The sequence below is a fragment of the Aquabacterium sp. genome (assembly GCF_029946005.1).
In the GTDB taxonomy this organism is placed as follows: Bacteria; Pseudomonadota; Gammaproteobacteria; order Burkholderiales; family Burkholderiaceae_C; genus Aquabacterium.
In genome coordinates this window covers 56925-114595 of sequence record NZ_JAQSDR010000015.1, presented here as the reverse complement: position 1 = coordinate 114595, position 57671 = coordinate 56925, and the positions used below count along the sequence as shown (strand labels likewise).

The 57671-nt window shown below is 64.2% G+C and carries 47 protein-coding genes and 1 pseudogene (2 of these 48 cut by a window edge); 27 read left to right on the top strand and 21 right to left on the bottom strand.

Annotation, left to right across the window (positions count from 1 at the left end):
- Positions 1-408, bottom strand: partial view of a GGDEF domain-containing protein gene (locus tag PSV38_RS11840; protein WP_300547658.1) — the 5' portion only. Its footprint begins 342 nt before the window's first position; the window shows 408 of its 750 coding nt (coding positions 1-408); its start codon is at positions 406-408; its stop codon lies beyond the left edge, outside the window.
- A 105-nt stretch (positions 409-513) separates the two neighbouring features.
- Here PSV38_RS11840 and PSV38_RS11835 point away from each other — a divergent pair, with 105 nt between their 5' ends.
- Complete coding sequence (locus tag PSV38_RS11835) at positions 514-1251, top strand: Crp/Fnr family transcriptional regulator (protein ID WP_300547656.1); 738 nt, start codon at positions 514-516, stop codon at positions 1249-1251.
- A 2-nt stretch (positions 1252-1253) separates the two neighbouring features.
- Here PSV38_RS11835 and PSV38_RS11830 read toward each other — a convergent pair whose 3' ends face one another.
- Positions 1254-1811: an HNH endonuclease gene (locus tag PSV38_RS11830; protein WP_300547655.1), complete on the bottom strand. Its 558-nt coding sequence runs from the start codon at positions 1809-1811 to the stop codon at positions 1254-1256.
- Positions 1812-2118: 307 nt separating this feature from the next.
- Between PSV38_RS11830 and PSV38_RS11825 the strand changes: the two genes are divergently transcribed.
- The 7 genes from PSV38_RS11825 to PSV38_RS11795 all read left to right on the top strand — a co-directional run bounded on the left by PSV38_RS11825 (position 2119) and on the right by PSV38_RS11795 (position 10985).
- A complete protein-coding gene (locus PSV38_RS11825) occupies positions 2119-2787 on the top strand; it encodes a TetR/AcrR family transcriptional regulator (RefSeq protein ID WP_300547923.1) in 669 nt (222 codons plus the stop codon).
- Between the two features lie 86 nt (positions 2788-2873).
- Positions 2874-4664: an acyl-CoA dehydrogenase C-terminal domain-containing protein gene (locus tag PSV38_RS11820; protein ID WP_300547653.1), complete on the top strand. Its 1791-nt coding sequence runs from the start codon at positions 2874-2876 to the stop codon at positions 4662-4664.
- A gap of 90 nt (positions 4665-4754) precedes the next feature.
- Positions 4755-7154, top strand: a complete 2400-nt coding sequence (locus PSV38_RS11815; protein ID WP_300547651.1) for a 3-hydroxyacyl-CoA dehydrogenase/enoyl-CoA hydratase family protein — start codon at positions 4755-4757, stop codon at positions 7152-7154.
- A gap of 17 nt (positions 7155-7171) precedes the next feature.
- A complete protein-coding gene (locus tag PSV38_RS11810; RefSeq protein ID WP_300547649.1) occupies positions 7172-8383 on the top strand; it encodes an acetyl-CoA C-acyltransferase in 1212 nt (403 codons plus the stop codon).
- 3 nt (positions 8384-8386) lie between these two features.
- Positions 8387-9328 carry an alpha/beta fold hydrolase gene (locus PSV38_RS11805; protein ID WP_300547647.1) on the top strand — a complete coding sequence of 314 codons (942 nt, stop codon included), beginning with the start codon at positions 8387-8389 and terminating at the stop codon, positions 9326-9328.
- A complete protein-coding gene (locus PSV38_RS11800) occupies positions 9328-10173 on the top strand; it encodes an alpha/beta fold hydrolase (protein WP_300547646.1) in 846 nt (281 codons plus the stop codon). Before PSV38_RS11805 ends, PSV38_RS11800 begins: the two co-directional genes overlap by 1 nt.
- Before the next feature lie 32 nt (positions 10174-10205).
- Positions 10206-10985, top strand: a complete 780-nt coding sequence (locus PSV38_RS11795) for an enoyl-CoA hydratase (protein WP_300547644.1) — start codon at positions 10206-10208, stop codon at positions 10983-10985.
- A 22-nt stretch (positions 10986-11007) separates the two neighbouring features.
- Here PSV38_RS11795 and PSV38_RS11790 read toward each other — a convergent pair whose 3' ends face one another.
- From PSV38_RS11790 to PSV38_RS11775, 4 genes are all read right to left on the bottom strand, one after another.
- Positions 11008-12030: a M12 family metallopeptidase gene (locus PSV38_RS11790; RefSeq protein WP_300547642.1), complete on the bottom strand. Its 1023-nt coding sequence runs from the start codon at positions 12028-12030 to the stop codon at positions 11008-11010.
- A 93-nt stretch (positions 12031-12123) separates the two neighbouring features.
- On the bottom strand, positions 12124-12777 hold the full coding sequence (locus tag PSV38_RS11785; protein WP_300547640.1) for a cytochrome b/b6 domain-containing protein: 654 nt from the start codon (positions 12775-12777) through the stop codon (positions 12124-12126).
- 10 nt (positions 12778-12787) lie between these two features.
- Entirely contained in the window at positions 12788-13234 is a 447-nt protein-coding gene (locus PSV38_RS11780; RefSeq protein ID WP_300547639.1) for a cytochrome c, read from the bottom strand.
- A gap of 15 nt (positions 13235-13249) precedes the next feature.
- On the bottom strand, positions 13250-14281 hold the full coding sequence (locus PSV38_RS11775; RefSeq protein WP_300547637.1) for a hypothetical protein: 1032 nt from the start codon (positions 14279-14281) through the stop codon (positions 13250-13252).
- 210 nt (positions 14282-14491) lie between these two features.
- Here PSV38_RS11775 and PSV38_RS11770 point away from each other — a divergent pair, with 210 nt between their 5' ends.
- The 9 genes from PSV38_RS11770 to PSV38_RS11730 all read left to right on the top strand — a co-directional run bounded on the left by PSV38_RS11770 (position 14492) and on the right by PSV38_RS11730 (position 27409).
- A complete protein-coding gene (locus PSV38_RS11770; protein WP_300547636.1) occupies positions 14492-15325 on the top strand; it encodes a response regulator in 834 nt (277 codons plus the stop codon).
- Positions 15326-15357: 32 nt separating this feature from the next.
- Complete coding sequence (locus tag PSV38_RS11765; protein ID WP_230177572.1) at positions 15358-15723, top strand: response regulator; 366 nt, start codon at positions 15358-15360, stop codon at positions 15721-15723.
- Between the two features lie 13 nt (positions 15724-15736).
- Entirely contained in the window at positions 15737-16246 is a 510-nt protein-coding gene (locus tag PSV38_RS11760; RefSeq protein WP_300547635.1) for a chemotaxis protein CheW, read from the top strand.
- The gene (locus tag PSV38_RS11755; RefSeq protein ID WP_300547634.1) at positions 16243-18057 is read left to right on the top strand and encodes a methyl-accepting chemotaxis protein; all 1815 of its coding nucleotides are present in this window, start codon (positions 16243-16245) and stop codon (positions 18055-18057) included. Before PSV38_RS11760 ends, PSV38_RS11755 begins: the two co-directional genes overlap by 4 nt.
- Before the next feature lie 38 nt (positions 18058-18095).
- Positions 18096-21503 carry a response regulator gene (locus PSV38_RS11750; protein ID WP_300547633.1) on the top strand — a complete coding sequence of 1136 codons (3408 nt, stop codon included), beginning with the start codon at positions 18096-18098 and terminating at the stop codon, positions 21501-21503.
- Positions 21504-21557: 54 nt separating this feature from the next.
- Positions 21558-23270 carry an ExeA family protein gene (locus PSV38_RS11745; RefSeq protein WP_300547631.1) on the top strand — a complete coding sequence of 571 codons (1713 nt, stop codon included), beginning with the start codon at positions 21558-21560 and terminating at the stop codon, positions 23268-23270.
- Positions 23271-23274: 4 nt separating this feature from the next.
- Positions 23275-23988 (top strand): general secretion pathway protein GspB, encoded by a 714-nt coding sequence (locus PSV38_RS11740; RefSeq protein ID WP_300547630.1) that lies wholly within the window; start codon positions 23275-23277, stop codon positions 23986-23988.
- A gap of 15 nt (positions 23989-24003) precedes the next feature.
- Positions 24004-25443, top strand: coding sequence for a dihydrolipoyl dehydrogenase (locus PSV38_RS11735; RefSeq protein WP_300547629.1), 1440 nt, complete (start codon positions 24004-24006; stop codon positions 25441-25443).
- A gap of 91 nt (positions 25444-25534) precedes the next feature.
- Positions 25535-27409 carry a PAS domain-containing sensor histidine kinase gene (locus PSV38_RS11730; RefSeq protein ID WP_300547627.1) on the top strand — a complete coding sequence of 625 codons (1875 nt, stop codon included), beginning with the start codon at positions 25535-25537 and terminating at the stop codon, positions 27407-27409.
- A gap of 21 nt (positions 27410-27430) precedes the next feature.
- Here the strand turns inward: PSV38_RS11730 and PSV38_RS11725 are convergent, their stop codons facing one another.
- The 12 genes from PSV38_RS11725 to PSV38_RS11670 all read right to left on the bottom strand — a co-directional run bounded on the left by PSV38_RS11725 (position 27431) and on the right by PSV38_RS11670 (position 44944).
- Positions 27431-29470, bottom strand: coding sequence for a TonB-dependent receptor (locus PSV38_RS11725; protein ID WP_300547626.1), 2040 nt, complete (start codon positions 29468-29470; stop codon positions 27431-27433).
- 117 nt (positions 29471-29587) lie between these two features.
- The gene (locus PSV38_RS11720; RefSeq protein WP_300547625.1) at positions 29588-30928 is read right to left on the bottom strand and encodes a PepSY domain-containing protein; all 1341 of its coding nucleotides are present in this window, start codon (positions 30926-30928) and stop codon (positions 29588-29590) included.
- 13 nt (positions 30929-30941) lie between these two features.
- Positions 30942-33356, bottom strand: coding sequence for a TonB-dependent receptor (locus tag PSV38_RS11715; RefSeq protein ID WP_300547623.1), 2415 nt, complete (start codon positions 33354-33356; stop codon positions 30942-30944).
- A 63-nt stretch (positions 33357-33419) separates the two neighbouring features.
- Complete coding sequence (locus PSV38_RS11710) at positions 33420-33824, bottom strand: DUF2946 domain-containing protein (RefSeq protein ID WP_300547622.1); 405 nt, start codon at positions 33822-33824, stop codon at positions 33420-33422.
- 5 nt (positions 33825-33829) lie between these two features.
- Entirely contained in the window at positions 33830-34573 is a 744-nt protein-coding gene (locus PSV38_RS11705; RefSeq protein WP_300547620.1) for a 2OG-Fe dioxygenase family protein, read from the bottom strand.
- 67 nt (positions 34574-34640) lie between these two features.
- Entirely contained in the window at positions 34641-36512 is a 1872-nt protein-coding gene (locus PSV38_RS11700) for a DUF2235 domain-containing protein (RefSeq protein ID WP_300547921.1), read from the bottom strand.
- Positions 36513-36561: 49 nt separating this feature from the next.
- Positions 36562-37107, bottom strand: coding sequence for a DUF3304 domain-containing protein (locus tag PSV38_RS11695; protein WP_300547618.1), 546 nt, complete (start codon positions 37105-37107; stop codon positions 36562-36564).
- A 62-nt stretch (positions 37108-37169) separates the two neighbouring features.
- Positions 37170-38075 (bottom strand): DUF4123 domain-containing protein, encoded by a 906-nt coding sequence (locus PSV38_RS11690; RefSeq protein ID WP_300547617.1) that lies wholly within the window; start codon positions 38073-38075, stop codon positions 37170-37172.
- Between the two features lie 3 nt (positions 38076-38078).
- On the bottom strand, positions 38079-41087 hold the full coding sequence (locus PSV38_RS11685; RefSeq protein ID WP_300547615.1) for a type VI secretion system Vgr family protein: 3009 nt from the start codon (positions 41085-41087) through the stop codon (positions 38079-38081).
- A gap of 141 nt (positions 41088-41228) precedes the next feature.
- Positions 41229-42047 (bottom strand): formate dehydrogenase accessory sulfurtransferase FdhD, encoded by an 819-nt coding sequence (fdhD, locus tag PSV38_RS11680; protein WP_300547613.1) that lies wholly within the window; start codon positions 42045-42047, stop codon positions 41229-41231.
- Positions 42044-44404: an FdhF/YdeP family oxidoreductase gene (locus PSV38_RS11675; RefSeq protein ID WP_300547611.1), complete on the bottom strand. Its 2361-nt coding sequence runs from the start codon at positions 44402-44404 to the stop codon at positions 42044-42046. Before PSV38_RS11675 ends, fdhD begins: the two co-directional genes overlap by 4 nt.
- Positions 44405-44437: 33 nt before the next feature.
- A complete protein-coding gene (locus tag PSV38_RS11670; protein WP_300547609.1) occupies positions 44438-44944 on the bottom strand; it encodes a glycine zipper 2TM domain-containing protein in 507 nt (168 codons plus the stop codon).
- 189 nt (positions 44945-45133) lie between these two features.
- Here PSV38_RS11670 and PSV38_RS11665 point away from each other — a divergent pair, with 189 nt between their 5' ends.
- Positions 45134-46774, top strand: a complete 1641-nt coding sequence (locus tag PSV38_RS11665; protein ID WP_300547607.1) for a hypothetical protein — start codon at positions 45134-45136, stop codon at positions 46772-46774.
- A gap of 18 nt (positions 46775-46792) precedes the next feature.
- Here PSV38_RS11665 and PSV38_RS11660 read toward each other — a convergent pair whose 3' ends face one another.
- Entirely contained in the window at positions 46793-47215 is a 423-nt protein-coding gene (locus PSV38_RS11660) for an acyl-CoA thioesterase (RefSeq protein WP_300547605.1), read from the bottom strand.
- 56 nt (positions 47216-47271) lie between these two features.
- Here PSV38_RS11660 and PSV38_RS11655 point away from each other — a divergent pair, with 56 nt between their 5' ends.
- The 6 genes from PSV38_RS11655 (at position 47272) to PSV38_RS11630 (ending at position 53666) form a co-directional block, all read left to right on the top strand.
- Entirely contained in the window at positions 47272-49116 is a 1845-nt protein-coding gene (locus PSV38_RS11655; RefSeq protein WP_300547603.1) for an ABC transporter ATP-binding protein/permease, read from the top strand.
- Positions 49117-49257: 141 nt separating this feature from the next.
- The gene (gene dusB, locus PSV38_RS11650) at positions 49258-50328 is read left to right on the top strand and encodes a tRNA dihydrouridine synthase DusB (RefSeq protein WP_300547601.1); all 1071 of its coding nucleotides are present in this window, start codon (positions 49258-49260) and stop codon (positions 50326-50328) included.
- 6 nt (positions 50329-50334) lie between these two features.
- Positions 50335-50574 carry a Fis family transcriptional regulator gene (locus PSV38_RS11645; protein WP_300547599.1) on the top strand — a complete coding sequence of 80 codons (240 nt, stop codon included), beginning with the start codon at positions 50335-50337 and terminating at the stop codon, positions 50572-50574.
- Positions 50575-50622: 48 nt separating this feature from the next.
- Positions 50623-52206, top strand: a complete 1584-nt coding sequence (gene purH, locus PSV38_RS11640) for a bifunctional phosphoribosylaminoimidazolecarboxamide formyltransferase/IMP cyclohydrolase (protein WP_300547597.1) — start codon at positions 50623-50625, stop codon at positions 52204-52206.
- Between the two features lie 115 nt (positions 52207-52321).
- Entirely contained in the window at positions 52322-52786 is a 465-nt protein-coding gene (locus PSV38_RS11635) for a MarR family winged helix-turn-helix transcriptional regulator (RefSeq protein WP_300547595.1), read from the top strand.
- A complete protein-coding gene (locus tag PSV38_RS11630) occupies positions 52779-53666 on the top strand; it encodes an alpha/beta fold hydrolase (RefSeq protein WP_300547593.1) in 888 nt (295 codons plus the stop codon). The genes PSV38_RS11635 and PSV38_RS11630 overlap by 8 nt, the downstream gene beginning before the upstream one ends.
- A gap of 6 nt (positions 53667-53672) precedes the next feature.
- On the opposite strand, the gene PSV38_RS11625 is transcribed toward PSV38_RS11630, so the two are convergent.
- Both PSV38_RS11625 and PSV38_RS11620 read right to left on the bottom strand, forming a co-directional pair.
- Complete coding sequence (locus PSV38_RS11625) at positions 53673-54347, bottom strand: TrkA family potassium uptake protein (RefSeq protein ID WP_300547591.1); 675 nt, start codon at positions 54345-54347, stop codon at positions 53673-53675.
- Entirely contained in the window at positions 54337-55677 is a 1341-nt protein-coding gene (locus tag PSV38_RS11620) for a potassium transporter TrkG (RefSeq protein ID WP_300547589.1), read from the bottom strand. The genes PSV38_RS11625 and PSV38_RS11620 overlap by 11 nt, the downstream gene beginning before the upstream one ends.
- Positions 55678-55907: 230 nt before the next feature.
- On the opposite strand from PSV38_RS11620, the pseudogene PSV38_RS11615 reads away from it, so the two are divergent.
- The 3 genes and pseudogenes from PSV38_RS11615 to PSV38_RS11605 all read left to right on the top strand — a co-directional run.
- Positions 55908-56347, top strand: a pseudogene (locus PSV38_RS11615) (helix-turn-helix domain-containing protein); the annotation flags it as partial.
- 316 nt (positions 56348-56663) lie between these two features.
- Positions 56664-56936 carry a helix-turn-helix transcriptional regulator gene (locus PSV38_RS11610; protein WP_300547587.1) on the top strand — a complete coding sequence of 91 codons (273 nt, stop codon included), beginning with the start codon at positions 56664-56666 and terminating at the stop codon, positions 56934-56936.
- On the top strand, positions 56933-57671 hold the 5' portion of the coding sequence (locus PSV38_RS11605; protein WP_300547585.1) for a type II toxin-antitoxin system HipA family toxin. It continues 584 nt past the right edge of the window; only the first 739 of its 1323 coding nucleotides appear in the window; its start codon is at positions 56933-56935; the stop codon falls past the right edge of the window. The genes PSV38_RS11610 and PSV38_RS11605 overlap by 4 nt, the downstream gene beginning before the upstream one ends.

Here is a 57671-nt window from a genome sequence, read left to right as displayed (position 1 = left end):
GGTCAGGTTGATCGCCTTGAAGCCATCCAGGTCGAGGTACAGCACGGCCAGGGCGCTGCGCTCTGCCTGAACATGGGCCAAGGCGTGGTCCAACAAGGTGCGGAAGAAGCCGCGGTTGGGCAGCGAAGTGAGGCTGTCGTGCAGGGCCGCGTGGCGGGCCAGGCGCTCCAGGGCGGTGGTGCCAGTCAGTGGGGCTGGTCGGTGCCATTCGCGCAGGGCGGTGGCGCGCAGTTGCTCAAAGGCCTCCAGGCATTCCACCAGGCAGTCCTGGATGGGCCGATGGTCGGCCAGGCGGTCGGTGGCCTGTCTCAGCCTGGTCTGAACGGCTCGAAAGAGGATGTCCCAGTCGTCTGCCTCAACCTGGTCGCCATGGACGGGCGGTGCGTACGGGGGCGCAAATTGGGTCATCGGGGCCCGCTCCGGGGATCATTGAAGTAAAACATTCGCGACAATGTAGACAGAGTGCAACTTCGTCAATGTGTCATTTGACACATGGCAACTGGATGAAATCACATGCCTGATGTGCCTTGCGCCAACTGTCCGTTGCGAACCCTGCCACTGTTCATTGAGCAGAGTTCCGACGAGCAGGTCTTGGTCCAGTCTCTGAAGAAGCGCGAGGTCAGTCTGAAGGCGGATGCGACGCTGGTCCATGAAGGTCAAACCGACACCCCGCTTTACACGTTGCTGGAAGGGTGGGCCTTTCGCTACAAAACCTTGAGTGACGGCCGTCGGCAGATCCTCACCTTTTTGCTGCCGGGCGATTTCATCGGCGTGCAGCAGAAGATGGGCGATTCGGCCGCCCATGGCGTGGATACCCTGACCGAGGCCAAATTCTGTGTTTTCCAGCGTGACGCGCTTTGGGAGTTGCACCGCCGCTCACCGACGATGGGCTTCAACATCACTTGGCTGACCGCGCACGAAGAGTCCCTGGTCGATGACACCTTGTTGTCAGTGGGGCGGCGCAGTGCCGAGGAGCGCATCGCCATGTTGTTGATCCTGCTCTTCAAGCGCGCGGCGGCGCTGCAGGCCGACGGTGGTGTGCAGGGGGTGCGTTTTCCGCTGACCCAGCAGCACATTGCCGATGGCCTGGGCCTGTCCTTGGTGCACACCAACAAGACCTTGCGCAAGCTGGAGCGGCGTGGGCTGCACCACCTTGCCGACGGGCGGCTGTACATGCGCGATGTGAAGGCCCTGGCGCGCCTGGCCGATTTGTATGGCGATGGGCGACCGCCGCAGCGGCCCCTGGTTTAAGGTCAGGCCCGCAATCGGCTGTGCGCCGGCACGCTGGCCAGCAAGAACTCCATCTGGTCGGCCAGGATGCGGCGCCCGCGCAGGATCATGTCTTCATGCAGGCTGGGCACGTAGGGCAGGTAATAGAGTTGCCAGCCAAGCTCGTTCAAGGTGCGGTTGCCCTTGCGGCCATTGCAGTTGCGGCAAGCGGTGATGCAGTTCTTCCAGGAGTCGATGCCGCCGCGCGAGGTGGGCACGATGTGCTCGCGGGTCAGGTCGTCGAGCTGAAAGCGGTGGCCGCAGTAAGCGCAGACCTGGCGGTCGCGGGTGAACAACTTGGGGTTGGACAAGGCCGGCTCTTGGCGCCAGGCCCGGCTGGGGACGCTGCCGTGCACCGCGATGATCGAGTGCAGCTCCAGCCTGGATTGCAGCCCAGTGCGGCGCTGAACTCCACCGCGCAAAACCATGCAAGGCTCGCCCAGAGTCCACGCGACACCGTCACTGGCATACAAAACCGCCGCTTCCTTGGCCGACAGCCAAGCCTGCGGACGGCCTGACACGTCAAGTTGCAGCACGTCCATACAGCCTCTCCACAAAGTCTCCAAAGGGGGGGATTGCTGCCGACAGGATAGATCACTTTGACGGCAGAACCGTGTCTTAAGAGCCTTCAAACCAAGGGCGAACCCGGTCCGCGTGGGATCTGAACAGATCGATTGTCTAAAAATCCTCAAAAAAAGTTGAGTAGAACGCACACACACCGCTCGGTTTTCTGCAAAATAGCACGATCGTTCGTTTTATTCCCCGGGAGCCTCCTTGTCTGAATCCCTGCCCCTTGACGCCAAACAGACCGCAGACGCGGCGCGTGAGCGTGGGCGTGGCAGCCAAGGGGTGGCCAAAGGCCTGCAAACGCGCGCCACCATCCTGGAGGCCGCGTTGAACCTGGCCTCGCAAATGGGCATCGAAGGCCTGTCGATCGGTGCCTTGGCCGAGGTCACCGGCATGAGCAAGTCGGGCGTGTTCGCCCACTTCGGCTCCCGCGAAGAACTTCAAATCTCTGTCATCCGCGAATACCACGAGCGCTTTTCTGCCGAGGTCTTTCTGCCCGCCATCCGTGAACCACGCGGTCTGCCGCGCCTGCGCGCCATGTTCGAGCGCTGGGTTGCCATGGTTGCCACCGAGCTTGATTCAGGCTGCATTTACATCAGCGGCGCCGTCGAATTCGACGACCGCCCCGGCTTGGTGCGCGACGCCCTGGCGGGCATGGTGCTGACTTGGCACGGCGCCCTGGGGCGCGCCATCCGCTTGTCGATGGAGTTGGGTCAACTTCGCGAAGACACCGACCCCATGCAAATGTTGTTCGAGATCCATGGCCTGATCCTGTCGCTCCACCACGATGCGCGTTTTTTGCGCTCGAAGGGGGCAGAGGACCGGGCCCGTGCGGCGTTTGAGCGTGTTGTCCAGTTTTATGCACTGGGCGCGCCTTCGACACCGTCTGGAATGGTGGCGTCTGACGCTGCCAAAGCCGGGTTGGCTTCGGCACCCCTGGCAGCCGTTTGACCCCGTCCCACCCTGAAATCACCCACTTTAAAAGTGTGATCAGGTCTTTCTCATTAACCGTGTTTTTGTGACCGAGGAGCTCCACGATGCCTACTTACAACCCCCCACTGCGCGACATGCAGTTCGTGATTCATGAGCTGCTGGGCGCGGTTGATGAATTGAAGACCATCCCGGCTTACGCCGATCTGGACGCCGACACGGTCAATGCCGTGCTGGAAGAAGGCGGCAAGTTCGCCTCCAAGGTGCTGGCCCCGCTGAACCTGATCGGCGACGTGCAAGGCTGCGTGCTGGACAAGACCACACACGAAGTCAAGACCGCCGATGGCTTCAAGGAAGCCTACAAGACCTACACCGAAAATGGTTGGTCCGGCCTGAGCGCTGATCCTGAGTGGGGCGGCCAAGGCATGCCCCAGCTGGTGAACCAGGCCATCTACGAAATGATGAACTCGGCCAACCAGGCCTGGACCATGTACCCCGGCCTGAGCCACGGCGCGCACGCTGCCCTGGAAGCCCACGGCACGCCTGAGCAAAAGGCCCTGTACCTGCCCAAGCTGACCAGCGGTCAGTGGACCGGCACGATGTGCCTGACCGAACCCCATTGCGGCACCGACCTGGGCTTGTTGCGCACCAAGGCTGAACCCCAAGCCGACGGCAGCTACAAGATCACCGGCGCCAAGATCTTCATCTCGGCCGGTGAACACGACATGGCCGAGAACATCGTCCACCTGGTGCTGGCCCGCCTGCCCGACGCCCCTGAAGGCTCGAAGGGCATCTCGCTGTTTGTGGTGCCCAAGTTCAACGTGAACGCCGACGGTTCGCTGGGTTCGCGCAACGGCATCTACTGCGGTGGCCTGGAACACAAGATGGGCATCCATGGCAATGCCACGGCCCAGATCGTTCTGGAAAGCGCCAACGGCACCCTGGTGGGCAAGCCCCACCGCGGTCTGCCCGCCATGTTCGTGATGATGAACGGCGCCCGCCTGGGCGTGGGCAACCAGTCCCTGGGCCTGACGCAAGTGGCCTATGAAAACGCCGTGGTGTACGCCAAGGACCGCGTGCAGATGCGTTCCCTGTCGGGCCCCAAGCGCCCTGACCTGGCCGCCGACCCCATCATCGTGCACCCCGATGTGCGCAAGATGCTGCTGACCGCCCGTGCCTACGCTGAAGGCGCCCGCGCCCTGGTGTACTACACCGCCATCGAGCTGGACAAGTCGCACAACCACCCCGATGAAGCTGTCCGCAAGGAATCGGACGACATCGTGGCCCTGCTGACCCCGATCGTCAAAGCCTTCATCACCGACAACGCCTGGATTGCAACCACGCATTGCCAGCAGGTATACGGCGGGCACGGCTTCATCCACGAGTGGGGCATGGAGCAGTTCGTGCGCGACGCCCGCATCAACATGATCTACGAAGGCACCAACACCATCCAGTCGCTGGACCTGTTGGGCCGCAAGGTGCTGGGCGACGGTGGCGCCAAGCTGACCAAGTTTGGCAAGACCGTGGGCCGTTTCGTCAAGGAAAACGCCGACAACGAGGCCATGCAAGAGTTCACCAAGCCCCTGGCTGAGCTGGGCACGAAGGTGCAAGCCTTCACGATGGAAATCGGCATGAAGGGCATGCAGAACCCCGACGAAGTGGGCGCCGCTGCGGTGGATTACCTGCGCGTGGTCGGCCACCTGGTGTACTCGTACTTCTTCGCCCGCATGGCCAAGATCGCGCTGGAAAAGCAAAGCTCGGGCGACAAGTTCTACATCGCCAAGCTGGCCACCGCCCGCTTCTACTTTGCCAAGCTGCTGCCTGAAGTCGAAACCCTGATGATCACGGCCAAGGCCGGTCTGAAGCCCCTGACGGAAATGGACGAAGCCCTGTTCTAATCAACGGGCTTTGCGGGGAAGCGGTGGTTTTCAAGCCGCTTCCTCATTCACCATCTCCACATCCACAGAGTGTTCCGCTAGGAGAGAACAATGAGTCGATTCAATGTCCGCAAGGTCGCCGTGCTCGGCGCCGGCGTGATGGGTGCGCAGATCGCTGCCCATCTGGTCAATTGCAAGGTGCCGGTCGTGCTGTTCGACCTGCCCGCCAAGGAAGGCCCCAAGAACGGGGTCGTCACCAAGGCCGTCGAAGGCCTGAAGAAGCTGAAGCCCTCGCCCCTGGGCGTGACCGACGACGCTGTGTTGATCCAGCAAGCCAACTACGAAGAGCACCTCGAAGAGCTGCGCGGTTGCGACCTGATCATCGAAGCCATCGCCGAGCGTCTGGACTGGAAGGAAGATCTTTACAAGAAGATCGCGCCTTTCGTCAATGACCACGCGATCCTGGCCACCAACACCTCGGGCCTGTCCATCACGGCCATGGCCGATGTGCTGCCTGAACAGTTGCGCTCGCGCTTCCTGGGCATCCACTTCTTCAACCCGCCGCGCTACATGTACCTGGTTGAGCTGATCCCGACCGCGTACACCAACGCCGTGGTGATCGACCAGCTCGAAGCCTTCGTGACCACCGCCGTGGGCAAGGGTGTTGTGCGTTGCGAAGACAGCCCCAACTTCATCGCCAACCGCGTGGGCGTGGCCGGCCTGTTGTTCTCCATGATCGAAGTGAAGAACTTCGGCCTGGGCTACGACATCGTCGACGACCTGACCGGCAAGCGCATGGGCCGCGCCTCTTCGGGCACCTACCGCACCTGCGACGTGGTCGGCATCGACACGATGGCCCACGTGATCAAGACCCTGCAAGTGGGTTGCGCGGCTGATCCGTTCGCCGCCGCTTTCGCCATGCCTGCCGACGTGCAAGCGCTGCTGGACAAGGGTAACTTTGGCCAAAAAACCAAGGCCGGCTTCTTCAAAAAGGACGGCAAGGTCATCACGCAGTTCGACGTGAAGACCGGCGAGTACGTGCCTGCGGGCAACAAAGCCGACAAGGAAGTCACCGACATCCTGCGCAAGCCTGCCGCTGAGCGCCTCAAGGCGCTGCGTGAATCGAGCAACCCGCAAGCCCAGCTGGTGTGGGCGATGCTGCGCAACGCCTTCCACTACGCTGCCGTAACTGGTGAAGGCATCGCCGACACCTGCCGTGACGTGGACTTGGCCATGCGCTGGGGCTATGGCATGAAGCAAGGCCCCTTTGAGATCTGGCAAGACGCCGGCTGGAAGCAAGTGGCCGAATGGGTCAAGGCCGACATCGACGCTGGCAAGGCCATCACCAAGACGCCGCTGCCCGCCTGGGTGTTCGACGGCCGTGACGGCGTGCACACGTCCGAAGGTTCGTGGAGCCCTGCCAAGAAGACCTACGTGCCGCAGCGCAAGCTGCCCGTGTACGACCGCCAGTTCTTCCGTGAAGACGTGCTGGGTTCGGGTGCCAAGTCGGCCGACACGGCTGGCAAAACGCTGCATGAAGACGCCGCCATCCGCCTGTGGACGCTGGACGACGAAGTGGTCATCGCCTCGATCAAGTCCAAGATGCACACCATCTCGGCCGAAGTCACCGCTGGCCTGGCCAAGGGTCTGAAGCTGGCTGAAGACAGCTACAAGGGCCTGGTGATCTGGTCGCAAGACGGCCCGTTCTCGGCCGGTGCTGACCTGCAATCCATGATGCCTGCCTTCATGTCCGGCGGTGGCAAGGCCATTGCCCCGTTCGAGAAGGAACTGCAAGACTTCATGCTGAGCCTGCGCTACAGCAACGTGCCTTCCGTGGCCGCCATGCACGGCCTGGCCCTGGGTGGTGGTTGCGAGCTGGCCGTGCACGCGTCCAAGCGCGTTGCTGCCATGGAAAGCTATGTGGGCCTGGTGGAAGTCGGCGTGGGACTGATCCCCGGCGGCGGTGGCCTGGCCTACCTGGCCCGCCGCGCGGCCGAACTGCTGGAGCCGTCCAAGGGCGTGTCCGGCCAGATCGGTGGCGACCTGATCGGTTTCATCAAGGAAGCCTTCCAGGCGGCCGCGATGGCCAAGGTGGCGACCTCTGCGATCGAAGCCAAGAAGTACGGCTACCTGATCGACGGCGACGTGATCGTCCCCAACAAGGACGAGCTGCTGTACGTGGCGATCGCCCAGGTCAAGGCCATGTACGAGTCGGGCTACCGTGCCCCGGCCAAGCGCCTGTTCCCGGTGGCCGGCCGCAACGTCAAGGCCACGCTGCAATCCTCGCTGATCAACATGCGTGACGGTGGCTTCATCAGCGCTCACGACTACCTGATCAGCTCGGCCATCGCTGATGTCCTGACCGGCGGCGACGTCGATTACGGCACGCAAGTGACCGAGGAATACCTGCACGCCCTGGAGCGCAAGCACTTCTGCTCGCTGCTGGACAACCCCAAGACGCAAGAGCGCATCATGGGCATGCTGTCCACCGGCAAGCCCGTCCGCAACTGATCGATCGGAGCATCCAAATGACTCAACTTCGTGACGCCTACATCGTCGCCGCCACCCGCACCCCGATCGGCAAGTCTGGTCGTGGCGTGTTCAAGAACACCCGTCCTGACGACCTGCTGGTGGCCGTGATCAAAAGCGCCCTGGCGCAAGTGCCCACGCTCGACCCCGCTGCCATCGAAGACGCCATCATTGGCTGCGCGATGCCCGAGGCCGAGCAAGGCATGAACGTGGCCAAGATCGCCGTGCTGCTGTCGGGCTTGCCCAAGACCGTGGCCGGTGCCACCGTCAACCGTTTCTGCGCGGCTGGCATCACCGCCATCTCCATGGCCGCCGACCGCATCCGCGTGGGTGAGGCCGAGGTCATGATCGCCGGTGGTGTCGAATCGATGTCGATGGTGCCGATGGGCGGCAACAAGCCATCCTTCAACCCCGAAATCGTCAACAACGACGAGAACGTGGGCATCGCCTACGGCATGGGCATGACCGCCGAGAAGGTGGCCGAGCAGTGGAAGGTGACCCGCGAGGAGCAAGACGCTTTCGCGGTCGAATCCCACCGCCGCGCCGTGGCCGCCCAACAAGCGGGCTTCTTCAAGGCCGAGACCACCCCGATCGAAATCGAGGTGCGCACACCCAACCTGGAAACAGGCGAAGTGACGATCACCAAGAAGACGATCTCGCAAGACGAAGGCGCTCGCCCTGAGACCAGCCTGGAAGGGCTGGCCAAGCTGCGCGCTGTGTTCGCCGCCAAGGGTTCGGTCACGGCGGGCAACAGCTCGCAAACGTCCGACGGCGCTGGCTGCCTGATCCTGGCTTCGAAAGAAGCCTGTGAGAAGTACGGCCTGAAGCCCTTGGCCCGTTTCGTGAGCTTCGCCGTCAAGGGCGTGCCGCCTGAAATCATGGGCATCGGCCCGATCGAAGCGATCCCATTGGCGCTGAAGTACGCCGGCCTGAAGGCTTCTGATCTGGACTGGATCGAGCTGAACGAAGCCTTTGCCGCGCAATCGCTGGCCGTGCTGAAGGACCTGGACGCCAAGGGCCACGTGCTCGACCGCGCCAAGGTCAACCCCATGGGCGGCGCGATCGCCTTGGGCCACCCGCTGGGCGCGACCGGCGCGATCCGTGCAGCCACCGTGGTGCATGGCCTGCACCGCACGGGCGGCAAGTACGGCATGGTGACGATGTGCATCGGCACCGGCCAAGGTGCTGCCGGCATCATCGAACGCCTGTGATCCTTGCCTGGTTCACCGTCGTTTGACGCTGTTGAAAAAGCCCGCCACCGTGCGGGCTTTTTCTTGGAGACTGTTCTGGAGTCCTTGACCATCACCACCGACGACGGCCAACACTTGGCCGTGCAGCATTACCGGCCGCAGGGTGTGCCGGTGCGCCGCGCCGTGATCATCGCCACGGCGTTGGGGGTGCCCCAATCGTTTTACCAGCGCTATGCGGTGTGGCTGGCGGAGCAAGGGTGCGTGGTCTACACCTTTGATTGGCGCGGCATGGGGCGTTCGGCCCCGGCCAGTTTGCTGGGCTACCGAGCCCGCTTGAGCGACTGGGCTTTGCACGATGCGCCTGCTGTGATGAACGCGGTGGCGCAGCGCCATCCTGAGTTGCCCATCAGCTGGTTCGGCCACAGCATGGGTGGCATTTTGTATGGCCTGATGCCGCAGCACCCCCGCATCGACCATGTGACCACCTTGGCCAGTGGCAGTGGTTATGGCGCGCACCTGGCGCGGCCATTGCGGTATGTCATCAGCGTGTTTTGGCACGTGATGGTGCCTTTGAGCGTGGCGCGGCATGGCTACTTCGCGGGCCGCCGCATGAAAGCGGTGGGCGATGTGCCGCGCGGCGTGGTGGCGCAGTGGAAGCGCTGGAGCCAGCACCCTGATTTCGTGCTCAGCGATGGGGAGCATGCACGCCAGGCTTATGCGCGCGTGACTCAGCCGATCACCGCCGTGATGATCGACGACGATGTGTTTGCCAGCCATGAAGGCGTGCGGGCGCAGCATGCGCACTACCGCAACGCGCCGGTCACGCACGTGCTGGTCAAACCCAAAGACCATGGGGTGCGGGCCATCGGCCATTTCAATTTCTTCCATGCCCGCACGGGGCCCAAGGTCTGGGGCTTGAGTCGTGAATGGCTGGGTCTGAGCGACGCGTTGGCGGGAGCCCATTGATGGAAGCCACCTTGCACCTGATCACCGAGGACGGGCGCACGGTGGTGGCGCACGCCTACCAACCCGAGGGCGAGGTGCGGCGGGCCGTGCTGCTGTCATCGGCCATGGGCGTGCCACAAATTTTCTACCGCCCGTTTGCCACGTGGCTGGCCCAGCAGGGCATTGCCGTCCTGACCTTTGATTGCCGGGGCATGGGCGAGTCGGCCCCCGCATCGTTGCGCGGCTATGTGGCCAGCATCACCGATTGGGTCAAGCAGGATCACCCTGCCGCGCTGGCCGAGCTGTTGCGGCGTTGGCCCGGTGTGCCGCGAACTTTCCTGGGCCACAGCCTGGGTGGCCAGATCTTTGGCTGGCTGGATGGCCGTGAGCATTTCGACCGCATGGTGACGGTAGCCAGTGGCAGCGGCTACTGGCGCTACAACGCGCCGCAGTTGCGCATCTCGGTGCACCTGTTGTGGTGGTTCCTGGCGCCCGTGGCCGTGACCTTGTTCGGGCACTTTCCGGGCGAACGCCTGGGTGTGCTGGGCACCATCCCCAAACAGGCGATGTGGCAGTGGCGCCGCTGGTGCCTGAACCCCGACTACATCGGGGCCGAGGGCAACGAGTTGCGCGCCCGTTACGCGCAGGTGCGCACGCCCATCACCGCGGCCTTGATCGAAGACGACGAGCTGATCAGCCCCGAAGGCATCCGCCGTCTTTACCGCCTTTACCCGAATGCGCCCACACGCTTTGAATCCTTGCGGCCGCATGCCCATGGCCTCAAGCGCCTGGGGCATTTCGGCTTGTTCAAACCCCAGTCGGCGAGCACGCTGTGGCCTTTGGCCCTGACCTGGATCGCCGACTGACCCCTTGCCCCCCTCACACTAGGAGACCCCTCATGACCGAAGCCCAAGCCATCCTGGCCCATGTCGAAGCTGGCGTGCTGACGCTGACTTTCAACCGCCTGGACAAGAAGAACGCCATCACCACGGCCATGTACACCTCGCTGGCCGATGCCTTGACCGAGGCCGCCACCGACAGCGCCGTGCGTGCGGTGGTGATCCAGGGCCACGAGCAGATCTTCACCGCTGGCAACGACCTGGCCGATTTCAGGAATAACCCGCCCTCCACCGAGGCGGACAAGCCCGTGCCGGTGTTCCGCTTCCTGGAGGCCTTGCGCACCTTCCCCAAGCCCGTGGTGGCGGCGGTCAGCGGCCCGGCAGTGGGCATTGGCACGACCTTGCTGTTGCACTGCGACCTGGTCTACGCGGGCGACAACGCGGCCTTCAGCCTGCCTTTCGTGAACCTGGGGCTGTGCCCCGAAGCCGGTGCCAGCCTGCTGCTGCCCGCCCTGGTGGGCTACCCGCGCGCTGCTGAAAAGCTGCTGCTGGGCGAAGCCTTTTATGCCGAAGAGGCCGTGGACATGGGCCTGGTCAACCGCATCCTGCCACCGCACGAAGTGGCGGGCTATGCCCAGGCCCAGGCCTTGAAGCTGGCCGCCAAGCCGACCGAATCGGTGCGCATCACCAAAGCGCTGATGAAGCAGGCGCACACAGGCCTCTCGGCCGTGATGCAGCAGGAATTCAAGCACTTTGGCGAACTGTTGCGTGGGCCGGCCGCCAAGGAGGCTATCAGCGCGGTGATGGAAAAGCGTCGGCCCGATTTCTCGAAGCTGTGAGTTGAAACACCGCGCGGCGTGGTCAGCGCTTGACCACGCCCACGCTGTATTGGCCGGTGCCTGAGCTACGGTCGTAGTGCCGCACTTGCACGAAGTAGTCGCCCGCCATCAAGGGCGTCGAGATGCGGGGGTTCAGGCCATAGCCGCTGTCGTCGTCTTCGTCGATCAGGGCGGTGGCGCTGTTGGGCCCGAACAGCTTGAGGTAGACGTCGGTCTGGCCGCGCGTCTCGATCACGTAAACGCCCTCGGTGTCGGCGTTGAAGCGGTAGAGGTCTTCTTCACCAGCCTGCCCAATGTTGGCTTGCAGGCGCGGTGCACCCACGGTCAAGGCCGTGGCGCCGGGCAGGCCCGGGTTGGACTTGGGGTACATCTTGGCCCCGGCCACGAACTCCTTGTCCAGGGATGACAGCACGTCGTTGGCGTGCGTGGCCACGCCGTTGGTCGTCCATTCGGCCGGGAAGGCGTACAGCATGATCGACTCGGCATCGAAAGTGGTGCCGTTGATCTGATCGGCCGAGTACCTGAAGAACACGTTGTGGCGCGTGGTCTCGGCATCCCAGAAATTGGGCGGGCCGGCGAGGGCTTTCAGCACAGCCGCTTCGTTCCACTGGATGCCGCCGGCCGGGCTGGAGTGCTCGTGCGCCAGGCCGATGGCGTGGCCGAACTCGTGCGCGGCGGTGCCACCATCCAGGAAGCCCAGGTTCATGGTGGCCTGGTTGAAGGGCACGCTGCGCGCATCGGTGCCCACGGTGGACCAGGCGCCATCGTTGTCATCGAAGGTGATGCGCAGGTCGGCCTGCGGCGCGTTGTTGAAGTCGAACTGGAGGTTGCACACGTTGGACCACCACGCGGCCTGCTCGCGCGCCTTGGCCTGTTGCGAGCTGGTGCCGCCCATGAAGCGCACCTGCAGCGTGGAGCCATTCACCCAGCTCTTGCCCTTGGGGTTGATGGCACGCACGCGCCCGCCAGGGCCGGCCATCATCTTGCGGGGGCGCAGCAGGTCACGGGGAAGGATGTGGTCGAAGCAGCATTTGGGTGCGGGCATGATGGGCTCCTGGGCTGAAGACGAAAGGGGGCTAAACGATCGACTTCAGCATAGGAGTCTGGATGGGGGGGCCGCCATCCCTAGTTTGTCAGCTCACCAATGAACCACGCTGTAGACACCCATGGCGCACACGCTCATGAGCACCAGGGCGGCGGTGCGCACGGGGGCGCCATCATTGGCGGGCAGGGCGTCGCCTTCCACCACCTGGTCGCCCGTGATCATGGGGGTGACCAGGTCGCGCTTCTTGAGCACGCGGTGGTAAACGATGGCCAGCAGATGCAGTCCGATCAAGCCATAGATGAGCTTGCTCGTGACTTGGGCGTGCAGCCAGCTCACCTGGTCCGACAGGTCCTTGTTGATGAGGTGGGCCAGCGGGCCTTCGCTGGCGATGTCATCGTTGGTGAACAGGCCTGAGCCGGCCTGCAGCAGGATCACCGCGAGCATGGCCAGCACCGACAGGCCGCCCAGCGGGTTGTGGCCCGAGTGCTGCCCTCCCGCACGACCACGCAGGTAGGCGACGATGGTGGCGGGCGAGCGCAGGAAGCTGGCAAAGCGCGCATACCGGGGGCCGATCAGGCCCCATAGCACCCGGAACAGCACCAGTGCCAAGGCCGCGTAGCCAAAGCGGAAATGCCAGTCCATCGCCGTGCCGCCCAGGTACTGGGTGATGAACGCGCCTGCGATGATCACCACCAGGGCCCAATGAAAGATTCGCGTGGGCAGGTCCCACACCCTGATCGTTTTCATGAGGGGCTCCTCAGCGGTTGCGGTAGCTGTCGTGGCAGGACTTGCAGGTCTGGGCCAGGGCATTGAAGGCGGTCTTGAACGCGTTCGCATCGCCAGACCGGGCGGCGCCAGACAGCTTGGCCGCCGCGCCTTGCCATTGGTCGCTGTGGGTCTTGAACTGGGCGACCTCTTGCCAGACCTCGGGCTTGGCCTTGGAGGGCGCCATGTCCGACCCCGGCGGGAACGCCGTGGCCAGTTGCCGGGACAGCATTTCGATGAGGGCGGCGTTGGTTTCGGCGGCGGGCTTGTCAAAAGGGACTTCGCCCTTGGCCATGGCCCCCGCGCGTTGCACATGCGTGCTGAGCACCTGGAAGGCCGCCTGGCGGTACTTCACCGCGTCGTTCAGGCGCGCGAACTGGGCTTGTGCCGACCAGGGTAGGGCGAGCAACATGGCCATCATCAAAGAGGCGCAGCGCATCTTCAGAGTCCTCGGTTACTTGATGGGGCGGGGCGCTTGCGTGCGCTCCCATTCGATGGCGGCATCGACGAACTTCTCGAAGGCGCCGCCTTTTTCCAGCAAGGTTTTTTCCATCGCCGGGTCGAGCGTTTTCTCGATGCCTTGCTCGTCCAGCGGCATCTTGCGTTCGCGCACCGATTTCAATACCCGGTGGATCTCGCCCGAGGCGTGGGCCGGCGATTGCAGCAGCACCAGGCGCTTCATCTTCTCCGGGTTGTTGGGCACGTGGCAGTTCAGGCATTGCGAATCGCGCAGTGAGGTGGCGAACTCGCGGTAAGACTTGTCCAATTGCGCCTTGTAGGGGTTGTCTTCGCGGTACAGGCCATCGAACAGGGTGACGGCGGGTTGCGTTTTGCCTTGTGCATCCGTCCACAGCCATTTCCCATCGAAAGTCGGCAAGGTGGCTTTGTTCACCACGTGGCCCTCGGCCGGATTGCCTCGGTTTGAAAATTGGGCGAAACGAATTAAACCGGTTCGTGGATCCATCCACAGGTAAAGGGAGCGGGCATTTTCATACATCTCCCATTTATTGGCATCGTGCCAGAATGGATATGGAAATTGACCGGGTTGCAGTCGGTTTCTGAAACCCACACCCAGAGTGGCCAGAAATAGTTTCTCGCGCTCCACGTAAGTGATCTTGTATTTGCCATCAAACATGAATAGCGGTATATAAAGCCCGGTCAATATGCCCGGGTCGAATTCGGTCAGGTGAGTTTCTTTAAGGGGTAATTCGGCATCTTTCCGGCGCCCCCACAAAACCACCGGTTTGACCATGGCCTGTTTGAGCAGCGAGTCGGTGAACAGGGCCTGGCGGCACTGGTCAAACGCGCTTTGGCTGGCGGGATCGGCCAGTGGGCAAAGCTGTTTCAGCTGATTCGTGAGTTTTTCAACGGATTTTTCAATGTGCAACGGCGTGGGCAGGTCGGCCCCATGGGCGATTTGGCCGTAAAGGGCGAATGCGGCCGTCAAAGCGGTGATTTTGCACAGATTGTTGAATACTGTTTTCACAACGACTCCTGGTTTATAAAAATTCTAGCCATCTCGAAAAATGCGCGCTGGTTTATTACTCATGTAAGCAGGTGTTGAGTTGTGCAACACCGGTGAGCTGTGTGATTTCATGCCAGCGGCCCTTGACCACGCCAAGCTTGAATAACGCAAACTCGGATGCAGGGCCATTTGTGCCAATTGCCGAGCAGTCATCGAGCGCCGAAGGGGTATATGAAAAAGCAGGAACTGAAAGTGGCGGTGTTCACGTCACAGCAGCGCGACATGCGGGTGATCGGCATCGTGCTCACTCACCTCAAAAGCGCCAACTACACATTCACCGTGGCCGAGCGGACGCCCTCGGCCACGGTGGATGTGGCCCTGGTGGATGACAGCGATCCCGAGATGCGCAAGCGCCTGGCCACGGTGCTGGCGAGCAAGCCGAGCCTGCCGGTGGTGCACCTGGTGTCGGAAGTGGGTCTGGCTGGTGCCCAGTGCGAACTCTTGTCCAACCAATTGATGATGCAGTTGCTGCCCACCCTGGAGCGTTTGCTGCACAGCTTGGCCAACCAGCCGCCAGCCGCGCCAGCCGCCTCACCCACCAGTACCGTGACCACCCTGCCGCCCACGCGCAACAGGCTGCGCGCACTGGTGGTGGACGACAGCCAGACCGTGCGCACGCAGCTGGCCAATGTCATGTCGAACATCGGCATGGCTTGCGACATCGCCGATGGTGCCAAGGCGGCGTTGGCCCAATTGGCCAACCGCCAGTACGACCTGATCTATGTCGACGTGATGATGCCCGACATGGACGGCTACACGCTGACCCGCGAGATCAAGCGCAACCGCAACAACAAGGCGCCCGTGATCATCCTGACCAGCCAGTCCTCGCCCTTTGACCGCGCCCGCGGTGCGCTGGCGGGCTGCGACATCTTCCTGACCAAGCCGGTGGGCCTGAAACAGTTCTACGCCGCCACCACCAAGGCCTTGCGCAAATCCATGGCCGTGGACGACTTGAGCGACTGGATCACCGATCCGACGCAGGCCAAGGCCCGGGCACACGCCTGAGCCCATCCCATCATTCAATCCGGAGATCTGGCATGACCGCCAATAAAGCCCTTGTCGTTGATGACTCGTCCACCGACCTGTCGAACCTGAAAACCATCCTGCAAGACGCGGGCTGGCTGGTGAACACCGCCAGCAATGGCATGCAGGCCCTGGAGCGTGCCAAGAACGACCGCCCCAGCATCATCTTCCTGGACATCGTGATGCCGCAGCTGGACGGCTACGGCACCAGCCGCGCGCTGGCCGATGACCCGGCCACCAAAGGCATCCCGGTGGTTTTCGTGTCGACCAAGAACACGCGCGCTGACCAGGTCTGGGCCAAGGCCCAAGGGGGCAAGATGCTGATCGGCAAACCCTTCAGCGCCGACCAGATCGTCGATGCGCTGAAGTTCGCGGCCTGAGCGGCGCAGCACCATGGACATCGCTGCCCTGGCGCGTGGTGTGGCCCCTGCCGCTGGTGAGTTGCGCTACGGCTTTCGGGTCGCGGGTTTGCGGCTGGTGCCGGCGGCGCGGGTGCTGACCGAGATGATCGCCGAGGCGAAGATCTTCCCCGTGCCCAAGTCGGCCTCGGCGCTGGCGGGGGTGACCAACCTGCGCGGCACCATCGTGCCTTTGCTGGACCGCCGAGAAGTTCGCCGGGGCAGTCCCGACATCCGGCCCTTTCAGCACCGCGTGCTGGTGTTCGACCGTGAAGAGCAGCGCGTTGGCCTGTTGCTGGACGCGGCCCCTGAGTTGTTGAGCCTGGTGCCCGCCCCCGAAGGCACCACGCGACCTGGCACGAAGTTGAGCGCCTACCTGGTCAGGGCCTGGGCGCAAGCCGACCAGCCTGATCAGATCTGGTGGGAGTTCAACCACCGGGCCGCTTTTGAATCCCTGGCGCGTGGCGCCCATCCTGCATCCACCCCAGAAGAGGTACTCCCATGAAACTCAACATCCGCCAGAAGCTCTTGCTCGGCTTTGCGCTGCTGCTGTCCGCCTTGTTCGCGGTGGGCGGCTACGCCATCGTGCAGCTCAACCAACTGGAGCAGACGATCCGGATGACCCAGGGCAAGGAAGCCTTGCTGGGGCGCGCCAATTCGGCCCTGTGGAGCTTGCGCTACAGCCTGCCGCAGTACCTGGCCTTGGAAGACCAGGCCGCGCGCCAGAAGATCATCGACGAGCAGCCCGGGCTGTGGAAGGTGGTGGAAGACAACCTGAAGACCTATGGCGAAAGCCAGGGCCTGTCGGCCGAGGAACGTGCCCAGCACCAATCCCTGGTGGGCAGTTTCCCCGCCTACAAGGTGCACCGCACCGAATGGTTCAAGCTGGTCGTGAACAACCAGTTCGAAGAAGCCGCCGCCTGGCGCAAGAAGTACACCACGCCCACGGGCGCGGCCACCATCAAGGCCTTCGGTAAGTTGTTGGAAACCACGGTGCGCAATGACTCGGTCAAGCGCGAGATGCAGTTTCAGGAAATCGCCGTGGCCAAGCAGTGGATGGCTGGCATCGCCGGTGCTGCCGCGCTGGTGGGCTTGTTCGCCGCCTTCTTTGTGGTGCGCTCGCTGATGTTGCCGATCAACAAGCTGCTGGCCGCGCTGGCCAAGCTCACGGCGGGTGACTACACCGCACGGGCTGATCTGAAGAGCAAGGACGAGTTGGGCCGCTTGGGTTCCGCCCTCGACCGCTTGCTCGACGAGCGCCTGGAAGGCCTGAGCAAGCAAGCCAAGGAGAGCGAGCAGATCAGCAACTCCGTGGTGGAAATCATGCAGGCCATGGGCCAGGTGGCCACCACCAAGGACCTGTCGATCCAGGTGCCCGTGACCGAGGACGTGACCGGTGCCATTGGCGACGCCATGAACATGCTGACCAGCGAAACTGCCAAGGTGCTGAACAATGTGAGCGACGTGTCGCACCACGTGTCACGCGCCACCATGGCCGTCAAGCAAAGCACCGACACCGCGATGGCCTCGGCCGCGCAAGGCCAGACCGAGGTGGAGTCGGCCGCCCGCGAATTGTCGCAAGCCGCCCTGACCCTGACCGACATGGCCCAGATGGCCGCCAAGGCCAACGAGTCGGCCGAAGCCGCGGTGCGCACCACACGCCAGGCCCTGGCCACGGTGGACAAGACCGTGCTGGGCATCAACGAATCGCGCGATTTGATCCGCGAAACGGAAAAGCGCATCAAGCGCCTGGGTGAACGCTCGCAAGAGATCTCGCAGGTCGTGGGCCTGATCAACTCGATCGCCGAGCGCACGGGCATCCTGGCCTTGAACGCCTCGATGCAAGCCACGGCGGCCGGGGATGCCGGACGGGGCTTTGCCATCGTGGCCGATGAAGTCAAGCGCATGTCGGAAAACGCGCGTGAAGCCACCCGCGAGATCTCGACCCTGGTGCTGTCCATCCAGTCAGAAACGTCGGAAACGGTGCTGGCCATGAACAACGCCATCACCCGCGTGGTGGACGTGTCCCGCCTGGCCGACCAGGCTGGCTCGGAGATGAAGGGCACGCAGCAAGCCACCGATGCGCTGGCGTTCAGCGTGCGCGGCATCGCGGCCGCGTCGATCGAGCAGGCGCGTTCGGGCCAGACCTTGCAGGCACGTGCGCTGACCATCCAGCAAACCAGCCGTGACACGACCAAGCAGCTCACGCAGCAGAACGAGGTGACCAACAAGCTGGTGGGTTACGCCCAGGCCCTGGTGCGCGAGGTGGCGGTGTTCAAGCTGCCGCGCCGCCTGGTGGTGGCCGAGCAGTCCTGAGCCACGCTGACCACCGTCCCCTTGCTGGAGCACCCCTGATGACCGCCACCCACTTGCGTGAAACGCTGGAGCCGCTCCTGTTCGAGCTGTTCGACCAGGCGGCCCAGCTGCAGGACCAAGGCAGCGTGCCTTGCCTGCGGGCCTACCTGCAACGGGTCACGGCCTTGCAGCTGGCGGCCAAGCAGCACCAGCTGTTGGGCCTGAGCTATGTGGGCATGCTGGTGGAAAGTGGCTTGACCAAGCTGATCACGCTGGACCGCCCCGTGGCACCTGAGGAGTGTGACGCGCTGGCCGCGTGGCCGGCCCTGGTGCTGGGCGAGCTGATGAGCCCGCCGACGGATGATGCGGCCGCGTCATGGGCCGTGCTGCATGAGTTGCGCAGCCAGCCATGGTTTCCCGCCATTTCGCCGGCCAATGTGGCCTTGATTGAACGGCGCTTGGCCGAAGATGCGGGCAAGCTGGTCGAGGTGGAGGAAGCGCCTCCGCAGGTTGAGGCTGAGCTGGCTGCCGAGCCCGAACCACCGCACGAACCGGAGCATCAAGAGCCCGAGCCTGAGATGGAGGCCGACACCATCTTCGACATCGGCATTTGTGAACCGCAGGCCGGTGTGGCCCCGGCGGTGACCCTGGAAGAGCTGGCCATGCTCAGCGATGCCCTGCTGGCCTTGCAGTCCGACCTGGCCGCCCTGACTGCACCAGACCTGACCCGGGACGAGCGCGACGCCCTCTTCGACAACCACCTGGAGCAGCTGCACAACCTCGTCAATGCCGCCAACCTGCTGGGCCTGGCCGGCTTTCAGCAAGTGTTGGAAGTGATCCTGATCAACACGGCGGCCTTGCAATCCGACCCCGAGGCCTTGAGCGATCAACACCGGGCGGTCTTGCAAGCCTGGCCCACCCTGGCCATGGCGCATTTGCAAGCCCCCGGCGAAACCACGCCCGCGCAAGCCCTGGCCGACTGTGTGGCCGGCTCCGACTGGCCTTACCCCGCCGACACGGACACCCTGTCCGAGTGGGTCAACGCGATGACCTCGGTGAGCCTCGTGCGCGCACGGCCCTCGCAAGACCGCCCCGCCAAGGCCTTGCCCGCGCATGTGAACCTGAGCGTGCCAGCCGACATCGACCGCAAGGTGCTGGACAGCCTGCTGGTGGAGTTGCCACCGCATGCGCAAGAGTTCTCCGCCCTGGTGCAGCGCCTGTCGCAAGGCGGCACGCTGGACGATCTGGACCAGGCCCGCCGCGTGGCCCACACGCTCAAGGGCGCCGCCAACACCGTGGGCATCAAGGGTGTGGCCAACCTCACCCATGCGCTCGAAGACATCCTGGTGGCCTTGGGCCGCGAAGAGCGCCTGCCCACGCGCGAGTTGATGGACATGCTGCTGGAAGCGTCCGATTGCCTGGAGGCCATGAGCGAAGCTTTGGTGGCCAACGCTGGCGTACCGCCAGAAAGCCTGGCCGTGTACCAGAAGGTGCTGGACTGGGCCAACCGCATTGACCGCGATGGGCTGCCTGCGGACCACGCGGACATCATCGACAGCGCCGAGCCGCTGACCAGTGCCCCCGTGGCGCCCACCACGCTGGCACCGGCCCATGACGACGCGCCCGTGGCCACCACCTCGCCCGCGGCCGCCGAAGACGCCCAAGCCGAAACCTACCTGCGTGTCCCCGCGTCCCTCATCGACTCCCTGCTCAAGCTGGCGGGTGAGAACAGCATCGTTACCTCGCAGATCCAGGACCGCGTCAAGCGCCTGGGCGACAACATCAACGCGCTGCGCACGGGCTCGCGCCAGTTCGGCCAGTTGTCGGCCGAGCTGGAACAATTGGTGGACGTGCGCGGCCTGGCCATGCTGGGCGGCCACACCGGCGAGCTCGACGCGCTGGAAATGGACCAGTACAACGAGCTGCACATGCTGTCGCGCCGCATCGTGGAGTCCGGCGCCGACAGCCGTGAGTTCTCGCGCTCCTTCGAGCGCGAAATGGCCGGTTTGCGCGACCTGATGGCCGAGAAGGAGCGACTGCAGCTGGAAATCCAGCGCAGCATCCAGCGCACCCGCATGGTCGAAGTCGCCTCGATCTCGCCGCGCCTGCAACGCACCGTGCGCCAGGCCGCCCGCGTGCTCAACCGCTCGGTCGACCTGCGCATCCAAGGCGAGGCCACCATGGTCGACACCCAGTTGCTTGACCGCATCATCGACCCGCTGATGCACCTGCTGCGCAATGCCGTGGACCACGGCATCGAATCGCCCGACGTGCGCGAGACCCTGGGCAAGCCCGCCACCGGCACCATCACTTTGAGCTTCAGCACCGAAGGCAACAACGTGGCCGTGCGCTGCGAGGACGACGGCTGTGGCCTGGACCTGGGTGCCATCCGCCACCGCGCCTTGTCCCGCGGCCTGATCGCCCCCGATGCCACCTTGACGGAAGCCCAGGTGATGCGCCTGATCGTGCTGCCCGGCTTCTCCACCCGCGAGCAGACCACGCAACTGTCGGGCCGAGGCATCGGCATGGACGTGGTGCAGCGCGCGGTGGTGGATTTACGCGGCACGCTGGACATGGATTCGCAATCGGGCCAGGGCTCGCGCTTCGACCTGCACTTCCCGGTGCGCATGAGCACCATCCAGGTCATGCTCAGCCGCTCTGAGCACCACCTGCTGGGCATCTCGGTGCGCGGGGTTGAGCAGATCCTGCCCGCCCGCGAAGAAGTCGGCGTTGATGCGCAGGGCGGCCTGACTTACGCCCTGCAAGGCGAGCAACTCAACGCCATCCGCCTGGAAAAACTGATGGGCCTGCCGCACGAGGCGCTCAAGCAGCCCGGCGTGATGGAAGTGGCCATGATCGTGCGCGACGAGTTCCGCCAACGCCTGGCCATCATCGTGCCCGAGTTGAGCGACGCGCGCACCGTGGTCGTCAAGCCCTTCAACCCCATGATGCCGCACGCCCTGGGCATCGACGGCGCCACGGTGTTGGGCGATGGCTCGGTGGCCACGGTCATCGACTTGCCCGACCTGCTGCGTGATTTCACGGCGGGCCAAATGCCCGGGGTGGACGACGCGGTGGTGACCTCGCGCCACAAACTGCCGCTGTGCCTGGTGGTGGACGACTCGGTGAGTGTGCGCCGCACCATGGAGCAACTGATGCAGGACTCCGGCTACGAAGTCGTCACCGCGCGCGATGGGGTGGATGCCCTGGGCGCCGTGCAGTTGCGGGCGCCCGACATCGTCCTGGTTGACCTGGAAATGCCCCGCATGAACGGCTTGGAGCTGACCAGCGCCTTGCGCAACCGCAGCGCCACCAAAGCTACCCCGGTGGTGATGATCACCTCGCGGTTCACCGACAAGCACCGCCAGTTGGCCAACGACGCGGGCGTCAACGCCTTCCTGACCAAACCCTACTCGGAAGACCTGTTGCTGAACACCATTGACGGCCTCTTGCGCAGCGCCGCCTGAGCCCGGGTTTCCGGCCTGGGCCGGGGCCTGCGCGCAGCAGGTATTCTCTAGGGCATGTACGCCAAATTCTTCGGACTGAAGCACGAACCCTTTTCGATCGCCCCTGACCCGCGCTACCTGTTCATGAGCGACCGGCACCGCGAGGCGCTGGCCCACCTGCTGTATGGCGTGGGCGGTGGGGGTGGCTTCGTGTTGCTCACGGGCGAAATCGGTGCTGGCAAGACCACGGTGTGCCGCTGCTTCCTGGAGCAGATCCCCCGTCGCTGCAATGTGGCCTACATCTTCAACCCCAAGTTGACGGTGCAGGAGCTGCTCAAGTCGGTGTGCGACGAGTTCCGCATTCCCTACCAGCACCAGGGGCCGGGGGTGGAGACCGTCAAGGACTACCTCGACCCGCTCAACGAGTTCCTGCTCAAGACCCATTCGGTCGGGCAGAACAACGTGCTCATCATCGACGAGGCGCAGAACCTGTCCGCCGATGTGCTGGAGCAGTTGCGCCTGCTGACCAACCTGGAGACCACCGAGCGCAAGTTGCTGCAGATCATCCTGATCGGCCAGCCCGAATTGCGCACCATGCTGGCCCAGCCCGAGTTGGAGCAGTTGGCGCAACGCGTGATCGCACGCTTCCACCTGGACGCCCTGTCCGAGGCCGAAACCGCGCAGTACATCCGGCACCGTCTGGCGGTGGCTGGTTTGGCCCGGGGCAAGTTGTTCGACAGCCAGGCCGTGGCGCGCGTGCACCAGTTGTCGCGCGGCATCCCGCGCCGCATCAACCTGCTGTGCGACCGTGCCTTGCTGGGCGCCTATGCCGAGGGCAAAGGCCGCGTGGACAGCGACATCATCGAGAAAGCGGCCAGCGAGGTGTTTGACATCACCCGGGTGTTGGCACCACCGCGCGAACCGGCCGGGCGCATGCCAGCCTGGGGCTGGGGCCTGGTGGCCAGCACGACGGTGTTGGGCGTGGCGGGCATGGCCAGCGTGGCCTGGCTGCAGCATCGTGCCAACCCGGCCGCAGAACCCGTCGTGGTGGCCAAGGCGGCGCCAGCCCCCGTGGTCGCCCCACGCTCTGTCGCCCAGGTGGTGGCCGCTGCGAGCCCGGTGGCCGCCGCCGCGCCGCCGTCCGCACCCATCGTGGTGGCGGAGCCCGTGCTGAAAGCCAGCGCCGAGATCGCCTCGCTGTTCAGCAGCAAGCAGGGCAGTGAGCGCAAGGCCTGGCTGGAGCTGGCGCCGCTGTGGAAGCTGACCTTGGCCGAGGGCGACCCGTGCGCCCAGGCCCAGCAAAATCAAGTCCATTGTTTTAGAAGCAGCCGAGGGCTGGGGCTGATCCGCCAGCTGGACCGCCCCGGCATCGTCACGCTGAACGACGAAAACGGCCGCGCCACTTACGCCTTGCTGACGGCCTTGAACAACGACCGTGCCACTTTGAGCATGGGCGGTGTGTCCAGGACGGTGCCGTTGGCCACCTTGCTGAAGCTCTGGCGCGGGGATTTCGCGACCTTCTGGCGCGCGCCACCGGGCTACCTGCAATCCCTCGTCGATGGCAATGCGGGCCCGCTGGTGGACAACCTGGCCACGCGACTGGCCATCGCCCAGGGCGAGCCCGTGACCGCCGACAAGCGCACCTACGACGCGGCCCTCAAGGCCAAGGTGGCCGCTTTTCAGCAAGCCCACGGCCTGAGGCCCGACGGTGTGGCGGGGCCCACCACCTTCATGCAGCTCAATCGTGTCACGGGCGTGGACGAACCACGCTTGCGGGCAGGAGGATAAGGCGATGTCTTACATACTTGACGCCCTCAGGCGCGCGGATTCGGAGCGTGAACGTGGCGCCGTGCCGAGCATCCATTCACCGCCCGTGCCACCGCTGGCCGATGATCCCAGACCGCCACGTGGCAGCCAGTCTTTGGTGCTGGTCGGGGTCATCGTGGTCTTGTTGTTGGCCCTGGCCGGTTTGCTGGCCTGGCACCTGATGAGTGGCAAGGGGACGGCCCCGGTGGTGGTGGCTGAACCTGCACCCGCCGCCGATCAGCCTGCGGAGGAAGCGCCGCCCGTGCAGGCCGCCGCGCCCGCTGTGCCAACACCCGTGCCGGCTCCTCCCGCCCAACGGCCATCGCCGCCACCCCAGGCGTCCGTGGGGGCCACGCCCATCCTGTCCGTGCCACCGAGACCCGCCCTTGCCCCGCGTGTTGCCATCTCCGCGACCCCCGCGACCCCCGCGACCCCCGCGCCCACACCAGCCCCCACCGCCGAAGCCGACACCCGCATCTACACCCCCAGCGAACTGCCCGCCAACCTCCAGCGCGATCTGCCCAAGCTGGTGATCGGCGGCGCTATGTACTCCGAGACCCCGGCCAACCGCATGCTCATCATCAACAGCCAGGTCTTTCACGAAGGTGACAAACTGACCTCGGATCTGGTGCTGCAAGAGATCAGGCTCAAGTCTGCGGTGCTCAAGTACAAAGGCTACCGCTACGGCGTCAGCTACTAGCCAAGGCCATCCACCATGAAAACCCTCCAGACAGACGTCGCGATCATTGGCTTTGGCACGGCGGGCATGGGGGCCTACCGCGCCGCCAAAAACCACACCGAACGCATTGTGGTCATCCAGTCCGGCCCCTACGGCACCACTTGCGCGCGTGTGGGCTGCATGCCCAGCAAGTTGCTGATCGCGGCGGCCGACAGCGCCCATGCCATCGCGCAGGCGCCGATGTTCGGCGTTCACGCGGGCACGGTGAAGGTCGATGGCCCAGCGGTGATGCAACGGGTGCGCTCGGAGCGCGATCGCTTCGTGGGCTTCGTGCTGGACACCGTCAACGACTGGCCCGCCGAGCAGCGCGTGCTGGGCCGCGCCCGTTTTGTCTCGCCCCATGATTTGATGGTGGACGACCACACCCGCGTCACCGCTCAACGCGTGGTCATCGCCACCGGCTCATCGCCGACGATCCCACCTGGCTGGCGTGAAGCCCTGGGCGACCGGCTGGTCACCAACGACGAGGTGTTCGACTGGCAGACTTTTCCCCAGTCCCTGGCCGTGGTGGGCGGCGGGGTGGTCGGGCTGGAGCTGGCCCAGGCCCTCACGCGCTTGGGCGTGCGCGTCAAGCTGTTCAGCAAGGGGACCAAGCTGGGGCCTTTGACTGACCCGGACGTCAGTGCGCAGGCCTTCGCCATCCTGTCGGCCGAGCTGGCCATCGCCGCGCCTGCCGAGGTGCGCCAGGTCAGCCGCCAAGGCGACCAGGCCCAAGTCACGTACAGCGTCGATGGGGGCGAACACACCGAGGCTTTCGAGCAGGTGCTGGTGGCCGCAGGCCGGCGTCCCAACCTGGCCAGCCTGGACCTGGCCGCCGCAGGCATTGCCGTGAACGAGCGGGGCCTGCCGGCCTTTGACATCGAGACCGGCCAAATCGGCGACACCCACGTGTTCATCGCCGGCGATGTGAGCAACGCCCACCCCTTGCTGCACGAAGCGGCCGACGACGGCAAGATCGCGGGTGACAACGCCGGGCGTTTCCCGGACGTGCGGGTGCACCCCCGGCGCGCGCCTCTGGGCGTGGTGTTCACCGACCCGCAGATGATGCTGGCGGGCGCCAGCTTCAAGGCCTTGCAGGCCTCGGGGCAGGACTTCGAGGTGGGCGCCGCCAGTTTTGACGACCAGGGCCGCAGCCGTGTGATGGGCCAGAACCGGGGACTGCTGCGGGTGTACGGCGAGCGGCACACCGGCCGCTTCCTGGGCGCGGAGATGATCGGCCCCGCTGCCGAGCACATCGGGCACCTGCTGTCCTGGGCCGTGCAGCACCAGTTGACGGTGCAGCAAATGCTGGACAGCCCGTTCTACCACCCGGTGGTCGAAGAGGGCGTGCGCACGGCCCTGCGCGAGCTGAACCGGCATTTGCGCATGGGTCCGCGCCCGGTGGCGCGTTGCCTGGACTGTGGCCCGGGCGCCTGAAGATTCTCGCGGCGGTAAAAATTCGCCCGTCATGGGTGCAATGTCACCTACGATGGCTGCACAAAATAATATGGGATGAGGACCGACCAAGATGAAGGTCTCCGAGTCGAGCGTTGAGGAGTCCACCAACCGCCGCCAGTTCCTGAAGCCGCACCCGCGCGAGTTGTGGCAGCCCTACGTCGCGTTCGTGTCGCTGTCATTGGTGGTGATCAGCCTGCTGGCCACCATGGCGGTGACCAGCGTCAATGTGTTGGGGGCCTTGCGGGCCTATGTGGGCGGCGAAAGCCTGTGGTCCAAGGCCCGCAACGACGCCGTGCAGCATTTGCGCGACTTCGCGGTCACCCGCAACCAGGCCGATTTCGCGGCTTTCGAGGAAGCGCTCAAGCTGCCCCTGGGCGACCAGCAGGCCCGCGAAGAGATGTTGCGCAGCGAGCCCGACCTGACCGTGGTGCGGCAAGGCCTGATCGCCGGTGGCAACCACCCCGATGATGTGGACGGCATGATCACCCTGTTCCGCCGCTTTGGCGACCAGCCGGCCTTGCAAGAAGCGCTGACCGCGTGGACGCATGGCGATGCTTTGCTGGCGCAATTGAGGGTGGAGGCGCAGCGGCTGCGCCACCACGTGCACGCGCCAGCCGATGGGGTGATGGTGCTGGCTTCTCTGGAAGAAGTCCGCGAACTCAGCGATGAACTGGTGCTGGCCGAAAAACGTTTCAGTGCCAGCCTGGCCGAGGTCTCGCGCCTGACCGAGAAGGTCTTGATCGGCAGCACCTTGTTGGCTGCCCTGGTGTTGGCATTGAGCACGCTCTGGCTGGTTCGGCTTGCCCTGCGGCGTCAGGAGGCCCACCGGCAGGCGTTGGTCTCGGCCAACGAGCCCTGGATGCTGGCCGCCGTCGCTGCCGAGTTGGGCATGTTCGAGATGGCCGTAGATTCGGACCACATCACCTTGGATGCCAAGGCGGCCTCCCTGTACGGCGTGGGATCGAACGAGATGACGATGCCGCGTGTTCAGTTGCGCAATCTGGTCCTGGAGGAGGACATGCCGGGCATGGTGTCGGACATCACCACCGCGATGCAGACGGGCCAGCCTTTCAAGAGCACCTATCGGATTCGTCGGCCGGATGGCGTGGTGCGCTACTTTGAATCGACGGGCCAGCAGATCGAGGGCCAGGCGCCCACGCAGCGGCGCCTGGTGGGCGTGATGCGCGATGTCACCGAAGAGCGGCTGCGGGCCGAGCGGGCCATGCAGAGCGACGCGGCGGAACGGGTGGCCGAATCCCAGCGCAGATTCCTGTCGCGCTTGAGCCATGAACTGCGCACGCCGCTGAACGCCATCCTGGGCTTTGCGCAACTGCTGCTGCTGGACCGGGCCAATGCGCTGAACCCGGCTCAGGCCCAGCGCGTCAGCATGATGCTGGAGGCTGGCCAGCAGTTGTTGCGCATGATTGAGGATGTGCTCGACCTGACCAAGGTCGACGCGGGCGAGATCACCATCGCCTTGCAAGCTGTCGAGCTGGCCCCCTTGTGGCGCTCCAGCGCGGCCATGATCGAAGGGGTGCGCGAGCGCCATGGGGTGACCTTCGTCGACCGCTTGCCCCCGCAGCCTTTGTGGGCCAACGCCGATCCGCAGCGCCTCGTGCAGGTGTTCATCAACTTGTTGACCAATGCCTGCAAGTACAACCGGCCGGGCGGCCATGTCGTGGTCGAAGGCTGGATTGAAGAAGCCTTCGTGGTGCTGGAGCTGTCGGACGATGGCATTGGCATGTCGGCCGAAGACCTGGCGCAGCTGTTCCAACCGTTCAAGCGCCTGGCACCCATGGCGGAGACCATCGAGGGCACCGGCCTGGGACTGTACATCGTCAAGCAACTGGTGGAACGCATGAACGGCAGCATCGAGGTGCACAGCGAAATCGGACAAGGTTCACGTTTCACGCTCAGGCTGCCCATGGCGACCGCGCCGAAGTGAAGGGGCGTTCGGCGCGGTGCCTCAGAAGTTGGCGCTCAGCGTGACCCGGAAGGTGCGAGGCTCGACCGGGTGGAAGTGAACCTGGCTGATCGCATCGGCCGTGGGGCTCACGCGTGACTCGTAGTAGTAATCGATGTCGCTGGCCTGTCGGTCAAACAGGTTGAACACATCGAGCGACAACTTCAGGTCCTTGGTGATCTTGTAGCCCACGCGGGCGTAGGCCAGCATGGTGGACTTGGAGCGCTGGCTGTTGTCCTCGATCAAGGCACGGGGCCCGAAGTAACGCAGCTGGAACTGGCCGAACCAGGCGCCCAGGTCGGTCACCGTGGCGCCAAATGAGGCCACGGTGTTCACCGAGCCGGGGATGTGTCGGCCTTCATGCGGGGCGTCGCCTTGTGTGTCCTTGAAGCGCGCTTGCGAGGCGGCCAGGTCCAGGTCGAACAGCAACCAGGGGGTGGCCAAGTAGTGGTTGTTCAGCTCCACACCATGGCGCTGGCTGGCGCCGGTGGGTTCGGTCACGCCCGCATCGCCCACGAAAACCAGCTCCGAGCCCAGCTTGAGTTGCCACAGGGCCAGTGATGTTTGCAGGCCGGGGATCAGCTCGCTGCGTAGGCCTACTTCAAAGCCTTTGGAGCGGACCAGGGCGGGGGCTGGGGCCACGGTGCTGACCACGCCGCGCGCGTCATTGCTGTGAAAGCCCTGGCCGTAGTTCACGAAGTACTCGGTCTTGTCCCAAGGGCCGAAGATGAGCGACAGCTTGGGCGTGGCGAGGCTGGCGGTTTTCTCGCCTTCGCTGATGTTGGTGGCCTGGCTGACATGGACGTTGAGCTGGTCGGCCCGCAAGCCGGTCACGCTTTTGAACCAGGGCGTCCAGCGGGTCGCGTTCTCGGCGTACAGGCCCACGCTGGTCTGGCGCACGGTGCTTTGCCGGTCGTTGGTGGGCAGGCGTTGGCCATCCTTGGCGGCGTACAGGCCCACGGGGTCGATGCGGTCGTGGCGCACCTGCAAACCCAGCGTGTTGGTGCTGTCGTGGCCTGCCAGGGTGGTGTTCCAGCTGCGGCTGGTGGTCAGGCCGACCACCTTGCGGCGCTCAGCCTGTTCGAACTGGTCACCATTGACGGTGTCGTCCAGAAAGTAGGTGAAGTTGGACACCAGCTTCAGCTCGGACTGGATGGCGTAAGCGTTGAATTTGAAGTCGCCGTCGTCCATCGCGTGCAGCAGGTCGTAAGACAGGCTTAATCGCTTGGTGCGGCCTTGGTCGCTGGGGTCCACGGTGCCGAAGCGCCCGATCTGGCCGCTGTCGACCGCGCTTTGCGGCACCTGGTCGCTGGAGTTCCAATGCGCCGCGTAGGCCATCGCGGTCAGCGTGGACTTGGTGTTGCCTTCGACCAGGCTGTAGCGGAGTACGCCATTCAGGCGGTGGAATTTTTCAGGGTGCTCCCAAGGGCCATCGTTCTGGGCGGCTTCCAGGGCGTACAGCAGTTTGCCGGTGGTGAGGGCGGTTGAATTGGCCAGCAGGGCGCGCCGGTGGTTGTTCTCGCCCACGGTGACCGAGGCCAGGCCGCGCGGCAGGCTGTCGAATAAGCGGATGCGGGCCACGCCGGCCGAGGCGAAGTCGCCTTCTTCGGCGCCATAGGGGCCTTTGCGGTAGCTCAGGCGATCGACCAGTTCGGGGATCAACCAGTTGAGGTCGCTGTAACCCTGGCCGTGGGCGTGCGTGGGCATGTTCACTGGCATGCCGTCCACGAAGGTGGCGAAGTCGGTGCCATGGTCCAGGTTGAAGCCGCGCAAGAAATACTGGTTGGCTTTGCCGTCGCCGCTGTGCTGCGTGACGATGATGCCGGGCACGAACTCCAGCACCTCGGCCGGGCGCAGGGTGGACCGGTTCTCGATCAGCTTGGAGGTGACCACGCCCTGGCTGGCCGCATCAGACGTGCCGACCGCGTTGTTGTAGTTGCCGCGCACCACCGTGGGTTCCAGCTCGGTGGTCTGGGCCCATGACCAGGCGGTGCTCAAAGCCAGGGCGCTGGCCAGGCAGGTGTGGGTGAATGGGACGGTCATGTCAAGGCTTTCTGGTGATGGCGTTCCGCCCTCTACGCACGGGGCTGCTGGGTGGATGCATCGGTCGGGCATTGAGCGCCTCCATGGGCTGGCCCGTGGGGCACGAGGCGGTGCCGTTCACGAGGCGCTGAGTGCCGCTTGCCGCTCAAGGCAAAGACGCACTACTTCGATGGCGGTGAACAGGGCCAGGCTCCAGCCAAACACCGGCAAGGCCAGGCTCAAGGCGCCCGCCAGGGGCAGCAGCCACCACCAGGTTCGGGGTGGCAACTGGCGCAAGGTCTGGCGGCTGACCTGGGGCGCGGCCAGACCGCCTCGTGGGCGGCGCCACCACCACATCATCAAGCCCGACACCACCGAGAACACGGCGGCCAGCGCGGCCAGGATGAGCAGCCCCTGGTTCCACCCACCAAACTCGCCCCGGTGAAACGGGATGCCCACGGCGGTGGCTTTGGCCAGCGCGGGCAACTGGTCCCAGCCACTGCGGAACAAGGTCTGGCCCGAGTAGGCATCGATCACGCGCGTGAAGCGCTTGGTGGGCTGCGAACGGTCGAAGTTCTCGGCGCGCCACACGCCGTCGGCACTGCTCGGGGGTGTCAACTGAACGGCGATGTCGGGCGCCTGGGCGCGCACCTGCTCATGCGCCGCTTGCCAGCTCAGGGGCGTGCTGCTGCTCGCGCCTGCTTGCGAGCGCAAGCCCTTGGGCGCTTTGGGTGTGCCTTGGCCCAGGGCCTGTTGGGCGGCGCGGAAGTTGTCGCCGCTGTGCTCTGCCCAGGTCAATCCGGTGACCAGCACGGTGACCGTCACCAGGCCCAGCGCGATGGCAACGCTGGCGTGCAGGTCGCGCCAGGTCAGGCGTGGTGAGGCCCCCCGGCGGGGCCACAAGGCGCGCCAGCCAGGGCCACCTTGCGCCTGCGATTTGGGCCACCACAGGACCAGGCCGGTGGCGAACAGCACCAGCATCCAGCTGGCCCCCAACTCGATCAGCCAGCGCCAGCCATCGCCTTGCAGCGCGCTGGAATGCAGCTTCTTGGACCAGGTCTTGAAGCGCTGCAGCTCGGGCAACTGGCCCAGCACCTGGGCGGTGTAAGGGTTGACGTAGACGATGCTGCCGTTGGGCAGGCCATGGTCGTGGTCGCCCTGCTTGGCCTGGTGGTGGGCGTGGGCGGCTTGCAGGTAGACCTGCGTGCTGTCGGTGGCGCCATGCGCGGGCACCACGTGGCGCAAGGCTTCGTGCGGATGCTCGGCCAGGGCGGCGGCCACTTGCTGGTCCAGTGATGCCTTCGCGGTCGGGTTGGCCGGCACGGTGACGTGGTCCAGGTCCGCGTACAGCCGGGCCTCGATCTGCGGTGACAGGGCATAGAGCAGGCCGGTCAGCGCGGCAAAAATCACGATGGGCGTGCTGATCAAACCGGCCCAGAAGTGGATGCGCCAAAACAGGCGGTGCAATGTTTGGTTCATGGTCGGGGCCTGGTCAAAGCTTGAAGCGCAGTTCGGCGAACAGCGTGCGCCCGGGGTAGGGGTGGGATTGGTAGGCGTGGGCGTCCAGCGCATTGTTCACGCCCAACGCCAGTTCCAGTTGTTTCGTCAGCTGGTAACTGCCGCGCAGGTCCAGCTGGTTGACGCTGGAGACGCCGCCGTAGACATCGGGGTTGATGTCCAGGTTGTAGGCATCGTTGTAGGCGCGGCCTTCGTGGCGGTAGCCAGCGCTGAAGCGCCAATCGGCGTTGAGCTGGTAGCTGGCTTGCAGGGTGGCCCGCTCTTTGGGCACGCGCAACCACCACTTGCCAACCGAGGCTGGGTCATTGGCGTTGGCTTTGATCTTCGAGTGGGTGAAAGCCAGGGTGGCGTCCAGCGACAGGCCGCTGATGAACAAGTCCTGGGCCTGCCAGGCGAACTCGATGCCGGTGGTTTTGACGCGGTCCACGTTCTGCACGCAGGTGTAGCTGTTGAGCGCGATGGTGGCCACGGTCTTGCACACCGTGGCGTCGGTGGTCGACTGGCGCAGGATCGCGTCCTTCACGTCATCGTGGAACAAGGACACGCGCAGGCGCTGGGCTTCCCAGGATTTCTCGGCGCTCAATTCGACCGCGTCAGAGGTTTCGGGCTTGAGGTCCGGGTCTGAAAAACTGCGTGTGGTGGACGTGACCGTGCCGTTGTAAAGCTCTTCGACATTGGGAAAGCGCACGCCGCGTCCGGCGCTGAGCTTGAGGACCAAATCGTCTTGCACGCTCCAGGCGAGGGCGGCCTTGGGGGAATGACCGCGCAAGGTGCGCTGGGGATAAATCTCGGTCTTGTTGAGCGCCAGCTGGTTGCCATCAAAGGCGCGAAATTGCTCTTCGCGCCAGCCAAGGGTCAGCTTCAGGTCGTCTTGCAGGCGCCAGGCGTCCTGGGCATACAAGGCGATCACTTCGGTCTTGCCTCGGTAGTACTGGCTCAAGGTGCCTTCGCCCTGTCGCCAGTTGGCGGTGTCGGCCACCGTGTTGTCCAGCTTATAGGCATTGCGGTGCAGGCCAAAGGCCAGGGCGTGGTGGCCACCGGTCCAGTCACCGGCACTGGGCGTCCAGGTGCCTTGCACTTCGAAGGTGTTCCAGCCAGTGCCATCGCGGCGGGTCAGGGTGCCCGTGCTGCCGCTGCCAAAAGCCACCGGGTCAGGGCTGCTGGCCTGGCGGTTTTCATCGTTCAGGATGCGGTAGTCGGAGATCACCACCGAGCCGTTCCAGCCGCTGGCGTTGCGCGTCTTCAAGGTGGCACCGAGTTGCTGGTGGGATTCGTCGCGGGTTGAGGGGGCGAATGAGCTGGCGGGCAATTCAAAAGTATTGCCGTTGTTGCTGACGAGGAAGTAGTCCTTGGCAACGCCGGTGCCTTTCTGCGTATTGACCAGCGCGCCTTGCCACACGGGGTTGCCCGCAGCATCACGCAGGAAGGATGCATTGCTCATCTTGGTGGTGTTGCCCCACCACGAGGCCATGGCGCTGGCTTCAAGTGTCGGCGTGAAGCGGTAGCCTGCCCGCAGGTTCACCGTGTCTTGCACGGTGTGGTCGATGGCCCCCCCATTGGCGCCAAAGATGGCGCGCCTCAGGCCTTTGGCATCGGTGTCATAGACCACCCCGGTGACGGGCGTTGGCGTGGCAGGCTGGCTGGCGTAGGTTGGGAATGCATTGGTCGACACGTCCGCCGACACCGCCCCGTACTGCATCGGCTGCGAGGTCGAATCCTGGTGGTTCACATCGGCGGTGAACCACAGGCCGGTGTCCAGCTTTTGCCCCAGGTGCAGTGACATCTGCTGGGCATCGTAGTGGTCTTTGTGCCCATACTGCTCAAAGCTTTGGCGCGCCGCGATCACGCGCCCCGAGGCCTCCAGGCCCTTGGGCACGCGCTGGCTCACGGCCACGGTGGTGCCGATCGAGTTGCCTGGGAACAGCGCCGAATAGGGCCCGTAGAGCATGTCCACGCGCTCGATCGCCTCGGGCGAGATCATGTTCCAGCGCGGCGCATCAAAGCGGCCCAGGAAGTTCGAAATCAAGTAGCCATCCAGGTAGACCAGCGCGCGCGAAGGTTGCAGGGTGCCGAAGCTGCGCCCGGCGATCAGGGCGTTGCGGTCGCCGATGTAGCGCTTGCGCACGGTGGTGTTGGGGGCGTATTGCAGCGCGTCTTCGGGGTTGAAGAGGTTCTGGTCGCGCAGTTGTTCGGCCGTCTTGCTGGCGGTGGAGCCTGGCAGGCCCGGTGCCAACTTTTGCAGGCCGCCTCTGGCGCCGCTGCTTTGGCCGGTGACCACCACCGGGGCCAGTTCGGTGTCGGTGGCCACGCCTTGGGCATGGGCGAGGGAGGCACAACTGGCGGCGCAGGCCAGCGCCAAAGCGTGCAGGCGCACGTTGAATGCAAACATGTTTGAAACTCCAGGTCGGATCGGGTTCGCCCGGGCCAAGGCCGGGCGGTGCTCAGGGGCGGATCAGACTGAAGTGGGCGGCGCGCGCGCTTGCGAGGGTGCCCACGCGAACAGGCTGCGTGGGGCGTGCAGGAACAGGAAAGGCAGCTCGTCGGTGATGGGCGTGCTCAAGGCCATCACGGCGGGCGTGGCAGGCAGCATGGCGGCATCGTGCGCATGCACCAGGCAGAAAGGGCAGTGCTCACCGGCGTGCTCACCACTGGGCAGGCCGCCACTGGGATCAGCCCGGTCAGAGGTGGTCATGGCGATCAGCTTGTTGCCCGTGCTGGAACACACCTCGACCCAGCTGATGGGCGAATGCGACCAGGCCCGCATGGCATGCGACACCGTGGGCGCGAGCGCACCCATCAGGATCGCGCAGAGGGCGAGCCAGGCAGTCCAGCGGCGGTGAAGGCGTGTGAAGACCATGGGCCTCAAGTGTAAGCGTTGGGGCCTTGGAAGCCGTCGGCGCGGTAGGTCAGCACCAGGGTGTCGCGCCAGCCGTGTTCGCCCAGGGGTTGGATGGGGGTGGATTCGTGGATCACGCGGGCGTCGTCCAGCAACAGCACGCTCCAGGGCTCGTTCAGGGTGAAGCGCACGCCGTGGGGGCCGTCGGCCTCGAAGACGCGCGTCTCGCCACCCTTGACCTGGTGGCGTCCCACCATCACGACCGCCACGAAATCGACGCCATCTCGGTGGGCGCCCTCGGGAGTGGGGCGGCCAATGCCACCCGCCGTGTCCACGCGGAACTGGTGCGCCTCAATGAACCACTGGGCGACCGGCTTGGCGGCGTTGAACTGCTGACCCAGTAAGGTCAACAGACCGCGCCAGGCGGGGTGCTGACCGACATCGGCCTCGATGGGCTCGAACCAGCGTTCAAAGCCGCCGTGCAGCGCGTTGTAAGTGATGGGCTGCCAGTGGGCGCGGTGCGGCGCCTGGATCAGCTCGCCTTGGACGTTGTCCAGCACGTAGCAGCTGTGGCGCCGAAAGCGGTAGTGGCCACCGTCGCGCAGATGTGGATCGGCAGGCAGGTGGTTCCAGGTGCTGCGCAGGGGTTCCAGATTGGCTTCACTCATTTGCAATGAGGGCAGCAGGTCCGCAGGGCTGAGCAAGGCCCAGCCGTGGGTGTGCAGTTGGGCGGGCAGGTCCGCGAGTGGGGTGGGCGTGACGGCGTTCATGCGCCAATGGTCGCATGTTTGCGAAGTGCAAGCGGCATGCACAGGTGCCTAAATGGCCGTCGCGTCCTCAAGCACGCGGGGCCGATGTCCCGCGCTCCCGCATGCGGCGGTTGTCGGCGTACTTGAGCTCGTCGTCGCCACCGATGTAGCAGCATCGCGGGTCTGAAGGCAGGGTCACATCCTTGGCGAAACCCGCCAGCGAGTCGTGCACGAACGAATCGAAGAAGTCAATGACCAGTGGATCGGTGAGGCCCTTGTCGCGTTCGAACTCATCATCGTGCGCCTCGATCAGTCCGGCGTAATGGGGCCTGAGTTTGGCCTTGGTCGTCTTGGCGTGTTCCTTGAGGTGGGCCACGTCCTTCATCAACTGGCGGTCATAGGCATCCAGGTTGCCGACCAGCTCGCCGCCGTGGCTGGGCATGGTGCGCAGCTTGGCGCGCTCGCGAAGGTAGGGGTCGTTCAGTGCGTTGAACTTCGCCTTGGCTTCGAGGTAGGCTTTCTGCTGCGCCTGATGTGAAAAACCCGGCGCCCGTTGTGTGGCCTGGGCCCACTCGTCTTTCCTGTTGTTCATCTCGCGCGCGGCGGCCTGCCGTTCGGGGTCGTTCTCCAAGGCCGATTCCCGGGCCTTGAGTTCTTGCGTTTCCTGCTTGAACCGGGCCTCTTGGGCGTTGATGCCCACCACATCCTTTGCCCGGAGCTTTAGCTTGATCTTGCGAAACCGCCAGCGAAGGTACAAGCGGTTGTGCGCCAGCAAGGCCTCGCCCAGGCGCCCGGCTTGCACGCCCGCTTTGGCCAGGGTCTGGTTGAAGCGCTCCTGAAGTTCGGGGTCGAACTCGAAGTCGGCCTTGACCGAGGCGGTGTCCAGTGGCAGCAGGGGCACGCCTGCCAGCACGGCTTCGTCGTACATCTTGCGCAGTGGGATTTTGCTGAGCATCAAGCCACGGGTGGTGCTCTTGCCACCTTCGCCTGGGCGGTAGCCCCCGCCCACATTGGAGTGCGCGCCGGGATAGGCGATCTCTTCGGCGTTGTCGGGCAGTTGGTGGCCGTCCCAGATGGTGTCCAGCGGGAAAGAGTTGCGGATCTCGTTCATGGCCATCAGGTGCACGGTGCGCTTCACCAAGGGTGGCACCCGCAGGTTTTTGGCCCAGCCCATGTGGCCGTCCCACCATCCGGGGGTAGGGTCGGCGCCAGGTTGCTGGCCAAAGGCCTGTGCGGCCAGGCCGCTGAACGTGCTGGTGCGCCGACGCTCCAGCTGGGGCTCCAGGTCGGACCACTGCCTGGCGAGGAACAAGGAGCCGATGCCTGCACTGGCCGGGATGCCGACAGAGGCCACCGTGTCGAACAAGCCGAGGAACTGGATGGCCAGTGGCTTGTTGACGCTGCGCCAAAGGTGTTGGGTGGTGTCGGCTGGATCCAGATCGCAGCGTGACTGAACACGGCGGGCGAATGCCCGCGCCAGGGTGGCCCCGCGTGAGAAGCCGAAGACCGACACCTGGATGGCCTCGATCTTGTCGGCGGGGTGCTTGGCCACCGTGTCGTCCAGCCATTGCATGGCTTTGTCCAGCCGGGCATCGCCGTACTTGGCGAAAGCGGCGCCGTCGTCATCGCCGATGTCACCGATGTCGCGGAAGTAGGTGCCCAGGCCGGGGATGTAGTGAGCGTACAAGCCCTGTTCAGGCCTGTCCTTTGGATAGCCACGAAAAAGCCGCGCTACATTGGAGTGTTCGTCAGTGCCGAGGTCTGCATCATGGTTGTTGCCTGTCCCGTCAAAAAAGAAACCGACCTTGAGAACAATTTTGCAGGTATGCGGCAGCGGCCGATCGCTCAGCTTGCATTGAAGAGACCTGGCCTGATCTGCGAGACTCAATGCGCAATCGGGTGCGCGCGGAGCCAGCGACACCGGAGCCGACAAGGTTTCGCTGGCCGACGCGCTGGCCATCAACGCGGTTAAATTTTGTTTGAGCGAAGGCCCCGATGCACCCGTGGCCTTACTGCCGTGATTGTTTGAGTTGATCATGGGTGCAGTTGAGGTAGTTGTGGGTAACGCCAGGGCGTTCGCCTCTGTCGTCTTCAGGCAAAATTAGTCGAGGTGACGAGTGCCCTTGCGTAACGGCTGCCTCGACATGGCCATCGGGATAGATATGAACTTCCAGGGCTTTTGGCTTGCCATTGGACAGATCCACGGCTTGGGCCTCGGCTTCGCGCCACAGGCCTTTGCGATAGGCATTCTTTCTGCCATATATGCTGGTTTCAAACTCCATGCAGTACCCACCCACCCATCGCACTTTCAGCTTGATGGGCAGTGCCGTGCCGGGTTGGTAAGAGGCGCAGCACACAGATTTTCCGCCGCCAGAAGATGGTCCACTGACAAAGATGTTGCCCCCTCCCTGCCCATTGACCGTGAAGCTGTCAATGTAGTCATCGGTGTAGTTGTACCCCTGTATCAGCAACGATTGAGGCTCGCCCAATATGACGGCGGCCGTGCTGGCTGCAGGCGGTCCAGCTTGTGCGCAGCCCAGCAGCAGCGCGCTCATCACGCTGGCGCTGGCCATCTGAAATCGATGGCGCAAGGTCTCATGCCAATCCGCTTGGGTACTCATTCGGTCGTGGCCCCTTCAATTGTCTGAATCAAGTCAATTTTGCCTTGGGCGAGTTGGGCAATCCACGGTGCCCAGGATTTCTGTTGATGGAAGCCTTCGCCCAACTGCAAGGCCAGCACGCCCACCATCACCCTTTGGCCAAAAGCTTGAACTCGCCATTCGTCGGCCAGCTTCAGGCAGCGCTGTGTGAAGCTGGCGCGCTGGTCTGGGGGCAAAGTCAGAAAGGCGTCGGTGGCTTCACGCGCCAACTCCGGCATGACGCTGTCCACCTCTGAGGCATCCAGCAGGGCCTCGAATTGGCCTTGATCAAGGCTCAAGGGGCCCTCGAACACGTCGATGTCAGATGGGGGGCTCAAAGTGATGAGCCCCAATTGCTGAGCCCGGTCAAAGTAGGCCCAGGCGTTTCCCAAAGCCCAGTAGCGGCTGGCCTGCTCGGGGTACAGAGCTTTGTGCAACTCGGGCAACACACGTGGGTCGTAGCAACGCAGCAAGACGGGTTGGTTTTGCGGCAACATGGCCTCGGTGCGCTGGCGCAACCGCTCTGCCAACTGGGCCGCAGACAGTGAACTCGAAACCCAGGTGACACATGGCCCACGCAGCGCCCAATCCAGCGTTTTGGTCAGCAGTGGCCTGTTCAGACTTTGGTGGCCCTGGCCCGTCAAGGGCAGCAGCCATGGGGTCGCCAGTTCGGCCTGGGGTCTTGCATCAGCCAGCACAGACACGGCCCCGGCTGCGCGGATTTCTTGCAGGGCCCGCGGAACGGGCAAGTCGGATGGCATGGCAGCCATGTCGATGAGCGCGTAGACCGCTGTGTTGGCGGCTTGCGCTTCCACCCAGGCGGGCAAGGTTTGCAGCGCCTCTCTGGTGGGTTGCGGTGGTTGGGAAATGGGTTCGTGGCTCATGGCTTAACCGCGTTTGGCGAATGGTGAGCCTGACTTGGCGGCGTTCAACAGGCACGACACGCAGACGCTGTGCGGCATCTCGGGCATCGCCCAAGTCATGGTCCCGCCCCCCACCATCGACTTCTGCCCAGCCTGCACGGTGATCTTGCCGGGGCATTGCGCGCTGAAGTTGCCGTTGTCAATGGTGAGGCTGGCCCCGCCGCTCACGGCCAGCACGAGCCTTTTGCTTGCGGCGATCTGAATCACGCCATTGGCCGTCTTGATCTCCAGCGTGTCCTTGGCCGCGATCTGCGCGGGCCCATGCTGTGCCTGCAAGTCAATCGGCCCTTGCGCCGCGATCATGGTCAACCCCTTGCCTGCCGCCTCGGTGCCGGGCTGAATTGCCCCGGCCAAGATCCCGATGGCCTGGCCTGTGTGCACGCGCATTTGCCCACCCACGGCCCAATGCGTGTCCTGCCCACTGGCGATGCTGGTGGTGTCGTTGCTGCTCAGGTGCAGATCTTGCCCCGCCGTGATGCCCACACCGGCCTTGCCAACGATGGCGATGTTGGGGTCCAGCATGTGGGGCACTTGGCCTTGGCCGGTGCGGGTGTTCTTGCTGGCGGCATCGGCGCTGGCGCCGGGCAAGCTGGTGTGGCTGACCATGCCGCTCATGCTCTTGGTCAAGGCCGCTGCGGGGGCCAGTTGATCGTTCAGGGCGCTTTGCCCGGCGCCGGTGCTGCCTGCTGCGCTGGCCAAGCCCACGGTCTGGTGCGTGGTCGCCGCCTGGTGGAAGGTGCTGGCCAACTGCTGCATCTGTTTGGCCAGCGCGATACCGGCTGCGTTGTCGCCTGCACCTTCAGCCGTCTGGCCCAGCCCCTTGTTCAAGGTGTAGGTGCTGAGCATCACGCCGCGAACGGCACGCAGGCCGCCCCAGGCATCCGTCCTCAGCTCAAAACCCAGCCCTCGGAAGCTGCCCCGGTGATTGTCGGCCTGGTGCAGCAGGTGGCCCATTTGCAGCCAGGTCTGGGCCTGCGTGGTGTGCAGCAACAGTCGGCCTTGCTTGGGTGTGTCGTCAAACACTTTCTGGTTGTAGCCCTGTCCGCCGAATTCCTTGCTCTTGACGCCACTCAATGCGGCAGCGTTGTTCTGGCCTTCGGCGCCTTCGGTCGCCGCCCCTGGTGCCGCGCCGTGCCAGGCTGGGCTGTGGCCACCGCCGCCCGAGCCCACCAGGTTCATCTGCCCGCTTGGATGGTGATCGGTGGAATCGGCAAACGCGCTGGTGTCGCGCTCCGCAGAGGCGCCGCCCCGGGTGCGGGGCACACCGCCATCGCCTCGCCCGCTGTACAGGCTGGAATGGACATAGGGCCGGTCGATGTCGTTGTTCAAAAAGCCCACCAGCACTTCATGCCCGATGCGCGGCAGGAATTGGTGGCCCATGCCGGCGCCCGAGAAGCGCTGCATGACGCGCAGCCAGCAACTGTGGTCGCTGTTGGCCCGCTGTGGGGCATGAGGGTTGGCTTGCCAGTGGAACTTGACTTTGACGCGGCCCAGCTTGTCGGTGTAGAGCTCGTCGGCACCCTCGGCGGTGGTGCGGCCATCCGGGCCCACCACGATGGCCGTTTGCATGCCCAGCGCGGTGGGGCGGGGCCGGGGGCGCTGGCCCGTGCCGTCCAGCAGCACCGCGCGCCAAGGCACGTTGCGGCGCAGGGCCTGGAACTGGCAGGCAAAGCCGGTCTGGGCGGCTTGTTGCTGCAGGGCGCGTGCATCGACCGCCTCATGCTCCTGATCCACCGACATGCTGAGCTGTGGCAGCTCGGCCTGCCCCAGGGACTTCACGATGGCGTCGCTCAAGTCCTTGGGCAGGTTGTTGATGCCGATGGCATCGGTGGCGGTGACGAAGAACTCCTTGTCTTCGGGCGCCAGGCCGAACGCGGCCAGCGGGTCCAGCGTGGATTGGGTGATGGCCATCCACGTGCCCGCGCGCAGGGTGCGCACCGAGCCTCGGCCCAGCCAGGTCTTGTAGCGCGCCTCGTGGGCCTCTTGCAGGCGCGTGGCGGTGAACTGGGCCTCGGCCTGGTTGCCAAAGAGGTGGTCGCCGGTGGGGTCGTAGCTGGTGAGCCAGTGTTGCAGGCTGGTGGCTTGCTCACCACCCCATTGGTGGTGGGTGGGCGCCTCAAAGGTGATGGCGCGGTTGGCCACGTAGTCCCAGCCCTGAACCACCGTGGCGGTGGTGCCCAGTTGGCGGATCGCCGCCAGGGCCTGGATGCTGTCTTGCTGTTCTTGGCTGCCGCTGCGGTGGAAGCGGATGCCCTGGCCGCCCAGGCTGGTGGCGCTGGTGGCGTCTTGCGGTTGATGGGCACTGTTGACGAAGAAGACCACGGTGTGGCCCCCGGGCGCCGACTCGTCTTCTTCAACGCGCCAGCAAATGCCTTCTTCGGCCAACAGGCGCTGCACAAAATCCAGGTCGCTTTCGCGGTACTGCGCGCAATATGAGCGCTGGCCAGCGTTGCGGGCAAACAAGCCTTGTGCCACGTGGCTGGGCACGTCGTCATCCCATTTCCAGGCGGCGATGGAGGCGTGATCGGCGAACACATCTTCGACGATCTCAATCAAGGATTTTTCTTGCCAGACCCGGCTGCTGAGCGTGTAGCCCAGCAAGGCGATCCACGGCTGAACCAACAGGCCTTTGCGCGCGAAGCCGCCATCGGCATCCAGTGAGTCGGCCTCCATGACATAGCCGCTGCGGCGCGCGCGGCTGCCATCGGCCAGCGTGGTGTGCAAGGTGATGGGGCGGGCGGTGAGCTGCTTGAGCGGGACGTGGGCATTCAGCACCAGCGCGTTGATGTACAGCGCAAAGGGTTGGGAGACGGCCTCGTGCAGCACGAAGCTTTCCACCATCAGGTCGGCGGGCAGGGCGCCTGCTTCACCGCCGGGGGCTGACAGGGAGTAGAGCCGGGCCTCGGTGCCCCACTGGCCGATGACGGCGGCCAATGCGCGGCTGATCTCAGACTTGATGGAATCCAGGCCCATGAGGGCTTCCCTGACATTGTTTTAGGTGTGCAAATGCAGGGGGGATTCTGAGGGCCGAAGGGGGCCCGGCAAGGCCCCCTGTTGGGGTGTTGGTGTAACGGGTTGAAACGCGGCCGGTGGTCCAGCTGCGCCCAAAATCTGTCAGGCGAAGGTGCTGAAACGGCCATCACGGCACCAGGCCCACAGGCGCAACTGGCCCGCGTGCGCGGCATCGATGGCCAATGAGGTGGGTGCCGACACCGTGGCCAGCAAAGGCACGCCCGCGCGGATGCACTTGTGCACCAGCTCGTGGCTGGCGCGGCTGGTCATCAGCACCCAGCCTTCGCTCATGGGCGCACCAGATCGCGCCAGGTGACCCAGCAGTTTGTCGAGCGCGTTGTGTCGGCCCACATCTTCAAACACTTGCAGAAGCTGGCCTTGTGGCGTGACCCAGGCGGCGGCGTGCAGGGCGCCAGTTTGGGCGTTGAGGACTTGCCGACCGGGCAGATCAAGCAAGGCGGTTTGCACGGCGGACTGGGCTGGCGCATCGTCAGCGCGCCACGAGCTCAGCCAGTCTGGCACTGACCAATCAGCCGGGCGAGAAGGAGGCTGCGCCCACTGCTGCAGGCTTTCAATGCCGCACACGCCGCAACCCGTGCGGCCAGTCATCTGGCGACGGCGTTCCTGCAGCCGGGCAAAGCTGCGCGTGGCCACCTCCAGTCGCACTTCCCAACCCAACGGGGTGGGCACCACGTCGATGCCGTAGCACTGCGCCGCGTCGTCCAGCAAGCCTTCGCTCAAGGCAAAGCCCAGGCCCAGCTCACTCAGGCTCAAAGGGGTGGCCATCATCACCACGTGCGACACGCCGTTGAACAGCAAGGCCACGGGGGCTTCCACGGCCACGGCTTCTTCGCCAGGCGTGGCCGCGCCATCGGGGCTGGAGCGCAGCACCGGCCGCGCAGACCAGCCAGGCTCACTCATGCGGCCGTGCCTTCAGAGGCCGCGTTCTCGGGCAGGCCGCAGTGGTCGGCGGGCGCATCCAATGGCGCCTGGCTGGCCGTCAAGCGCACGGGGATGTACTTGGAGGTGGGTGTGCCCGCACCTTCGGCCACGCTGTGCAAGGGCACCAGCGGATTGGTCTCCGGGTAGTAGGCGGCCAGGCAACCGCGTGGGATGTCGTAGGCCACCAGCTTGAACTGCGGCGCGCTGCGGTCAATGCCATCGTCGCTGATGGTGTGCAGGTCCACCCAATCGCCCACCTTGAGGCCCAGGGCCTGGATGTCGTCCGCGTGGATGAAGACCACACGGCGCTGTCCCCACACGCCGCGGTAGCGGTCGTCCAGGCCATACAGCGTGGTGTTGTACTGGTCGTGGGAACGCATGGTGGCCAGCGTGAACACCGTGGCCATCGGGGTTTGCAGGCGCGCGCGGTGCACCACGGTGTCTTGCGAAATGGGGTGAACGTGGAACTGGGCCTTGCCCGATGCCGTGGCCCACACACGCTCACTGGCGGTGTTGCGCAGGCGGAACCCACCGGGCGTGCGCACCCGCTGGTTGAAGCCTGCAAAGTCATCCAGCGTGGCTTCGATGCGTTCGCGGATGCGGTCGTAGTCCTCGGCCATCCACCGCCAGCGTTGCTTGGGCCCCAGTGTGGCTTCGGCCAGGCGGGCCACGATGGCAGGCTCGGAGAGCAGGTGCTCGCTGGCCGGTTCATTGGTGCCGCGCGACAGGTGGACCATGCTCATCGAGTCTTCCACCGTCACGCTTTGCGGGCCACCGGCCTGATTATCGGCTTCGGTGCGCCCCAGGCAGGGCAGGATCAGCGCGGCGCGGCCATGCACCACGTGGCTGCGGTTCAACTTGGTGGACACCTGCACGGTCAGATCACAGCGGCGCAGCGCGGCCCAGGTGCGTGGCGTGTCGGGCGTGGCCGCCGCGAAGTTGCCGCCCATGCCAAAGAAGACCTTGACGCGGCCATCGGCCATCGCCGCGATGGACTCGACCGTGTCGAAGCCGTGCTCGCGCGGTGGCGTGAAACCCAGCACCTGCTCCATGCGGTCCAAAAAAGCCGCGCTGGGCTTCTCGTAGATGCCCATGGTGCGGTCGCCTTGCACATTGCTGTGGCCGCGCACCGGGCAAGCGCCCGCGCCTGGCTTGCCGATGTGACCGCCCACCAGCAAGAGGTTGCTGAGCATCTGGATGGTGCCCACCGCGTGCGGGTGCTGGGTGATGCCCATGCCCCAGCACACGATCAGCTTCTTGGCGCGGCGCAGTACCTCGGCGGCCTCTTGCAGTTGCGCGCAACTCAGGCCCGACTCTTGTTCGATCACGGCCCAGCTTTCATCACGCAGATCGGATGACAACTGATCAAAGCCGGTGGTGTGCTCGGCGATGAAGGCATGGTCCAGCACCGGCGGTGCCCCGTGCAGGCGCGCGTCGTCATCCCAGGCCAGCAATTGCTTGATCAGGCCCTTGACCACGGCCAGGTCGCCGCCGATGCGGGGTTGGAAGTAATGCGAGCTGATGCGCGTGGCGCCACCCGTGCTCATCTCGATCGGGCTTTGCGGATCGGCGAAGCGCTCCAGCCCGCGTTCACGCAAGGGGTTGATGCTGACGATGCGGGCGCCGCGTTTCGATGCTGCGCGCAACTCGGCCAGCATGCGCGGGTGGTTGGTGCCCGGGTTCTGGCCAAAGATGAAGATGGTGTCGGCCAGCGTGAAGTCGTCCAGCGTGACCGTGCCTTTGCCCACGCCAATGCTGCCCTTCAGGCCCACGCCGCTGGGCTCGTGGCACATGTTGGAGCAGTCAGGAAAATTGTTGGTGCCGTACTCGCGCACAAACCATTGGTACAAGAAAGCGGCTTCGTTGCTGGTGCGGCCCGAGGTGTAGAACACCGCCTGGTTGGGGTCGGGCAGGGCCTTCAAATGCTGGGCAATCAGCTCGAAAGCGTCGTCCCATTCGATGGCTTGGTAGCGGTCGCTGACCGCGTCGTAGACCATGGGGTGGGTCAGGCGGCCCAGGCCTTCCAGAAAGTAGTCGGACTGCGCCGCCAGTTCGCGCACGGTGTATTGCGACAGCACTTCGGGCGTGCAGCGGCGCGCGGTGGCTTCAGCGGCCACGGCCTTGGCGCCGTTTTCGCAGAACTCGAAGGATGAGCCGTGGTTGCGGTCAGGCCAGGCGCAGCCGGGGCAGTCAAAGCCATCGGGCTGGTTGGCGTGCAACAAGGTGCGCGCGCCCTTGGCGGCGATGCCTTGCTCTTTCAGTTGGTGGGCCACGCTGCGCAAGGCGCCCCAGCCACCGGCTGGGTAAGGGTAGACGTCGATTTTCTGATCGCTCATGACCCGGTACTGCTTTTGAAGAAGGAAAGGGGGTTAGTCGCGGGCCCTCACGCGGCCATTGATGACCGACACCTTGGCGCCTGTCGCGTACTGCGTGTTCAAGGTGTATTCATGAACCGTGCCATCGCCCATGCGCACCGAGGTGCGGTAGACGGTGTGCTTCTTGATGTTCTTCTCGACCTCGTTGCCGGCAAAGCCACCTGCCACGGCGCCGCCCACGGTCAGCACGGTGTTGCCCGTGCCTTTGCCCAGCTGGTTGCCAACGAGGCCGCCCAGCACCGCGCCACCCACCACGCCGACGCCCGAGCCTTGGCCCTTGACTTGTCGGGCGGTGACCGAGGTGACTTTGCCGCAAGTGGCGGGCGTGCAGCTAGCAGCGCTTGAGGTGGCTGCCTGCGCGCGCAGGCCGATGGTCAGGCTGCCGACCAGCAAGGCCGCGCCGACCAGCCACCCAACAGTGCGCATCAAGCGGCGTTGGTCGGGCAAGGCCTTGGCTTTCAGGACGGAAGCGGGTACGTAATGATTGCGTTGCTTGTTCATGCTTGTCTCCTGCAGTTTGCGGTTCAGTGTAGACCGCTTGGCGGATCAGCGTAGCGTCGCCGCGGCCGACGGCTTTTCCGCCAAGGATTGCTTGCGCGCATGGCCCCCGGTTTCGGGTATTCCCGTTATCCGGGTGGATGGCCACAATCTGGGTTTGGAATTCAGAACAAGTGCAGGGAACGAGCAGTGATGTCGAGCAGTATGGGTTGGGGTCGGTGGCGCCATGCTTGCACCTTGGTGGCAATGGGCCTGGTGTTGACAGCCTGCGGTGGCGGGTCTGATTCGCCCAAGTCGGCCAATGACAATCGCCAGCCGTCCGGCGTCGGCGGCAACGCCAGCTCGGCCTACCTCGTCACTGAAAGCTCTCCTGCAGGGGCCACGGGGTTGAACGCCCACCAATTGCACTTGGTGAATCCGGCCACGGGCGAGGTCTTCAAATCGATCCCCGTGGGGCCCGGTGGCGGCTACGAACTTGGTGGAGCTTTCACGCCATCCGCCAATGGACAAGGGGGCACTCGTGAAAACGCCTCGGTGCTATTCTTCATCCGTCGTTACGACAACGGTGAGGGTCACTTGTTCCAGGCGCCGCTGGTCGGTACCCAGGCTGGTGTGGAAACACGGATCTCCAACGTGATCGACGCCTGTGGCATCTGGGAAACCAAAATAGCCCGGCTGGATGCCATCGCCAGTTGGTTGAGGGTCGAGACGGCGGGTGACGACCATGATTGCCGTCAGGGGCTAGACAACCAATTCGTTTTTGTCCGCTCGGATTTTGGCAGTGCTGTGGCACCTGCTGGTTCACCATTCGGACGCGAGAAAGTGCTGGTCTGGGAATACAACGCCCAGGGCGAACTCACCTGGATTTACGGTTATGTGCCCTGGTTGGGCGCCGTGTATGCCGTTGACACCAGCACGGCCAAACTGCGTCCGGTGACCAACGGGTTCACTCTTCAGACGGTTGACATCTTCAGCGCCCACCCCACAGACGCGCACAAGGCCTTGGTCCGTGTGGGCCGGACCATCACCACTTTGAGTTGGCTCAATGGCGAGGCCAGCCTGGGCCCGGCCGTGGCAACCCTGACCGATGCTCCGCTTGGCTTCGTGGGCACGGATGCCCGGCATGTTTACTTCTCTCAAGACTCAAAGGTGTATCGCATCGATCCGCAGGGCGTCGTCAGTTTGCTGACCGACTTGCCCCAGGGTGGCGACGGCCTGGATGTCATTGCACAAACGCCCAGTTCACTGCTCATCGTGCAAGGTGCGCAGAATCTTGATTCGACGCTTTGGGTGGTCAGTAAAAACGGCGATAGCAAGCCTCGTCTCATCGAGACACTCGTTGATGGTTCGAACTATTTTCTGGCAGGCATTGCCGGTGAAGTGGTCGTGTATGGCTCAAGCACCGAGCGTGATTCGAGTCAAGGCTTTGTGACGCTCAAACGCTTTGTGGCCAACAGTGCGGTGCAGCCGCCCACCACCTTGGTCACTGGTGCCCGCTATTTCTACGGGATCAACGAGCGGCAGATCAACCATGGTGAGAGCACCACTTCGCACCTGTTTTGGTGCGAGGTTGGTGGGCAGCCCAACAATTGCCGAGCCGATCGTTTGCGCAGCTACCGCCTGAGCACCGACACCGTCGTCAACCTGGGGCCTCTGTCACCGCCGGCTGATCCTTCAACCTGGGATTTGCTGGGCGATGTCGATTATGTTGATCGCAGCTACAGGGCGATGTTGGAGGAGTTTGGCAGCAGCGCTTCGCCCGGGAGTGCCCGGGCCAGGTGGCTTTTTCAAGCAGACACCCCCCAGTCGCTCAAGGCAATCGTGCTGCCCTGATCATTGGCCAGGGGCGCCTCAGTCCTTGGGCACGGGCCGCGGCCTGCCTTCACTGTCGGTGGCCACGTAAGTCACCTTGGCCTCGGTCACCTTGACCAGGTGCGGATCGGAGGGCCGACGCTCGGCCCAGACTTCAACGTGCACCGTGATCGACGTGTTGCCGATGTGGTCCACGCGGCAATAAAAGGACAGCAGGTCACCCACGGACACGGCCGAACGGAACACGAACTCCTTGACCGCCACCGTGGCGATGCGCCCCTTGGCGATGCGGCCCGGCAGCACGGAGCCCGCCAAGTCCACCTGCGACATGATCCAGCCGCCGAAGATGTCGCCGTTGCCGTTCGAGTCGCGCGGCATGGGGGGCACCCGCATGACGAGTTCCATGTCGGGCGCCAGATCGGGCGGGGTCAGGAGGGTATTGCGGTGCGTGGCAGCAGTCATGGGGAATCCGGTCGACAATCGACGTCCAACGAGTAGGTAGAAACCATTGTTCCAGAATGCGACGCACCCCGACCGCCCAGCCCCCTGAAAATCCGACTTCCGCCACGCAAACGGAAATCCGTCGTTCCGACATCGACACTTTGTCACGCCTGTGGCCGTATTTGTGGGAGTACAAGGTCCGCGTGGTGCTGGCGTTGGCCTTCATGCTGGGCGCCAAGCTGGCCAACGTGGGCGTGCCCTTGCTGCTCAAAAACCTGGTCGACCGCCTGGCGCCCAGCGCTGGCAGCGCGCAGGCCCTGATGGTCGTGCCCTTGGGCTTGCTGCTGGCCTATGGCCTGCTGCGCCTGTCCACCTCGCTGTTCACGGAACTGCGCGAACTGGTGTTCGCCAAGGCCACCGAGGGCGCGGCGCGGCGCATCTCGCTGCAGGTGTTCGCGCACCTGCACGCGCTCAGCCTGCGCTTCCACCTGGAGCGCCAAACGGGGGGCATGACCCGTGACATCGAGCGGGGCACCCGCGCCGTGCATTCGCTGATCTCGTACTCGCTGTACAGCATCATCCCCACGCTGATCGAGGTGGCGCTGGTGCTCACCTTGCTGGCCACCAAGTTCGACGTGGCCTTTGCGTGGATCACCTTGACGGCGCTGGTGGTCTACGTGACCTTCACGGTGACCGTGACGCATCGGCGCACGCGCTTCAGGCGCGAAATGAACGAGCTCGACTCCAAAGCGCACACGCGCGCCATCGACTCGCTGCTGAACTTCGAGACGGTGAAGTACTTCAACAACGAAGCCTTCGAAACAAGCCGCTATGACGAAAGCCTGGACCGCCTGCGCAGCGTGGCCGTGAAGGCCCAGCGCAGCCTGTCGTTCTTGAACGCGGGCCAGCAAACCATCATTGCCACGGGCCTGATCGTGATGCTGTGGCGCGCCACCGAAGGTGTGGTCGCGGGCCGCATGACCGTGGGCGACCTGGTGATGGTCAACGCTTTCATGATCCAGCTCTACATCCCGTTGAACTTCCTGGGCGTGATCTACCGTGAGATCAAGCAGTCGCTCACCGACCTGGACAAGATGTTCAACCTCATGGAGCGCGAGCGCGAAGTGGCCGACGCGCCGGATGCCAAGCCGCTGCTGCTCAAAGGCCCGCCGTCGGTGAGGTTCGACCATGTCAACTTTGCCTACGATGCCGACCGCCCCATCTTGCACGACCTGAGCTTCGAGATCCCGGCGGGCCAGACGGTGGCGGTGGTGGGCCCTTCCGGCTCGGGCAAGTCCACCTTGGCGCGCCTGCTCTACCGCTTCTATGACATCGCGCCTGGCCAGGGCCGCATCTCGGTCAATGGCCACGACGTGCGTGGTTTGACGCAAGACAGCCTGCGCCGCAGCATTGGCATCGTGCCGCAGGACACCGTGCTCTTCAACGACACCGTGGCCTACAACATCGCTTACGGCCGACCCGAGGCCACGCGCGAAGAGGTGGAAGCGGCGGCGCGTTCGGCCCGCATCCACGACTTCATCGTCAGTGTGCCCAAGGGTTACGACACCATCGTGGGGGAGCGCGGTTTGAAATTATCGGGTGGTGAAAAGCAGCGCGTGGCGATTGCGCGCACGCTGTTGAAAGACCCGCCGATCCTGGTGTTTGACGAGGCCACCTCGGCGCTCGATTCGGCCAACGAGCGCGCCATCCAGACCGAACTGGCAGCCGTGGCGCAAGGCAAAACCGTGTTGATCATCGCGCACCGCCTCTCCACGATCGTGCACGCGCATGAGATCCTGGTGATGGAAGCGGGGCGGATCATCGAGCGCGGCACACACGCGCATTTATCAGCGGCCAATGGCCGATACGCGCAAATGTGGCGCTTGCAGCAGAGCGAGCAGCATGCCGACCTAGGGGGTTAAAACCGCCCCCAAAAGGCTTGCTGAATTTGCAGGCCCGAGGCTATACTCTGCCTCCTTTTTAAGCAGCCCTGGCCGCCCCTGCAACGTTGCAAGCGCCGGGGCTGCGTCGTCTTGTCTGGCCCGCCGGCTCGCACCATTTCAATGCACATCGGTCCCATTTCCCTGCCGAATCGCCTGTTCGTGGCCCCCATGGCCGGGGTGACCGACCGGCCGTTCCGCCAACTGTGCAAGCGGTTGGGCGCGGGTTACGCCGTGAGCGAAATGGTGACCAGCCGCAAAGAGCTGTGGAACACGCTGAAGACTTCGCGCCGTTCCAACCACGAAGGCGAGACCGCGCCGATCGCCGTGCAGATCGCGGGCACCGATGCGGCCATGATGGCCGAGGCCGCCGCCTACAACATCGACCGGGGCGCCCAGATCATCGACATCAACATGGGTTGCCCGGCCAAGAAGGTGTGCAACAAGTGGGCGGGCTCGGCCCTGATGCAAGACGAGACGCTCGCATTGCAGATCGTGGAAGCGGTAGTGGCCGCCTGTGCGCCCCACAACGTGCCCGTGACCTTGAAGATGCGCACCGGCTGGTCGGCCTTGAACAAGAACGCCGAACGCATTGCCCGCTTGGCGGAAAGCGCCGGCATCGCCATGCTGACCGTGCACGGGCGCACCCGCGAGCAAGGCTACAAGGGCTTGGCCGAATACGACACCATCGCCGCCGTCAAAGCGGCGGTGAAGGTGCCGGTGGTGGCCAATGGCGACATCGTCAGCCCCGAAAAAGCGCTGGAGGTGCTGCGCTACACCGGCGCCGACGCCATCATGGTCGGCCGCGCCGCGCAAGGTCGCCCCTGGATCTTCGGTGACATTGCACACTTTCTGGCCACCGGTGAGCACCGCGCCCAGCCTTTGACCGAACAGGTCAAGCAATGGCTGCTGGAGCACCTGGACGACCACTACGGCCTGTATGGCGAATTTGCGGGCGTGCGCACTGCGCGCAAGCACATCGGTTGGGCCGTGCGCGCATTGCCCGGTGGCGAAGCATTTCGCAGCCACATGAACACCCTGGACGTCTGTTCGGCCCAAGTGCAGGCCGTGACGGATTTTTTTGACCAGCTGAGCCTGAGCCACGTTCGCTTGCCGAACCTGACCGCCGCGCTCAGCGAAGACCATGACGACGCCACGCTGCCGACCGAGTCGGCGCTGTGCATGGCGAACTGAAGCACCATGAGTAGCAAAAAGAACATCCAAGACTGCATCAAAGACAACCTGGAAGGCTACTTCCATGACCTGCGGGGCGCCGAGCCGTTCGCCGTGTACGACATGGTCGTCAACGCGGTTGAGCGGCCCATGCTCGAAGTGGTGATGCAACGCGCCGAGGGCAACCAGTCGCGCGCCGCCGAATGGCTGGGCATCAACCGCAACACCCTGCGCCGCAAGCTGATCGAGCACAAGCTCATCAAGTGACCCAAGAAGAACCTGTTTCGTTTTTATCTCTGACCTGAAGCATCCCCCATGAGCCAAAACCTCACCGCGCTGTTGTCCGTGTCCGACAAGACCGGCATTGTTGAATTCGCGCAAGCGCTGCACGCCCAAGGCGTGAAACTGTTGTCCACGGGCGGCACCGCCAAGCTGCTGGCCGACAAGGGCCTGCCAGTGACCGAAGTGTCCGAGGTGACGGGCTTCCCCGAGATGCTGGATGGCCGCGTCAAGACCCTGCACCCGCGCGTGCACGGCGGCCTGCTGGCCCGCCGTGACTTGCCCGAGCACATGGCTGCTTTGAAAGAACACGGCATCAACACCATCGACATCCTGGTGGTCAACCTCTACCCTTTCGCGCAAGCCACGGCCAAGGCCGATTGCACGCTGGAAAACGCCATCGAGAACATCGACATCGGCGGCCCCACCATGCTGCGCGCCGCCGCCAAGAACTGGCAGGACGTGGCCGTGATCATCGACCCGGTTGATTACACGCAAGTGCTGTCCGAACTGAAGGGCGATGGCCTGACCCGCACGACCAAGTTCATGCTGGCCAAGAAGGTGTTCGCGCACACCGCCGCCTACGACGGCATGATCACCAACTACCTGACCGCACTGGAAGCGGGCAGCGAGTTGAAGACCGAAGCCGTGCCCGTGCGTGCTGAATACCCTGAAGTGTTCAACCTGCAGTTGAACAAGGTGCAAGGCATGCGCTACGGCGAGAACCCGCACCAGTCCGCTGCTTTCTACCGCGAAGCCCAGCCCGTGGAAGGCACGCTGTCGCAATGGACCCAGATCCAGGGCAAGGAACTGAGCTTCAACAACATCGCCGATGCCGATGCCGCCTGGGAATGCGTCAAGGCCTTTGAAGAGTGCGCTTGCGTCATCGTCAAGCACGCCAACCCTTGCGGCGTGGCCGTGGGCGCGACGCCTTTGGAAGCCTATCAAAAGGCGTTGAAGACCGACCCCACCAGCGCCTTCGGCGGCATCATGGCCTTCAACCGCCCCATCGATGCCGACGTGGTTGAGGCCATCAACGCCAACAAGCAGTTCGTGGAAGTGGCCATTGCACCCGCGATCACGCCCGCAGCCCGCGCCGCCTATGCCGCCAAGCAGAACGTGCGCCTGCTGGAAGTGCCCATCAGCAAGCTGAGCAACGCGCTCGACTTCAAGCGCGTGGGCGGCGGCATGCTGCTGCAATCGGCCGACAACATCGACCTGGTCGGTGACGTGAAGGTGGTCAGCGAAGTCAAGCCCACCGAGCAACAGATGAAAGACATGTTGTTCGCGTGGACCGTGGCCCGCTTCGTCAAGAGCAACGCCATCGTGTTCTGCAAGGATGGCATGACCATGGGCGTGGGCGCTGGCCAGATGAGCCGCCTCGATTCGGCCCGCATCGCCTCGATCAAGGCTGGTCACGCTGGTTTGACGCTGGCCGGTTCGGCCGTGGCGTCGGATGCCTTCTTCCCCTTCCGAGACGGCCTGGACGTGGTGGTCGACGCGGGCGCGACTTGCGTGATCCACCCCGGTGGCAGCATGCGTGACGATGAAGTGATCGCCGCCGCCAACGAGCGCGACATCGCCATGGTGTTCACGGGCACGCGCCACTTCCGCCATTGATGAACTCACTGATCTTCGGACTGAGTTGAAGAAACCGGCCTTTGCGCCGGTTTTTCTTTTTGGCTGGCGCGCTATATACTTCGCATGCGAAATAAATTCATGCAAAGTACCCGCCATGGCCCAACGTCCCCGCCTCATCTTCTTGCTCAACAGTGCGCAGCGCCGCTTGCAGCAATGGATCGGCGTGCAACAGGCCGAGGCCGCACGCGATGGCATCACGGCGCCCACGCCCGCGCAAGGCGGTGTGCTGTTCTGCCTAGCCCGTGAAGACGGCGCCACCATGGGCCAACTGGCCGAGACCCTGGACCTGGCGCCCTCGGCCGTCTCGGGCCTGGTCCAGCGCATGGAGGCTTTGGATTGGGTGGCCCGCCACGCTTGCCCGCAAGACGGCCGCACCCAGCGCGTGTGGTTGCGTCCTGCCGGACGCGCCCAGCAACTGCCTTTGCGCAAGGCCATGGCCCGCATCAATGCGCGGCTCACCAAGGGCTTCACCGAGGCCGAGTTGCAAACCGTGGCGCGCTGGTTGACGCATGTGCAGCACCTTGACTCGCCGCCTTCATCCGGATCCCACCATGACTGAACAAGCCCATCCCAGCAAGAGCGACGGCGCTGCCGAGCGCATTGAGATCACCTGCGCCGATGGTGCGCGCCTGCAGGGCCACTTCCTGCCCGCCAGTGGCGGCAAGCCTGGCCTGCCGGTGCTCTTGTGCCCAGCCACCGGCGTGCGCCAGCACTTCTACCTCCGCTTCGCCACCTGGCTGGCCCAGCAAGGCCACGATGTGCTGGTGTTTGACTACCGCGGCATTGGCCTGTCTTTGCACGGCCCTTTGCGCGCCAGCCAGGCCAGGTTGCAGGACTGGGGCCAATTGGACCAGGTGGCCGCGCTGGATTGGCTGCTGCACCGCACGGCTTGCGAGCAGGTGCTGATGTTGGGGCACAGCGCGGGCGGCCAGATGATTGGCTTGCTGCCCAACCACGGCAAGGTGGCGCGGCTGGTGGGCGTGTCGGCCTCCACCGGCTGGTTCAGCGGCATGCGCCTGGGCTTCCGGCTCAAGGCCCGTTTCGGCCTGCGGCTGGCCATGCCTTTGAGCATCTTGTTGAAGGGTTATGGCGTGTCATCGGTGCTGGGCCTGGGTGAGAACCTGCCTGCCGGTGTGGCCCGCCAATGGGGGCAATGGTGTGCGGCCGGGGGCTATGCCACCAACGCCATCCGCCAACAGCCCGAGCGCGATTTTCATGCCCACGTGCGCACGCCCATGACGGTGCTCCACGCGGCTGACGATGACATCGCCACACCCGCCACCGTGGCCGATCTGCTGCGCACTTTCCCGGCGGCGCACAAGCAGGCGTTGCGCATCAAGCCTGCACAGCATGGCTTGAAAAGCATTGGGCACATCGATTGGTTTCGGGCTTCGCACCAGGTGCTGTGGCCGGTGATCGCGGGGGCTCTGCGGGGGTGAGGTGAGTCAGTACAGCGCCGCGAATCTCTCGATCAGTGGCGTCGGACCGGCCAGGATCAGGTGGTCGCCTGGCTTGATCTCGGTGTCCGGCTTGGCGTAGATGAAGTCCTGGCTGCGGCGCTTGATGCCCACCACGGTGATGCCGTATTTCTTGCGCACGTTCGACACGGCCAGCGTCTTGTTGTGCGTCTCCATGGGGGCGCGGGTTTTGGCGATGGCAAAGCCGTCGTCGAACTCGATGAAGTCCATCATCTTGCCTGTCACCAGATGCGCCACACGTTCGCCCATGTCTGCCTCGGGGTAGATCACGTGGTGCGCGCCCACACGCTCGGCAATGCGCCCGTGCTGGGGGCTGTTGGCCTTGGCCCAGATGTCTTTCACACCCATCTGCGCCAGGTTCAGCACCGTCAGCACGCTCGCCTCCAGGTTGGTGCCGATGCTGACCACCGCGTGCGAGAAATCCGTGACCGACAGCTGTTGCAGCGCCTGCAGCTCGGTCGAATCCGCCTTGACGACATGCGGCAACTCGTGCGCCAAGTCCTGCACCACCGCCTCGTTGGTGTCCATGGCCAACACCTCGTGCCCTGCGGCCACCAGCGAGCGTGCCACGCTGGCGCCAAAGCGCCCCAGTCCAATGACGACCACGCTGTCGCCAGGCGTTGATTTTGATTTAGCCAACAATCGGTTTCTCCTCGGGATAGCGGTACGCCTTGGGTACCTGGTTAAGCGCCAGTGCCAGCGCCAGTGTGACCACGCCCACCCGTCCGGCGTACATCAGCACAATGATCACGGCCTGCGCGCTGGGCGGCAGGTCGGCCGTGATGCCGGTGGACAGGCCCACGGTGGCGAAAGCCGACACCACTTCAAACATTAACTTTTCCAGCGGCAGGTGGTCCGCCAGCGGAATGATGAGCAGCAACCCCAGAGACACCGCAGCGCCGCTGAGCACCAGGATGGAGAGCGCCTGGCGCTGCACCTGAGTGGAAATGCGTCGCCCACGCAACTCCACGTCTGCCCGGCCACGGATTTCGCTCCACACCACCAGCAGCAGCAGAAACACGGTGGTCACTTTCACGCCACCGGCGGTGCCTGCACTGCCTCCGCCAATGAACATCAACACACAGTGCAGCACCAACGATTCAAGTTTCAACGCGCTGATATCCACCGCGTTGAAGCCCGCAGTACGCGCCGACACCGAGGTGAACAATGCCGCCAGCCACTGGTCTGAAAACCCCAGCACGCCGAGCGTTTTGGGGTTGTTGTGCTCCACCAGCCACAGGCCCAACGTGCCTAGCAGAACCAGCATCGCCGATCCCCATACCGTCAGCGTGGTGTGCACCGACCAGCGCGCATGGCGCTTGCGCCGGTTGGCCCAGAGCTCGGTGATCACCGGAAATCCCAGTCCGCCCACCACGATCGCCAGCATCAGCGGCGCCAGCACCCAGCCATCGCTCACGTGGCGCATCACGCTGTCGGGCCAAGTAGAAAACCCCGCATTGTTGTAGGCCGACACCGCGTGGAAAGCACCGTGCCACAGCGCCTGCGACCAGCTCAGGTCCATCTGAGTGGCAAAGCGCACTGCCAGCCACAGCGCCACGGCCGCCTCGCACACCACCGTGACCACCAGCACCATGCGCGCCACTGAGCGCACATCGCCCAGCGAGAGCGCATGCGTCTCCGACTGCAGCAGCAGCCGTGTGCGCAGCTTCATGTGGCCACCAATGAGCAGCCCCATCAGCGTGGCCGAAGTCATCATTCCGAAACCGCCGAGCTGGAACAGCGCCATCACCAGCCCCTGTCCCAGGGGGCTCCAGTAGGTTCCCGTGTCCACCACCACCAGCCCGGTCACACACACCGCCGAGGTGGCGGTGAACAGCGCTGTCAGCCATGGCGCGCCCTCGCCGCTGGCGCTCGCCCAGGGCAGCATCAGCAGCGCCGTTCCCAGTGCGATGGTGGCCAGAAACGCCAGTGCCAGCACAGCGGCTGGGTGGGTGGGAAGGTGTTTATTCATGCGAGGGAGCGCAGGCCGCGGTGCGACAGTCTAGCCAACTCCACGCATCCACTCAGCAATGGCTGGATGACGTCTTGCAAGACTGCATCGCTTGCGGCACACACTGGATGCGTTGCAGCAAGGTTCTTGATACGAGCCACGCAAGTCTTTCGTCCGTCTTGACATCGCCGCTCCTGTAGATAAGGCCCAATAAAGTTTTAACTTTCTCCGATTTGGTTGATCAAATGGTCATGGAAAAAGAAAGCGCAAGAAGCCAAACACTGGAGCAACTTCACGAACGCCGCAAGCAAGTCGTGAGGTTGTACAAACAAGGCACCAAGGTCATGGAGATCGTCAAGATGACGGGGCTGAGCTACCCGACAGTGCGAAGTGCCATCGATCTGTTTGAAGCCGGTGGCTGGGGTGCAATCAGGCCAGCGCTAAGTGGTCGCACCAGGGGTGATGGTCGCGTGCTCAGTGCTGCGCAAGAAGACACGATCCAACGGATGATCATCGACAAGCGCCCCGAGCAACTCAAGTTGGATTTCAGCTTGTGGAGCCGGGCCGCAGTGGGCCAGCTTATCGAACAGGAATTTGGCATCAAGCTCGCCTACGAGCAAAGCCCAGCGGCGGTGCAGGCTTGGCTGGAGGGCGAGTACCCGGCATCGAGCAACGCGCCAGGGCAGAGGGGGTGTCTGCGTCCACGGGTTGGTTCCGCGGCTGGCGGCTATGTCACCAACGCCATCAGGCGACACCCCGAGCGCGACTGCTCGTCGCACCAAGTGCTGTGGCCGGTGATCGCGGGGCCTTGCGCGGGGTTGGGTAAAAGGCGGTTAAAAAATGCTGTATTTGGCATAAAAATTGGCGTTAACGGGGATTTATATAGGGAAAGATAAGTTTTTATATGACAAATACACCATTTTTTGAGCCAAAAGTTCTTGGCGGTTAATGCTGTATTTGTTATTATTTGGGCTTCAAAGAAGCTCATTTGATGACGAACACAGCACATGGATAGCCTTCAATCGCTAGGGCAAGCAGTCGCTGAGTTGAGGCGGGATCGCGGCCTCACTCAGAAGCAGCTTGGCGAGCTCAGTGGCCTGGCTCAGTCCAGCATTGCCCGTTTTGAGACCGGCAGCGTCGCCGAGTTTGGCGCTCGCAAATTGCTTCGCCTCCTGGAGATCCTGGGGCATGAGCTGGCGTTCAAACCCAAGAGCGCCAGCTTCACCCTTGACGATGCTTTGGCCGAGCGGCAGCGGCTCGAAGCTGCGGGGGATCTGTGAAGCTGCACGTCTACGTTCATGACAAGCCAGTCGCCACTTTGGAGTCGCTCGATGGCTTTCGGCATGTGATGACCTATCACCCGGACGTCCCTGCCGAGCAGTTTGTCTCCCTGCTGATGCCTGTGCGCACGGAGTCCTACGTCTACCCAGAACTCCATCCGCTGTTTCGGATGAACCTGCCCGAAGGCTTCCTGCTGTCGATCCTTCAAGAGCAGCTCGGACCGCATGTCGGGGCATCTCCTTTGAACCTGCTGTCAGTCGTTGGCCGCAACGCCATTGGGCGCGTCAAGGTCGCGACACCAGGCGCTGACCCCACGCAGCCTCCCGTGGCGTTTGAATTGAACGGCATCTTGCGGGGGGACAACTCCGAAGAGGCCTTCGTTGATCTGGTTCGCCAACATGCCACGTCGGGCGTATCCGGTGTGGTCCCCAAGTTCCTTTCGCCCAGCACACTGGGAGAGCATGGCAAAGGCACGTTCGCCACGGACCGCTACATCATCAAAGGCACCACGGCGCGTTTGCCCGGCGTGGCCCTCAATGAGCACCTGTGCATGGAGGTGTCACGCCAAGCTGGTTTTCCGACCGCGGTGACGGAGGTCTCTGATGACGGCCAGGCCTTGGTGGTTCACCGGTTTGACTTCGAGGCTGACGGCACAACACGCAAGGGCATGGAAGATCTGTGCAGCTTGCTCACCTTGCGCCCCGAACAGAAGTACGAATCAACGTGGGAGCGCG

Excerpts from the sequence above, each read along its gene's own strand:
- PSV38_RS11835 (WP_300547656.1), top strand. The coding sequence starts at position 514 with ATGCCTGATGTGCCTTGCGCCAACTGTCCGTTGCGAACCCTGCCACTG.
- PSV38_RS11830 (WP_300547655.1), bottom strand. The coding sequence starts at position 1,811 with ATGGACGTGCTGCAACTTGACGTGTCAGGCCGTCCGCAGGCTTGGCTG.
- PSV38_RS11820 (WP_300547653.1), top strand. The coding sequence starts at position 2,874 with ATGCCTACTTACAACCCCCCACTGCGCGACATGCAGTTCGTGATTCAT.
- PSV38_RS11815 (WP_300547651.1), top strand. The coding sequence starts at position 4,755 with ATGAGTCGATTCAATGTCCGCAAGGTCGCCGTGCTCGGCGCCGGCGTG.
- PSV38_RS11810 (WP_300547649.1), top strand. The coding sequence starts at position 7,172 with ATGACTCAACTTCGTGACGCCTACATCGTCGCCGCCACCCGCACCCCG.
- PSV38_RS11800 (WP_300547646.1), top strand. The coding sequence starts at position 9,328 with ATGGAAGCCACCTTGCACCTGATCACCGAGGACGGGCGCACGGTGGTG.
- PSV38_RS11795 (WP_300547644.1), top strand. The coding sequence starts at position 10,206 with ATGACCGAAGCCCAAGCCATCCTGGCCCATGTCGAAGCTGGCGTGCTG.
- PSV38_RS11790 (WP_300547642.1), bottom strand. The coding sequence starts at position 12,030 with ATGCCCGCACCCAAATGCTGCTTCGACCACATCCTTCCCCGTGACCTG.
- PSV38_RS11785 (WP_300547640.1), bottom strand. The coding sequence starts at position 12,777 with ATGAAAACGATCAGGGTGTGGGACCTGCCCACGCGAATCTTTCATTGG.
- PSV38_RS11780 (WP_300547639.1), bottom strand. The coding sequence starts at position 13,234 with ATGCGCTGCGCCTCTTTGATGATGGCCATGTTGCTCGCCCTACCCTGG.
- PSV38_RS11770 (WP_300547636.1), top strand. The coding sequence starts at position 14,492 with ATGAAAAAGCAGGAACTGAAAGTGGCGGTGTTCACGTCACAGCAGCGC.
- PSV38_RS11765 (WP_230177572.1), top strand. The coding sequence starts at position 15,358 with ATGACCGCCAATAAAGCCCTTGTCGTTGATGACTCGTCCACCGACCTG.
- PSV38_RS11760 (WP_300547635.1), top strand. The coding sequence starts at position 15,737 with ATGGACATCGCTGCCCTGGCGCGTGGTGTGGCCCCTGCCGCTGGTGAG.
- PSV38_RS11755 (WP_300547634.1), top strand. The coding sequence starts at position 16,243 with ATGAAACTCAACATCCGCCAGAAGCTCTTGCTCGGCTTTGCGCTGCTG.
- PSV38_RS11750 (WP_300547633.1), top strand. The coding sequence starts at position 18,096 with ATGACCGCCACCCACTTGCGTGAAACGCTGGAGCCGCTCCTGTTCGAG.
- PSV38_RS11745 (WP_300547631.1), top strand. The coding sequence starts at position 21,558 with ATGTACGCCAAATTCTTCGGACTGAAGCACGAACCCTTTTCGATCGCC.
- PSV38_RS11740 (WP_300547630.1), top strand. The coding sequence starts at position 23,275 with ATGTCTTACATACTTGACGCCCTCAGGCGCGCGGATTCGGAGCGTGAA.
- PSV38_RS11735 (WP_300547629.1), top strand. The coding sequence starts at position 24,004 with ATGAAAACCCTCCAGACAGACGTCGCGATCATTGGCTTTGGCACGGCG.
- PSV38_RS11730 (WP_300547627.1), top strand. The coding sequence starts at position 25,535 with ATGAAGGTCTCCGAGTCGAGCGTTGAGGAGTCCACCAACCGCCGCCAG.
- PSV38_RS11725 (WP_300547626.1), bottom strand. The coding sequence starts at position 29,470 with ATGACCGTCCCATTCACCCACACCTGCCTGGCCAGCGCCCTGGCTTTG.
- PSV38_RS11720 (WP_300547625.1), bottom strand. The coding sequence starts at position 30,928 with ATGAACCAAACATTGCACCGCCTGTTTTGGCGCATCCACTTCTGGGCC.
- PSV38_RS11715 (WP_300547623.1), bottom strand. The coding sequence starts at position 33,356 with ATGTTTGCATTCAACGTGCGCCTGCACGCTTTGGCGCTGGCCTGCGCC.
- PSV38_RS11710 (WP_300547622.1), bottom strand. The coding sequence starts at position 33,824 with ATGGTCTTCACACGCCTTCACCGCCGCTGGACTGCCTGGCTCGCCCTC.
- PSV38_RS11705 (WP_300547620.1), bottom strand. The coding sequence starts at position 34,573 with ATGAACGCCGTCACGCCCACCCCACTCGCGGACCTGCCCGCCCAACTG.
- PSV38_RS11700 (WP_300547921.1), bottom strand. The coding sequence starts at position 36,512 with ATGGCCAGCGCGTCGGCCAGCGAAACCTTGTCGGCTCCGGTGTCGCTG.
- PSV38_RS11695 (WP_300547618.1), bottom strand. The coding sequence starts at position 37,107 with ATGAGCGCGCTGCTGCTGGGCTGCGCACAAGCTGGACCGCCTGCAGCC.
- PSV38_RS11690 (WP_300547617.1), bottom strand. The coding sequence starts at position 38,075 with ATGAGCCACGAACCCATTTCCCAACCACCGCAACCCACCAGAGAGGCG.
- PSV38_RS11685 (WP_300547615.1), bottom strand. The coding sequence starts at position 41,087 with ATGGGCCTGGATTCCATCAAGTCTGAGATCAGCCGCGCATTGGCCGCC.
- fdhD (WP_300547613.1), bottom strand. The coding sequence starts at position 42,047 with ATGAGTGAGCCTGGCTGGTCTGCGCGGCCGGTGCTGCGCTCCAGCCCC.
- PSV38_RS11675 (WP_300547611.1), bottom strand. The coding sequence starts at position 44,404 with ATGAGCGATCAGAAAATCGACGTCTACCCTTACCCAGCCGGTGGCTGG.
- PSV38_RS11670 (WP_300547609.1), bottom strand. The coding sequence starts at position 44,944 with ATGAACAAGCAACGCAATCATTACGTACCCGCTTCCGTCCTGAAAGCC.
- PSV38_RS11665 (WP_300547607.1), top strand. The coding sequence starts at position 45,134 with ATGTCGAGCAGTATGGGTTGGGGTCGGTGGCGCCATGCTTGCACCTTG.
- PSV38_RS11660 (WP_300547605.1), bottom strand. The coding sequence starts at position 47,215 with ATGACTGCTGCCACGCACCGCAATACCCTCCTGACCCCGCCCGATCTG.
- PSV38_RS11655 (WP_300547603.1), top strand. The coding sequence starts at position 47,272 with ATGCGACGCACCCCGACCGCCCAGCCCCCTGAAAATCCGACTTCCGCC.
- dusB (WP_300547601.1), top strand. The coding sequence starts at position 49,258 with ATGCACATCGGTCCCATTTCCCTGCCGAATCGCCTGTTCGTGGCCCCC.
- PSV38_RS11645 (WP_300547599.1), top strand. The coding sequence starts at position 50,335 with ATGAGTAGCAAAAAGAACATCCAAGACTGCATCAAAGACAACCTGGAA.
- purH (WP_300547597.1), top strand. The coding sequence starts at position 50,623 with ATGAGCCAAAACCTCACCGCGCTGTTGTCCGTGTCCGACAAGACCGGC.
- PSV38_RS11635 (WP_300547595.1), top strand. The coding sequence starts at position 52,322 with ATGGCCCAACGTCCCCGCCTCATCTTCTTGCTCAACAGTGCGCAGCGC.
- PSV38_RS11630 (WP_300547593.1), top strand. The coding sequence starts at position 52,779 with ATGACTGAACAAGCCCATCCCAGCAAGAGCGACGGCGCTGCCGAGCGC.
- PSV38_RS11620 (WP_300547589.1), bottom strand. The coding sequence starts at position 55,677 with ATGAATAAACACCTTCCCACCCACCCAGCCGCTGTGCTGGCACTGGCG.
- PSV38_RS11610 (WP_300547587.1), top strand. The coding sequence starts at position 56,664 with ATGGATAGCCTTCAATCGCTAGGGCAAGCAGTCGCTGAGTTGAGGCGG.